The sequence below is a fragment of the Pseudomonas sp. GW821-FHT02C04 genome (assembly GCF_059421845.1).
The window spans coordinates 741363-795214 of record NZ_JBWKVT010000002.1; the positions used below are offsets into that span (position 1 = coordinate 741363).

At 61.2% G+C, this 53852-nt stretch carries 56 protein-coding genes (2 of these 56 cut by a window edge); 23 read left to right on the plus strand and 33 right to left on the minus strand.

Going from position 1 to position 53852, the window contains the following annotated elements; genetic code table 11:
* From AC07VV_RS11545 to AC07VV_RS11565, 5 genes are all read right to left on the minus strand, one after another.
* A protein-coding gene (locus AC07VV_RS11545) for a GGDEF domain-containing protein (RefSeq protein ID WP_495036289.1) crosses the window boundary here: on the minus strand, positions 1-2025 show its 5' portion. It extends 78 nt beyond the left edge of the window; only the first 2025 of its 2103 coding nucleotides appear in the window; its start codon is at positions 2023-2025; its stop codon lies off the left edge, out of view.
* Positions 2022-2900 carry an endonuclease/exonuclease/phosphatase family protein gene (locus AC07VV_RS11550; protein WP_085713047.1) on the minus strand — a complete coding sequence of 293 codons (879 nt, stop codon included), beginning with the start codon at positions 2898-2900 and terminating at the stop codon, positions 2022-2024. Before AC07VV_RS11550 ends, AC07VV_RS11545 begins: the two co-directional genes overlap by 4 nt.
* Positions 2901-2914: 14 nt before the next feature.
* Positions 2915-3556, minus strand: a complete 642-nt coding sequence (locus tag AC07VV_RS11555) for a thiol:disulfide interchange protein DsbA/DsbL (protein ID WP_495036290.1) — start codon at positions 3554-3556, stop codon at positions 2915-2917.
* A gap of 211 nt (positions 3557-3767) precedes the next feature.
* Positions 3768-4379: a c-type cytochrome gene (locus AC07VV_RS11560; protein ID WP_169428253.1), complete on the minus strand. Its 612-nt coding sequence runs from the start codon at positions 4377-4379 to the stop codon at positions 3768-3770.
* Between the two features lie 32 nt (positions 4380-4411).
* Positions 4412-4717 carry a c-type cytochrome gene (locus AC07VV_RS11565; protein ID WP_085713044.1) on the minus strand — a complete coding sequence of 102 codons (306 nt, stop codon included), beginning with the start codon at positions 4715-4717 and terminating at the stop codon, positions 4412-4414.
* 191 nt (positions 4718-4908) lie between these two features.
* Between AC07VV_RS11565 and yihA the strand changes: the two genes are divergently transcribed.
* A complete protein-coding gene (gene yihA / locus AC07VV_RS11570; RefSeq protein ID WP_096822423.1) occupies positions 4909-5553 on the plus strand; it encodes a ribosome biogenesis GTP-binding protein YihA/YsxC in 645 nt (214 codons plus the stop codon).
* A gap of 424 nt (positions 5554-5977) precedes the next feature.
* Here yihA and polA read toward each other — a convergent pair whose 3' ends face one another.
* The gene (gene polA, locus AC07VV_RS11575) at positions 5978-8782 is read right to left on the minus strand and encodes a DNA polymerase I (RefSeq protein WP_495036291.1); all 2805 of its coding nucleotides are present in this window, start codon (positions 8780-8782) and stop codon (positions 5978-5980) included.
* A gap of 74 nt (positions 8783-8856) precedes the next feature.
* Between polA and AC07VV_RS11580 the strand changes: the two genes are divergently transcribed.
* The gene (locus tag AC07VV_RS11580) at positions 8857-9147 is read left to right on the plus strand and encodes a DUF2782 domain-containing protein (protein WP_192559405.1); all 291 of its coding nucleotides are present in this window, start codon (positions 8857-8859) and stop codon (positions 9145-9147) included.
* A 60-nt stretch (positions 9148-9207) separates the two neighbouring features.
* Entirely contained in the window at positions 9208-10161 is a 954-nt protein-coding gene (locus AC07VV_RS11585) for a homoserine kinase (protein ID WP_495036292.1), read from the plus strand.
* Between the two features lie 42 nt (positions 10162-10203).
* On the opposite strand, the gene znuA is transcribed toward AC07VV_RS11585, so the two are convergent.
* The gene (gene znuA, locus AC07VV_RS11590; RefSeq protein WP_495036293.1) at positions 10204-11124 is read right to left on the minus strand and encodes a zinc ABC transporter substrate-binding protein ZnuA; all 921 of its coding nucleotides are present in this window, start codon (positions 11122-11124) and stop codon (positions 10204-10206) included.
* A 66-nt stretch (positions 11125-11190) separates the two neighbouring features.
* Between znuA and AC07VV_RS11595 the strand changes: the two genes are divergently transcribed.
* Genes AC07VV_RS11595 through AC07VV_RS11610 form a run of 4 tightly spaced genes read left to right on the plus strand, consistent with a single transcriptional unit; the run spans position 11191 to position 13990 of the window.
* Positions 11191-11673, plus strand: a complete 483-nt coding sequence (locus AC07VV_RS11595) for a Fur family transcriptional regulator (RefSeq protein ID WP_495036294.1) — start codon at positions 11191-11193, stop codon at positions 11671-11673.
* The gene (gene znuC, locus AC07VV_RS11600) at positions 11673-12458 is read left to right on the plus strand and encodes a zinc ABC transporter ATP-binding protein ZnuC (protein ID WP_096822428.1); all 786 of its coding nucleotides are present in this window, start codon (positions 11673-11675) and stop codon (positions 12456-12458) included. The genes AC07VV_RS11595 and znuC overlap by 1 nt, the downstream gene beginning before the upstream one ends.
* On the plus strand, positions 12451-13239 hold the full coding sequence (gene znuB, locus AC07VV_RS11605; protein WP_065260666.1) for a zinc ABC transporter permease subunit ZnuB: 789 nt from the start codon (positions 12451-12453) through the stop codon (positions 13237-13239). The genes znuC and znuB overlap by 8 nt, the downstream gene beginning before the upstream one ends.
* Before the next feature lie 37 nt (positions 13240-13276).
* Positions 13277-13990: a PA5502 family lipoprotein gene (locus AC07VV_RS11610; RefSeq protein WP_495036295.1), complete on the plus strand. Its 714-nt coding sequence runs from the start codon at positions 13277-13279 to the stop codon at positions 13988-13990.
* A 38-nt stretch (positions 13991-14028) separates the two neighbouring features.
* Here AC07VV_RS11610 and katE read toward each other — a convergent pair whose 3' ends face one another.
* On the minus strand, positions 14029-16170 hold the full coding sequence (gene katE, locus AC07VV_RS11615; RefSeq protein ID WP_495036296.1) for a catalase HPII: 2142 nt from the start codon (positions 16168-16170) through the stop codon (positions 14029-14031).
* A gap of 259 nt (positions 16171-16429) precedes the next feature.
* Here katE and AC07VV_RS11620 point away from each other — a divergent pair, with 259 nt between their 5' ends.
* From AC07VV_RS11620 to AC07VV_RS11630, 3 genes are all read left to right on the plus strand, one after another.
* Positions 16430-17437 carry a methionine ABC transporter ATP-binding protein gene (locus AC07VV_RS11620; protein ID WP_096822431.1) on the plus strand — a complete coding sequence of 336 codons (1008 nt, stop codon included), beginning with the start codon at positions 16430-16432 and terminating at the stop codon, positions 17435-17437.
* Positions 17437-18111: a methionine ABC transporter permease gene (locus tag AC07VV_RS11625; protein WP_096822432.1), complete on the plus strand. Its 675-nt coding sequence runs from the start codon at positions 17437-17439 to the stop codon at positions 18109-18111. The genes AC07VV_RS11620 and AC07VV_RS11625 overlap by 1 nt, the downstream gene beginning before the upstream one ends.
* Positions 18112-18185: 74 nt before the next feature.
* On the plus strand, positions 18186-18959 hold the full coding sequence (locus AC07VV_RS11630) for a MetQ/NlpA family ABC transporter substrate-binding protein (RefSeq protein ID WP_102621157.1): 774 nt from the start codon (positions 18186-18188) through the stop codon (positions 18957-18959).
* 157 nt (positions 18960-19116) lie between these two features.
* Here AC07VV_RS11630 and AC07VV_RS11635 read toward each other — a convergent pair whose 3' ends face one another.
* From AC07VV_RS11635 to AC07VV_RS11655, 5 genes are read right to left on the minus strand one after another with little or no spacing between them, the layout of a single operon-like run.
* The gene (locus tag AC07VV_RS11635; protein WP_085733848.1) at positions 19117-19752 is read right to left on the minus strand and encodes an SCO family protein; all 636 of its coding nucleotides are present in this window, start codon (positions 19750-19752) and stop codon (positions 19117-19119) included.
* Positions 19749-20648 carry a heme o synthase gene (gene cyoE, locus AC07VV_RS11640; RefSeq protein WP_495036297.1) on the minus strand — a complete coding sequence of 300 codons (900 nt, stop codon included), beginning with the start codon at positions 20646-20648 and terminating at the stop codon, positions 19749-19751. The genes AC07VV_RS11635 and cyoE overlap by 4 nt, the downstream gene beginning before the upstream one ends.
* Positions 20636-21715 carry a COX15/CtaA family protein gene (locus tag AC07VV_RS11645; RefSeq protein ID WP_096822435.1) on the minus strand — a complete coding sequence of 360 codons (1080 nt, stop codon included), beginning with the start codon at positions 21713-21715 and terminating at the stop codon, positions 20636-20638. Before AC07VV_RS11645 ends, cyoE begins: the two co-directional genes overlap by 13 nt.
* A gap of 10 nt (positions 21716-21725) precedes the next feature.
* Positions 21726-22319 (minus strand): PA_0111/PP_0108 family redox-active disulfide protein, encoded by a 594-nt coding sequence (locus tag AC07VV_RS11650; protein WP_495036298.1) that lies wholly within the window; start codon positions 22317-22319, stop codon positions 21726-21728.
* Positions 22285-23025 carry an SURF1 family protein gene (locus tag AC07VV_RS11655; RefSeq protein ID WP_495036299.1) on the minus strand — a complete coding sequence of 247 codons (741 nt, stop codon included), beginning with the start codon at positions 23023-23025 and terminating at the stop codon, positions 22285-22287. The genes AC07VV_RS11650 and AC07VV_RS11655 overlap by 35 nt, the downstream gene beginning before the upstream one ends.
* Before the next feature lie 71 nt (positions 23026-23096).
* Between AC07VV_RS11655 and AC07VV_RS11660 the strand changes: the two genes are divergently transcribed.
* Positions 23097-23300, plus strand: a complete 204-nt coding sequence (locus tag AC07VV_RS11660; RefSeq protein WP_065260656.1) for a twin transmembrane helix small protein — start codon at positions 23097-23099, stop codon at positions 23298-23300.
* A 9-nt stretch (positions 23301-23309) separates the two neighbouring features.
* On the opposite strand, the gene AC07VV_RS11665 is transcribed toward AC07VV_RS11660, so the two are convergent.
* The 4 genes from AC07VV_RS11665 to coxB form a co-directional block, all read right to left on the minus strand.
* Positions 23310-24197, minus strand: a complete 888-nt coding sequence (locus tag AC07VV_RS11665; protein ID WP_495036300.1) for a cytochrome c oxidase subunit 3 — start codon at positions 24195-24197, stop codon at positions 23310-23312.
* Positions 24198-24222: 25 nt separating this feature from the next.
* Positions 24223-24774 carry a cytochrome c oxidase assembly protein gene (locus tag AC07VV_RS11670; RefSeq protein WP_085733843.1) on the minus strand — a complete coding sequence of 184 codons (552 nt, stop codon included), beginning with the start codon at positions 24772-24774 and terminating at the stop codon, positions 24223-24225.
* Positions 24775-24801: 27 nt separating this feature from the next.
* Complete coding sequence (gene ctaD, locus AC07VV_RS11675; protein WP_102621155.1) at positions 24802-26388, minus strand: cytochrome c oxidase subunit I; 1587 nt, start codon at positions 26386-26388, stop codon at positions 24802-24804.
* An 82-nt stretch (positions 26389-26470) separates the two neighbouring features.
* Positions 26471-27598 (minus strand): cytochrome c oxidase subunit II, encoded by a 1128-nt coding sequence (coxB, locus tag AC07VV_RS11680; RefSeq protein ID WP_096822439.1) that lies wholly within the window; start codon positions 27596-27598, stop codon positions 26471-26473.
* Between the two features lie 369 nt (positions 27599-27967).
* On the opposite strand from coxB, the gene AC07VV_RS11685 reads away from it, so the two are divergent.
* Positions 27968-28600, plus strand: coding sequence for a hypothetical protein (locus AC07VV_RS11685; protein WP_096822440.1), 633 nt, complete (start codon positions 27968-27970; stop codon positions 28598-28600).
* Between the two features lie 50 nt (positions 28601-28650).
* Here the strand turns inward: AC07VV_RS11685 and AC07VV_RS11690 are convergent, their stop codons facing one another.
* The 3 genes from AC07VV_RS11690 to AC07VV_RS11700 form a co-directional block, all read right to left on the minus strand.
* The gene (locus AC07VV_RS11690; RefSeq protein WP_495036301.1) at positions 28651-30177 is read right to left on the minus strand and encodes a SulP family inorganic anion transporter; all 1527 of its coding nucleotides are present in this window, start codon (positions 30175-30177) and stop codon (positions 28651-28653) included.
* Positions 30178-30267: 90 nt separating this feature from the next.
* On the minus strand, positions 30268-30999 hold the full coding sequence (locus AC07VV_RS11695) for a carbonic anhydrase (RefSeq protein WP_096822442.1): 732 nt from the start codon (positions 30997-30999) through the stop codon (positions 30268-30270).
* Positions 31000-31237: 238 nt separating this feature from the next.
* Entirely contained in the window at positions 31238-32296 is a 1059-nt protein-coding gene (locus AC07VV_RS11700; RefSeq protein ID WP_495036302.1) for a PA0069 family radical SAM protein, read from the minus strand.
* Positions 32297-32529: 233 nt separating this feature from the next.
* On the opposite strand from AC07VV_RS11700, the gene AC07VV_RS11705 reads away from it, so the two are divergent.
* A complete protein-coding gene (locus tag AC07VV_RS11705) occupies positions 32530-32832 on the plus strand; it encodes a hypothetical protein (protein ID WP_495036303.1) in 303 nt (100 codons plus the stop codon).
* A 53-nt stretch (positions 32833-32885) separates the two neighbouring features.
* Here the strand turns inward: AC07VV_RS11705 and AC07VV_RS11710 are convergent, their stop codons facing one another.
* The 3 genes from AC07VV_RS11710 to AC07VV_RS11720 are packed head-to-tail and all read right to left on the minus strand — an operon-like array spanning position 32886 to position 36733.
* Positions 32886-34187, minus strand: coding sequence for a c-type cytochrome (locus AC07VV_RS11710; protein ID WP_495036304.1), 1302 nt, complete (start codon positions 34185-34187; stop codon positions 32886-32888).
* A gap of 12 nt (positions 34188-34199) precedes the next feature.
* Positions 34200-35984: a GMC family oxidoreductase gene (locus AC07VV_RS11715; protein ID WP_096822445.1), complete on the minus strand. Its 1785-nt coding sequence runs from the start codon at positions 35982-35984 to the stop codon at positions 34200-34202.
* 2 nt (positions 35985-35986) lie between these two features.
* On the minus strand, positions 35987-36733 hold the full coding sequence (locus AC07VV_RS11720; RefSeq protein WP_495036305.1) for a gluconate 2-dehydrogenase subunit 3 family protein: 747 nt from the start codon (positions 36731-36733) through the stop codon (positions 35987-35989).
* 298 nt (positions 36734-37031) lie between these two features.
* On the opposite strand from AC07VV_RS11720, the gene AC07VV_RS11725 reads away from it, so the two are divergent.
* A complete protein-coding gene (locus AC07VV_RS11725; protein WP_495036306.1) occupies positions 37032-37676 on the plus strand; it encodes a dual specificity protein phosphatase family protein in 645 nt (214 codons plus the stop codon).
* Here AC07VV_RS11725 and AC07VV_RS11730 read toward each other — a convergent pair.
* The 3 genes from AC07VV_RS11730 to prlC form a co-directional block, all read right to left on the minus strand.
* Entirely contained in the window at positions 37663-39714 is a 2052-nt protein-coding gene (locus tag AC07VV_RS11730) for a M3 family metallopeptidase (RefSeq protein WP_495036307.1), read from the minus strand. The genes AC07VV_RS11725 and AC07VV_RS11730 overlap by 14 nt on opposite strands.
* A 112-nt stretch (positions 39715-39826) precedes the next feature.
* On the minus strand, positions 39827-40117 hold the full coding sequence (locus AC07VV_RS11735; protein WP_007953955.1) for a YheV family putative zinc ribbon protein: 291 nt from the start codon (positions 40115-40117) through the stop codon (positions 39827-39829).
* Positions 40114-42192, minus strand: coding sequence for an oligopeptidase A (gene prlC, locus AC07VV_RS11740; RefSeq protein ID WP_495036308.1), 2079 nt, complete (start codon positions 42190-42192; stop codon positions 40114-40116). Before prlC ends, AC07VV_RS11735 begins: the two co-directional genes overlap by 4 nt.
* A gap of 62 nt (positions 42193-42254) precedes the next feature.
* On the opposite strand from prlC, the gene AC07VV_RS11745 reads away from it, so the two are divergent.
* Both AC07VV_RS11745 and AC07VV_RS11750 read left to right on the plus strand, forming a co-directional pair.
* Positions 42255-42800: a gamma carbonic anhydrase family protein gene (locus AC07VV_RS11745; RefSeq protein ID WP_085647197.1), complete on the plus strand. Its 546-nt coding sequence runs from the start codon at positions 42255-42257 to the stop codon at positions 42798-42800.
* A gap of 28 nt (positions 42801-42828) precedes the next feature.
* Complete coding sequence (locus tag AC07VV_RS11750; protein WP_495036309.1) at positions 42829-43479, plus strand: HAD family hydrolase; 651 nt, start codon at positions 42829-42831, stop codon at positions 43477-43479.
* A gap of 3 nt (positions 43480-43482) precedes the next feature.
* Here the strand turns inward: AC07VV_RS11750 and AC07VV_RS11755 are convergent, their stop codons facing one another.
* The gene (locus AC07VV_RS11755; RefSeq protein WP_495036310.1) at positions 43483-44568 is read right to left on the minus strand and encodes an aminopeptidase; all 1086 of its coding nucleotides are present in this window, start codon (positions 44566-44568) and stop codon (positions 43483-43485) included.
* A gap of 59 nt (positions 44569-44627) precedes the next feature.
* On the opposite strand from AC07VV_RS11755, the gene AC07VV_RS11760 reads away from it, so the two are divergent.
* Positions 44628-45050 carry a PA0061/PA0062 family lipoprotein gene (locus AC07VV_RS11760; RefSeq protein ID WP_096822451.1) on the plus strand — a complete coding sequence of 141 codons (423 nt, stop codon included), beginning with the start codon at positions 44628-44630 and terminating at the stop codon, positions 45048-45050.
* 40 nt (positions 45051-45090) lie between these two features.
* Positions 45091-45510, plus strand: coding sequence for a PA0061/PA0062 family lipoprotein (locus AC07VV_RS11765; RefSeq protein WP_495036311.1), 420 nt, complete (start codon positions 45091-45093; stop codon positions 45508-45510).
* A gap of 6 nt (positions 45511-45516) precedes the next feature.
* Here the strand turns inward: AC07VV_RS11765 and AC07VV_RS11770 are convergent, their stop codons facing one another.
* Positions 45517-45756, minus strand: a complete 240-nt coding sequence (locus tag AC07VV_RS11770; protein ID WP_074689739.1) for a DUF1161 domain-containing protein — start codon at positions 45754-45756, stop codon at positions 45517-45519.
* Between the two features lie 102 nt (positions 45757-45858).
* Positions 45859-46290, minus strand: coding sequence for an OsmC family protein (locus AC07VV_RS11775; RefSeq protein ID WP_096822453.1), 432 nt, complete (start codon positions 46288-46290; stop codon positions 45859-45861).
* Positions 46291-46531: 241 nt separating this feature from the next.
* Here AC07VV_RS11775 and AC07VV_RS11780 point away from each other — a divergent pair, with 241 nt between their 5' ends.
* Entirely contained in the window at positions 46532-47533 is a 1002-nt protein-coding gene (locus tag AC07VV_RS11780) for an LLM class flavin-dependent oxidoreductase (RefSeq protein ID WP_495036312.1), read from the plus strand.
* Between the two features lie 78 nt (positions 47534-47611).
* Here AC07VV_RS11780 and AC07VV_RS11785 read toward each other — a convergent pair whose 3' ends face one another.
* Complete coding sequence (locus tag AC07VV_RS11785; protein WP_096822454.1) at positions 47612-47836, minus strand: DUF1161 domain-containing protein; 225 nt, start codon at positions 47834-47836, stop codon at positions 47612-47614.
* 129 nt (positions 47837-47965) lie between these two features.
* A complete protein-coding gene (locus AC07VV_RS11790) occupies positions 47966-48181 on the minus strand; it encodes a dodecin (RefSeq protein WP_096822455.1) in 216 nt (71 codons plus the stop codon).
* 156 nt (positions 48182-48337) lie between these two features.
* Here AC07VV_RS11790 and AC07VV_RS11795 point away from each other — a divergent pair, with 156 nt between their 5' ends.
* Positions 48338-48664 carry an ElaB/YgaM/YqjD family protein gene (locus AC07VV_RS11795; RefSeq protein WP_007953918.1) on the plus strand — a complete coding sequence of 109 codons (327 nt, stop codon included), beginning with the start codon at positions 48338-48340 and terminating at the stop codon, positions 48662-48664.
* On the opposite strand, the gene AC07VV_RS11800 is transcribed toward AC07VV_RS11795, so the two are convergent.
* The gene (locus AC07VV_RS11800) at positions 48637-49554 is read right to left on the minus strand and encodes a LysR family transcriptional regulator (RefSeq protein WP_495036313.1); all 918 of its coding nucleotides are present in this window, start codon (positions 49552-49554) and stop codon (positions 48637-48639) included. The genes AC07VV_RS11795 and AC07VV_RS11800 overlap by 28 nt on opposite strands.
* A 112-nt stretch (positions 49555-49666) precedes the next feature.
* Here AC07VV_RS11800 and trpB point away from each other — a divergent pair, with 112 nt between their 5' ends.
* The 3 genes from trpB (at position 49667) to AC07VV_RS11815 (ending at position 52277) form a co-directional block, all read left to right on the plus strand.
* Positions 49667-50899 (plus strand): tryptophan synthase subunit beta, encoded by a 1233-nt coding sequence (gene trpB, locus AC07VV_RS11805; RefSeq protein ID WP_207984577.1) that lies wholly within the window; start codon positions 49667-49669, stop codon positions 50897-50899.
* Positions 50899-51711 (plus strand): tryptophan synthase subunit alpha, encoded by an 813-nt coding sequence (gene trpA / locus AC07VV_RS11810; protein ID WP_007953915.1) that lies wholly within the window; start codon positions 50899-50901, stop codon positions 51709-51711. Before trpB ends, trpA begins: the two co-directional genes overlap by 1 nt.
* 122 nt (positions 51712-51833) lie before the next feature.
* A complete protein-coding gene (locus tag AC07VV_RS11815) occupies positions 51834-52277 on the plus strand; it encodes an anti-virulence regulator CigR family protein (protein WP_495036314.1) in 444 nt (147 codons plus the stop codon).
* Positions 52278-52345: 68 nt separating this feature from the next.
* On the opposite strand, the gene AC07VV_RS11820 is transcribed toward AC07VV_RS11815, so the two are convergent.
* A protein-coding gene (locus AC07VV_RS11820; RefSeq protein ID WP_495036315.1) for a DUF7844 domain-containing protein crosses the window boundary here: on the minus strand, positions 52346-53852 show its 3' portion. The gene runs 455 nt beyond the window's last position; 1507 of the gene's 1962 nt are visible here — the last part of the coding sequence; its start codon lies beyond the right edge, outside the window; its stop codon occupies positions 52346-52348.

Below are 53852 nucleotides of genomic sequence, written 5' to 3' on the forward strand. Positions count from 1 at the left end.
GCTGTGTTCTCCCGGCCTGAACGCCGCCAGCCCCATGGAAATAGTGATCGTGACTCGCTCACCCTTGAAGTGGAACGGGCAGGCCTCGATGGAGGCGCGCAGGGTTTCCAGCAGTTTGGCGCCGACGGCCGGCGGGGTTGCCGGCAGCAGCAGGACGAACTCCTCACCGCCGAAGCGGGCAATGAAATCGCTGCCGCGCAGGCGCTTGCGCAGTACCGTGGCGATGATCTTCAACACCTTGTCGCCGGCCAGATGCCCGTAGTTGTCATTGATCCGTTTGAAGTGATCGAGGTCGAGCATCGCCAGGCTCAAGGTGTTGCCGTGCTGCTGCCATTGGGCGATTTCGTGGTCGAGTCGCTCGCTCCAGGCGGCGCGGTTGGGCAGGCCGGTGAGCGGATCGATCAGGGCTTTCTGGCGCTGCTCTTCGAGGTGTTCGCGGTAACCAAGGGCTTCCTGTTCCATGTGCGCCACGCGCTCGGCCAGGCTTTTCAGGCGTCCGGCCACTTCCTGCTCACGGGCGTCACGCTGTTTCTGGTGCTGGTCCATCGTACCGAGCAGGCCTTCGAGATGGTTTTCCAGTACCTGCTTGAGGTCGTTCAGATCCGCCGCTTCCTGCACGCTGTTCTGCAGGCCATCGACCTGTTCACGGATCTGCGTGTCCATCGCCCGCGCCGCGGAGCTGTTGTCGGCATGACCTTCGCTGGCGGCCTGCAGGTTGCTCTGGAACGCTTCGAGGCGTTCGTTGAGTTGTTGCAGATAGGCTTCGAACTCGTGCTGGCCGCTGTCGGTGATGGCCAGCATCAAGGTCGCCAGATCGTCGAGGATCGGTAGCAATTCGTACCAGTTGAGGCCATGTTTCAGTCGATCGCGCATGGCCTCGGCTTGCGGGCGATGGCGTTCCGGCAAGGTCAGATCGTCCAGCAGGCCGATCAGCGTGTCTTCGATGTGTTTGGCCACCGAGCTGTAGGACGGTTCGGGCGAGTCCGGCAAGGCATACAGAATGTCTTGCTCGGATTGCTCCGGATCGATGGCCGCCAATGCCTGCGCGATTGGTTCGGGCAAGGGCAGGCTGTCGAGGATGACCGGGAGCGGATTGTCGCCGGGGTGGATCAGTTCGTCAGGGTTGAAGGCCGCCGGTGTTGCTGGCGCGAAGACCGGAGGTGGCGTGAAGGCTTGCGGCTCGGGTTCTGGCTCGGAGGGTTCCGGTTCGCTGGGAGCCGGAACAGCTTCTGTGAGGATCCGGGCAGGCTCGAAGGCAACCACTTCCGGCTCTGCAACAGGCTCGGGTGTTGATAGTGGTGCGGGTACTGAAGCTTGCAGTGGCGCGACCAGAGGTGCGGAGACCGGTGTTTCGCTGACGGTCGCAATGGCTGCCGGTTCGGCGATTGCGACAGGTGCTTCTGGCATAGGCGCGCTTTCAGGCGCGGCGGGCGGTTGTTCTGGTTGAGCGGCTGGAGAAACCACGGCAGGCTGAGCCACCGGTGCGGGCGTTTCCTCGCTGTCGCGACTGCCGAACAGGCGCTGCAACAATCCCGGACGTCCCGGTTCCGCCGGCGTCTCCAGTTGGCTCAGGGCCTTGCCCTGCAAGCCGCTGAGTTCGCTGAGCAGCAGCGGCATTTCCCGCGCCTGACTGACCCGGCCATCCAGCTGCTTGGCGAATTTCTTCAGTGGCTGGGCGACTTCTCGTGGCAGGGGCAGCGATTGCAGCTGAGTCACCAGCGAGTTCAGGGCGGTGCTGACTTGATTGATTCGGGTTTCACGACGCTGTTCGGAGTCGAGCACGGCTTTTTCAAGGCGTGGCAACAGGGCGGCGAGGCCGGCATCCATGTCGTCGGTGCGCACCACGTCGCGCATTTCTTTCATGCATTGGTCGACGACGCGGTCGGTGCCTTCTGCCGCCAGGGTGCTGCGCACCAGGCCGCGGCGCAGCAGGTCGAGCCGGGCGTCCCATCGACGTTCGAGCTTTTCCTGTTGTTCGATGCTTTTGAGGTATTTTTCTTTCCAGCGCTGGGCTTCGTCGCTCATTCAGGCGTTCCGCGAGGGGCAGGACTCAACGCGGGCAATGCATCGGCCGTGAGCGAACCCGGCAGACGAATCTCTACCGCGACGGGCAGGTGATCGGAAATCGGTTGCGCCAGCACTTCGACCTTTTCCAGGGTCAGGGTCGGGCTGAGCAGAATATGGTCCAGGCAGCGCTGGGGGCGCCAGCTGGGGAACGTCGCTTCTAGTTGCGGGGCCAGCAGGCCGAGGTCGCGCAAGGGCGAGTGTTGCAGCAGGTCGCTGGCGTGGGTGTTCATGTCACCCATCAGGACCTGATGCTTGTAGCCGCCGATCAGCTCGCGAATGTAGGCCAGTTGCATCGTGCGTACCCGGGCGCCGAGCGCCAGGTGCATCATCACCACCACCAGCGCCTCCGGACCTTCACCAAAGCGCACCAATATCGCCCCGCGACCTTTCGGCCCCGGCAGCGGGTGGTCTTCGATCGCCCACGGACGCAGGCGACTGAGCACACCGTTGCTGTGCTGGGCCAGCCGGCCGAGGTTGCGATTGAGTTGTTGATACCAGTAGGGGAAGGCGCCGAGGTGGGCCAGGTGTTCGACCTGATTGACGTAGCCTGAACGCAGGCTGCCGCCATCGGCTTCCTGCAGGGCGACCAGGTCGAAGTCGCCGAGCAGATTGCCGATCTTTTGCAGATTGCCGGAGCGCCCGGGGTGCGGCAGCAGATGCTGCCAGCTGCGGGTCAGGTAGTGCCGATAACGCTCGGTACTGATGCCGACCTGGATATTGAAGCTGAGCAAGCGCAAACGACTGTCTGCGGGCAGGCCCGTGGATTCCAGGTGATGCTCGTTGACCTGCGGATCATGCAGGCCAACGAGACGTTCGGTGCCCCAGCGGCGCATGGCGATTGCCGCGCTTAGTTGGCGGCTGCCTTGTTGGTCGCTCGCTCTTTGGCGACCAGTTGGTCTGCCAGTTTCAGAGCTTCTTCAGCACCACCGGCGGAGCCGATGTCGAAGCGGTATTTGCCGTTGACGATCATGGTTGGAACGCCGGAGATTTCATACTTCTTGGCCAGTTCGCGAGCCTTGATGATCTGGCCCTTGATGGCGAAGGAGTCGAAGGTGGCCAGGAACTTGTCCTTGTCTACGCCTTGGGTGGCGAGGAAGTCGGCCATGTCGTTCTTGTCGGTCAGCTTCTTGTGTTCTTTCTGGATCGCGTTGAACACGGCTGCGTGAACACTGTGCTCGACACCCATGGCTTCCAGGGTCAGGAACATTTGACCGTGAGCGTCCCACGGGCCGCCGAACATGGCAGGAATGCGCACGAAGTTGACGTCGGAAGGCAGTTTTTCAACCCACGGATTGATCACGGGTTCGAAGGCGTAGCAGTGCGGGCAGCCGTACCAGAACAGCTCCACCACTTCGATCTTGCCAGGCACGGCAACCGGTACCGGGTTGCTCAGTTCGACGTACGGGGCGGCAGGTGCTTCGGCGGCCTGGGTCGTCACGCCGAACAGGCTGGCAGCGACGAGGGCGGCGCTGATGATCAGATTACGCATGCTTTACTCCTGGGCAAATTGGGTCGCCTCGCGCGAGCTGTTTTCAGACAGATCCTGGCGGGCATGAGTTCTGTAGTGTAACGGCAGCGGCCACAAAAAAGGGCGGCCAAAGCCACCCTTTTTATACTTCATGCAACGGATTAATCGAGCGTTAACGTGGCAGGCGCTGTCCTTCGCACGCAACGCTCGAATCACCATCGCAGGCCCGGTCTTAGTGCAGGCCCTGGATGTAGCTGGAGACCGCGGCGATGTCTTCATCGCTGAGCTTGCGAGCGATGGTGCGCATGGTCATGGCATCGCCGTCGTTGCTGCGGCCGGCTTCTTCCTTGCGGAAATCGGTCAGTTGCTTGGCGATGTATTGAGCGTGTTGGCCACCCAGATGCGGGAAACCGGCGGCTGCGTTGCCAGCGCCGTTCGGCGAGTGGCAACCGGTGCAGGCTGGCAGGCCTTTTTCCAGGTTGCCGCCACGGAACAGGGCTTCACCGCGAGCGACGATCTTCGGATCGGCGGCGCCGACGCTGCCTTTCTGGCTGGCGAAGTAGGCAGCGATGTCGGACAGATCCTGATCGCTCAGGTTGGTCAGCAGTCCGGTCATTTCCAGAACGGTGCGCTTGCCCGACTTGATGTCGTGCAACTGCTTGGTCAGGTAGCGTTCGCCCTGTCCGGCCAGTTTTGGAAAGTTTGGCGCCATGCTGTTGCCATCCGGGCCATGGCAGGCCCCGCATACGGCGGCTTTCGCCTGGCCTGCGGCGGCATCACCGGCAGCATGGGCGAAGCCTGAGATTCCCACGGTCAACAGCAGACTCACGATCAATTTGTTCATCAGCTAATCCAACTACGGCTAAGGGTTAAGAGTTATGGACCGGGTTTACTTCCGCTCATCCAGAGGATGATGGCCTGGTAATCCTCGGCACTGCAGTCCATGCACAAACCACGCGGCGGCATCGCCTTGAAACCCTGGGTCACGTGTTGCACCAGCGTCTCCATACCTTTCGCCAACCTCGGCGTCCAAGCTTCCTGATCGCCTCTTCTGGGCGCCATGGGTAGTTGGCCGGAATGACAGGCACCACAAACACGGTTGTACACTGCTTCCGGATCCTGTGTAGCCTGTGCGCTGTAAAGCGGCATCAAGACTCCGGCAGCCAGCAGCCATTTCGTCATAAAACGACCTTTTCAGGGTTGAGAGCGTTCTGCGTTCTAATGCGCAATCAAGGTCTGTCGCTCTCGTGAACTTCATCCTTCGCTGGGACAAAGCACACACAAAATCTGCGGCATTATATACTGGCGTCACTGAAACGGAAGCGACACCGCGTTCCGCGCCCAATCCCGGCGCCGCCCACATCGGAAATCCCATGCAACTCAAGAATCCCATCCTCGGTCTGTGCCAACAGTCCACGTTCATGCTCAGTGCCGCCAAAGTCGATCAGTGCCCCGACGACGAAGGCTTCGAAGTAGCGTTCGCCGGTCGTTCCAACGCCGGTAAATCCAGCGCTTTGAACACACTGACTCACGCCAGCCTGGCGCGCACCTCGAAAACCCCGGGTCGCACACAGCTGTTGAACTTCTTCAAGCTAGACGATGAACGGCGTCTGGTCGACCTGCCGGGCTACGGTTATGCAAAAGTACCGATCCCGCTCAAGCAACACTGGCAGCGTCACCTCGAGGCTTACCTCGGTGGTCGCGAGAGTTTGAAGGGTTTGATTCTGATGATGGACATCCGTCATCCAATGACCGACTTCGACCTGCTGATGCTCGATTGGGCCGTTGCGGCCGGCATGCCGATGCACATTCTGCTGACCAAGGCCGACAAGCTGACCTACGGCGCAGCCAAGAACACGCTGCTCAAGGTGCAGTCGGAAATTCGTAAGGGGTGGGGCGATCTGGTGACGATCCAGCTGTTCTCCGCCCCGAAACGCATGGGCCTGGAAGAGGCCTACACTGTGTTGGCAGGCTGGATGGAACTGGCAGACAAAGGCGCAGAAGCGGCGGCAGAGTAAGGGGATTTCAAAACTGTCTGTGGTGTTGTCAGGCAAGGCAAAAGCATCGCTAAAACGGCCGGGGTCGCGCTCGACTTTAGGCGACCTAAATGAGCATTTTTAGCGATGCTTTTAACGCAGTCTGGCGGCGCCACAGGCAGTTTTGAGGCAAAAAAAGCCCCGGACTTCATATGGGGAGGGAGAAGTTCCGGGGTTCAAGTTCCGAACCGCTAGGGCGGGGTTCAGATATCTGCCAACACTTAACACAACATAGGAGCATCGAAGGGCTTCACCAGCCATTCAGTATCTCTGAGTGGCCTGTCGCAAGATTAGTTCAGATTCTTTTCAAAAAACTTTGGAATAAGCTCAAGAGCGATCAGAACTAAGCCCCCTCCGATGCCTTTGCCGCGACGTCATGTCGCGGCAAAACCCCGTCCCAGAGGCCTCAGTGCGCCTCGTCCCAGTTGTTGCCAACCCCGACTTCCACCAGCAACGGCACGTCCAGTTTCGCCGCTTCGCTCATGTGGACGCGAATTTCGTCGCGAACCTGATCGACCAGATCCTCGCGAACCTCCAGTACCAGTTCGTCGTGCACCTGCAGGATGACTTTGGCGTCCAGCCCGGAAGCGCTCAGCCAGTTGTCCACCGCCACCATGGCTTTCTTGATGATGTCTGCTGCGGTGCCCTGCATCGGCGCGTTGATCGCCGTGCGCTCGGCGGCGGCGCGTTCCTGCGGCTTGTTGGAGTTGATGTCCGGCAGGTACAGACGGCGGCCGAAAATCGTTTCCACGAAACCTTGATCCGCTGCCTGTGCACGGGTGCGATCCATGTATTCACGAACGCCCGGGTAACGCGCGAAATAGGTGTCGATGTAGGCCTTGGCGGTTTTGGTGTCGACGCCGATGTCCTTGCCCAGTTTCTGCGCGCCCATGCCGTAGATCAGACCGAAGTTGATCGCCTTGGCGCCACGGCGCTGGTCGGACGACACTTCGTTCAGCTCGACCTTGAACACTTCGGCCGCCGTGGCGGTGTGCACGTCCAGGTTGTTGCGGAAAGCGTTCATCAGGCCTTCGTCGCGGGACAGGTGCGCCATGATCCGCAGTTCGATCTGCGAGTAGTCCGCCGCCAGCAGTTTGTAGCCTTTCGGCGCGACGAACGCCTGACGAATGCGTCGGCCTTCAGCGGTGCGCACCGGAATGTTCTGCAGGTTCGGATCGCTTGAGGACAAGCGACCGGTCGATGCCACAGCCTGATGATACGAGGTGTGGATACGCCCGGTGCGCGGGTTGATCTGCTCCGGCAGGCGATCGGTGTAGGTGCTTTTCAGCTTGCTCATGGAACGGTGTTCCATCAGCACTTTTGGCAAGCGGTGATCGTCTTCGGCCAGTTTCGCCAGCACTTCTTCGGCGGTGGACGGCTGGCCCTTGGCGGTTTTCTTCAGCACCGGCAGGCCGAGTTTTTCGTAGAGGATCACGCCGAGTTGCTTCGGCGAGCCCAGGTTGAACTCTTCACCGGCGATTTCGAACGCTTCACGCTCCAGCGCGACCATCTTGTCGCCCAGCTCGATGCTCTGTACGCCAAGCAGCGCTGCATCGACGAACGCACCCTGACGCTCAATGCGGGCCAGCACCGGCACCAGCGGGATCTCGATGTCGGTCAGCACGCTGGCCAGGCTCGGGATGGCGCTGAGTTTTTCGAACAACGTCTGGTGCAGGCGCAGGGTCACGTCGGCATCTTCGGCGGCATAGGGCCCGGCCTGTTCCAGAGCGATCTGGTCGAAGGTCAGTTGCTTGGCGCCTTTGCCGGCGATGTCCTGGAAGCTCACGGTGGTGTGATCCAGGTACTTCTGCGCCAGGCTGTCCATGTCGTGACGGGTGGCGGTGGAGTTGAGCACATAGGACTCAAGCATCGTGTCGAAGGCAATGCCGCGCACGGTGATGCCCTGGCTCTGATCGCCACCGATGGCGCAGTTGGCCAGGATGTTCATGTCGAACTTGGCGTGCTGGCCGACCTTGAGCTTGCTTGGGTCTTCCAGGATCGGCTTGAGCGCGCGCAACACGGTGTCGCGATCCAGTTGCTCCGGCACGCCGATGTAGGAGTGGGTCAGCGGGATGTAGGCCGCTTCGTTGGCCTGCACCGCGAAGGACAGACCGACCAGTTGCGCCTGTTGGGCGTCGACGCCGGTGGTTTCGGTGTCGAAGGCAAACAGCTTGGCGTTCTTCAGTTTTTCCAGCCAGACGTCGAAACGGGCCTGATCGAGGATGGTTTCGTACGCGGCTTCAGCCGGAGCGACCGGCGCTTCTTCCGCAGGTGCGCTGAACAGATCGGCGGCCGGCTCAGGGGCAGCGGCGCTGCTCAGTTCCAGACGCTTGGCGTCGCGCTCCAGATCGTTGATCCAGCTCTTGAACTCCAGCAGGGTGTAGAGCTCAAGCAGTTGGGCCGGGTCTTCCGGGCCCATTTGCAGGTCGTCGAGGCCGATGTCCAGCGGCACGTCGACCTTGATGGTCGCCAGTTGATAGGAGAGGAAGGCCATCTCCTTGTGTTCTTCGAGCTTGGCCGGCAGGGTCTTGGCGCCGCGAATCGGCAGGGTCGGCACGATATCGAGCTGCGCGTAGAGTTCGGTCAGGCCGCCGTTGACGCCGACCAGCAGGCCGGACGCGGTTTTCGGCCCGATGCCGGGAACGCCGGGGATGTTGTCGGAAGAGTCGCCCATCAGGGCCAGATAATCGATGATCTGCTCCGGAGCGACGCCGAATTTCTCCTTCACGCCCTCCACGTCCATCGAACTACCGGACATGGTGTTGACCAAGGTAATGTGGCCGTCGACCAGTTGCGCCATGTCCTTGTCGCCGGTTGAGATGATCACCGGACGGTTGGCGGCCGCACTGCTGCGGGCCAGGGTGCCGATCACGTCATCGGCCTCGACACCTTCGACGCACAGCAGCGGGAAGCCGAGGGCTTTCACGCTCTGGTGCAGTGGCTCGATCTGCACGCGCATGTCGTCGGGCATGCTCGGGCGGTTGGCCTTGTATTCGGCGTACATCTCATCGCGAAATGTCCCGCCCTTGGCGTCGAACACCACGGCGAACGGGCTGTCCGGATACTGTTTGCGCAGGCTCTTGAGCATGTTCAGCACGCCCTTGACCGCGCCGGTCGGCAGGCCTTTGGACGTGGTCAGCGGTGGCAGCGCGTGAAAGGCGCGGTACAGGTAAGACGAACCGTCCACCAGGACGAGGGGGGCTTGGCTCATGAGCAGGATCAACCTTTTCGGCGGGTCCGGCGCTAGAATAGCGGGACCGTTGACGACAAAGGGACAAGGTTATCATGCGTACGTTAAATCGCTTGCTGCTGGTCAGTTTGATTGCAACCACGCCACTGGCCGCGATCGCGGCGGATGATGCGCCGTCAGCGGAACCGGAGGTCACCATCCGTACCGAAGGTGACAAGACCATCCAGGAGTACCGGCAGAACGGTTTCCTGTACGCGATCAAGGTGACCAAGAAGGGGTTTCCGCCCTATTTTCTGGTGCGCGCGGACGGTACTGATGCAAACTTCATCCGCTCGGACCAGCCGGATATGCTGATCCCCGCGTGGAAGATTTTCGAGTGGAAGTAGTTTCTTAATTTCAACCGGCGCCGACGCGATGGCGGCGCCAGAACTGAGCAGTTTTTAACCATGTCTGTGTTCACCCCCCTGGCTCGGCCCGAGCTGGAAACCTTTCTCGCCCCTTACGGGCTCGGCCGTCTGCTCGATTTCCAGGGGATCGCCGCCGGCAGCGAAAACACCAACTTCTTCATCAGCATGGAAAAGGGCGAGTTCGTCCTGACCCTGGTCGAGCGCGGCCCGGTGCAGGAAATGCCGTTCTTCATCGACCTGCTCGACGTCCTCCACGAAGCCGACCTGCCAGTTCCCTACGCGCTGCGCACCACTGACGGCGTGGCCCTGCGCGAGCTGAAAGGCAAGCCGGCGCTGTTGCAACCGCGCCTGGCCGGCAAGCACATCAAGCAGGCCAACGCCCAACACTGCGCGCAGGTCGGTGACTTGCAGGCGCATCTGCACCTGGCAACCCAGGGCAACAACATGATCAAACGCAAGACCGATCGTGGCCTGGACTGGATGCTGGAAGAGGGCACACAGTTTCTTTCGCACCTGAGCGACGCGCCGCGCGCTCTGCTGCAAACCGCGCTGGACGAAATCACGCAACAGAAAGACAAAATTCTCGCGCTGCCGCGGGCGAACATCCACGCCGACCTGTTCCGCGACAACGCGATGTTCGAAGGCACGCACCTGACCGGGCTGATCGACTTCTACAACGCCTGCTCCGGGCCGATGCTCTACGACGTGGCGATTGCCTTGAACGACTGGTGTTCGGACGATGACGGCCTGATTGACGGCCCTCGGGCTCGGGCGTTTCTGGGTGCCTACGCGGCACTGCGCCCGTTCACTGCGGCCGAGGCCGAGTTGTGGCCGACCATGCTGCGAGTGGCGTGCGTGCGGTTCTGGCTGTCGCGGTTGATTGCGGCGGAATCGTTCGCCGGGCAAGACGTGCTGATTCACGATCCGAAGGAGTTCGAGCAGCGTCTGGCGCAACGTCAGTCGGTCAATACGCCGCTGCCTTTCGCCCTTTGAAGCAAAAACCGCAGCCTGTTGCAGGCTGCGGTTTCTTTCGGGTTACAGCGATTCCAGGCAACTCGCCAGATCATTCCCCAGCTTCTCCAGCACTTGCTCGTAACCCTGAGCCGTCGCCGGCGTGTAGCCACCCAACGCATCCAGTTCCGCCAGCTTCACCGGCAGGCCCGCCACCAGGGTTTCGGCCAAGCGTGGGCGCAACGGCGGTTCACTGAACACACAAGTCTTGCCGACTTCCTGCAAGCGCGCACGCATCGCCGCGACATGCTGGGCGCCTGGCTGCACTTCCGCCGCAACGCTGAACACGCCGGTGTGTTTCAAGCCGTAGGCCTCTTCGAAGTAGTCAAAGGCTTCGTGGAAGACGAAGTAGGGTTTGCCTTCAACGCTGGCCAGGCGCTTCTTCAAACGCTGATCCAGCGCATCGAGACGCTCGTCGAACGCTTTGGCGTTGCTCTGGTAGCGCTCGGCATTGGCCGGGTCCGCAGCGCTCAGGTCGGCGGCCATTTTGTCGGCAATAACCCGCGCGTTCACCGGCGATAGCCACAAATGCGCGTCGAGGGTGCCTGGGCGGTGATCGTGATCATGCTCGTCGGCGTCTTCGGCGTGGGAGTGGCTGTCTTCGGCGAAGCGACGCAGCTTCATGCCCGGCAGGTCCTGCACGGCGACGCTCGGCAGCGTACGACCATTCAGCACGCGAGGCAGGAAACCTTCCATGTCCGGGCCGATCCAGTACAGCAGGTCCACCGATTGCACCTTGCGCACGTCGGACGGGCGCAACGCATAGTTATGCGGCGAAGCCCCCGGTGGCAGCAGCACTTCGGGAATCGCCACGCCGTCCTGCACGGCGGCGGCAATCAATTGCAGCGGCTTGATGCTGGTGAGGACTCTGACTTCGGCCTGGGCCGAACCGATCAGCAGAAAACTGGCGACAAATGCCACAAAAACAGAAAAAAGTCGGGACACGATGACCACTCAAGGAGGCGAGAACGGGTAACATAATAACGTCTCTAACCAAACTCGTCGCCGCTCATGCCTATTACCCCGATTGCCAGCCGTCCCCACGACCACTCCCATTGCGTCCACAGCGCCCTGTCCGAGGCCGATGCCTTGTGTGCACAGAAAGGCCTGCGCCTGACCGCATTGCGTCGGCGGGTGCTGGAACTGGTCTGGCAGAGCCACAAGCCGCTGGGTGCCTACGACATTCTGGCGGTGCTCAGCGAGCAGGACGGCCGCCGCGCCGCGCCGCCGACCGTGTACCGCGCACTGGATTTCCTGCTGGAAAACGGCCTGGTTCACCGCATTTCCTCGCTGAACGCCTTTGTCGGCTGCGTTCACCCGAAACACTCGCACCAGGGCCAGTTCCTGATCTGCCGCGAGTGCCACGCGGCCATCGAGCTTGAGCAAAAAACCATCAGCGACGCGATCATCCACAGCGCCAAGGACGTCGGCTTCATCGTCGAGGCCCAGACCGTCGAAGTGGTCGGCCTCTGCTCCGGTTGCCGGGGGGCTTGATGAGCGATGCGTTGATCCGTCTGGAGCAGGTGGCTGTCCGGTTTGCCGGGCAGAACGTGCTGGACAACATTCACCTGAGCGTCGAACCGGGGCAGATCGTCACCCTGATCGGCCCCAACGGCGCCGGCAAGACCACCCTGGTACGCGCCGTGCTCGGGCTGCTGAAACCCGACAGCGGCAGTGTCTGGCGCAAGCCGAAATTGCGCATCGGCTACATGCCGCAAAAACTGCACGTCGATCCGACCTTGCCGCTGTCGGTGCTGCGCTTTCTGCGGCTGGTGCCGGGCGTCGACCGTCCGCGTGCGCTGGCGGCACTCAAGGAAGTCGGCGCCGAACACGTCATCGACAGCCCGGTGCAAAGCGTGTCCGGCGGTGAAATGCAGCGCGTGCTGCTGGCCCGGGCACTGTTGCGCGAGCCGGAACTGCTGGTGCTCGACGAGCCGGTGCAAGGTGTCGATGTGGCCGGGCAAGCCGAGCTGTACAGCCTGATCACCCGACTGCGCGACCGTCACGGTTGCGGCGTGTTGATGGTGTCCCACGACCTGCATCTGGTGATGAGCACCACCGACCAGGTGGTGTGCCTCAACCGTCACGTCTGCTGCTCCGGGCATCCCGAGCAGGTCAGTGGCGACCCGGCCTTCGTCGAGCTGTTCGGCAATCACGCGCCGAGCCTGGCGGTCTATCACCACCATCACGACCACGCCCACGACCTGCACGGTTCGGTGGTCAAAGGGCCTGTGACGGGCCAACCTCACGTTCACGGAGATAGCTGCAAGCATGGCTGATTTTCTGTTCTACGCCCTGCTTGCAGGTCTGGCGCTGGCGGTGGTCGCGGGGCCGCTGGGCTCGTTCGTGGTCTGGCGACGCATGGCCTATTTCGGCGACACCCTGTCCCACGCCGCGCTGCTCGGCGTGGCGCTGGGCTTTCTGCTGGATGTCAGCCCGACCGTTGCGGTCACCGTGGGCTGCCTGCTGCTGGCGGTGCTGCTGGTAACCCTGCAACAGCGTCAGCCACTGGCGTCCGACACGTTGTTGGGCATTCTTGCGCCGAGCACGCTCTCTCTCGGGCTGGTGGTACTAAGCTTCATGCATGAAGTGCGGATCGACCTGATGGCCTATCTGTTTGGCGATCTGTTGGCGATCAGTCCGACTGACCTTGCATGGATCCTCGGCGGCAGCGCGGCGGTGCTGGTGTTGCTGGTGACGCTGTGGCGGCCGCTGCTGGCGATCACCGTGCACGAAGAACTGGCCCGGGTCGAAGGCCTGCCGGTGGCTGGTTTGCGCATGGCGTTGATGTTGCTGATCGCGGTGGTGATCGCCGTGGCGATGAAAATCGTCGGTGTGTTGCTGATTACGTCGCTGTTGATCATCCCGGCAGCTGCGGCACAACGTCACGCCCGCTCGCCGGAGCAGATGGCACTGGGCGCGAGCCTGCTGGGCATGCTCGCCGTGTGTGGCGGGCTGGCGTTGTCCTGGTTCAAGGACACCCCGGCCGGCCCGTCAATCGTTGTGACGGCGGCCGCACTGTTTCTGCTGAGTTTTGTTCTGCCCCGTCGAGGGGTGTAGACTTGCTCGTTTTTTGCGCAAATAGAGAGTCGCAGGAATGAAGCCGTTCGCCTCCCGTTATCTGCTCCTTGTCGCATTTTCAGTGCTGCTGGGCGCCTGCCAAAGCACGCCGCCGGTGGCCGAAGCCCCCGATGCGCGGGCCACGGCCATCGCACAGCTGGAGCAAAGCCTGGCCAGCAGCGAACTGGCCACTGCCGAAGACCAATTGGCAGCCTTGCAGGCCGAAACACCCAACGATCAGTCCCTTGAGCAATACCAGCGCCAGTTGGCCGAAGCCTATCTGCGCCGCAGCCAGATCGTCCTGCAGAAGGGCGATGTGAATGCTGCCGCAACCGCTTTGGCCCGCGCCCGTGCACTGATGCCCAAGGCTCCGGCGCTGACCGGTGGCGTCAACGGCGCCATCACCGAAGCCCGCAAGGCTGAGCTGGAAAAAGCCGAAGCAGCGCTCCAGGCCGCTGAAGCCAAGCCGAAAGCCAAGGTGATCGATCCGACCGCCGAGAGCACCACGGTTGCGCTGAATATCACCGATAGCCGCAAACTTCGCCGCCAACTGGATGCGATCGCCACCGATGTGGTGAACTACGATTGCGTGGTGAGCATTCAGGCGCCGCGAACCAATGATTACCCTTGGCTGGCGACGTTGATCACCAAACGCGTGAAGAAGCTCGATCCGGATTTCGATTTGCAGATCGAGAAGCAGATCTTGCGCACAGTCCCGGCACAGATGGTTCTGAGCCCGCGCAAACCTTGAATTAACCGCAGCCTGCTGATCGCAGGCTGCGGTTTTTTTCAGGCCGGAATTGCCTTGGCTTTCGCCTCCCGATCCCAGACCCGATGCTGCCCGATCGCCGCAAAGAACGGCTTGGTCAGCGCTTTCACGTCCTTGCCTTCGATCAGCCCGGCATCCGCCTCCAGCTTCAAGACATCCAGCAACTGCTTGGCCTCGCCATGCAGCGCAATCGCCTTCAAGTGTTTGTAAGCCTCCAGCAGGTAATGCAACGCTACGCCGTCTCCGCTCAACGCCTTGACCGACGCCGCGCCACCCGGCACGAACACCGCATCGAACGCCACCGAAGGCAAACCTTCCATCGACGCATCCACCATCAGGTTTTTGCCATCGGCCGTCTTCACCGGCGCCGAGGTCGGGCCGAGCAGTTTGGCGTGGGCACCTTCTGCCGCCAAAGCCTGCTTCATCGCATCGATCGCTGCACCATCGACGCCGTTGGCCGCCAGAATCGCTACTTTTCGCGTCTTGATGTTTTCCGGCAACAGGTTGGCCTGACTCAGGGCCGGTGAGTGATCCAGCGATGTCTTGCGCACCTCCACCGTCCCTTTGGCTGGCGCCGGCAGGCCGAGATTTGCCGCCACACGCTTGGCCAGTTCCAGATCGATGTTGGCAAGAATCTCGTTCACCTCCCGCACACGAATGTGCTCCCGCTCGACCTTGCCCAGTTCGAAGCTGTAGGCCGAGATGATGTGTTCCTGCTCATGCTTGCTCATGCTCTTGAAGAACAGCCGCGCCTGGGAGAAGTGTTCGCTGAACGACTCGCTGCGCTGACGGATCTTGTTGGCGTCGATGCGCTCCGGATAACTCTCGAACCCGCCGTCCTGTGCGGCCGACGGAGTTTCTTTCGGCCAGCCGCCATCGATGGAATTCGGTTCGTAAGAGGCACGGCCCTTGTCGATCGCCGTGCGGTGCTGGGCATCGCGCTGGCCGTTGTGGAACGGTGCGACCGGGCGATTGATCGGCAGCTCATGAAAATTCGGCCCGCCGAGTCGGCTGATCTGTGTGTCGGTGTAGGAAAACAGCCGACCTTGCAGCAGCGGGTCATTGGAGAAGTCGATCCCCGGCACGATATGGCCGGGGCAGAACGCGACCTGCTCGGTTTCGGCAAAGAAGTTGTCCGGGTTGCGGTTGAGGGTCATTTTGCCCAACGGCGTGATCGGGACGATTTCCTCTGGAATCAGTTTGGTCGGGTCGAGGATGTCGAAATCGAAGTCGTGCTCGTTTTCCTCCTCGATGACTTGTACGCCAAGTTCCCATTCCGGGTAGTCCCCGGTCTCGATGGCCTCCCAGAGATCGCGTCGATGGTAGTCGGTGTCTTTACCGGCCAGCTTCTGCGCCTCGTCCCACACCAGCGAACAAGTGCCGGCGGTAGGGCGCCAGTGAAATTTGACGAAGCGTGATTTGCCTTCGGCGTTGATCAGTCGAAAGGTGTGCACGCCGAAGCCCTGCATGCTGCGCAGGCTTTTCGGAATCGCCCGGTCGGACATGGCCCAGATGACCATGTGCGCCGATTCCGGCACCAGCGACACGAAGTCCCAGAACGTGTCGTGGGCCGAGCCGCCGGTAGGTATTTCGTTGTGCGGCTCGGGTTTTACCGCGTGGACGAAGTCGGGAAACTTGATCGCGTCCTGGATGAAAAATACCGGCATGTTGTTGCCGACCAGATCGAAGTTGCCTTCGTCGGTGAAAAACTTCACGGCAAAACCACGCACGTCGCGCACGGTATCGCCGGAGCCGCGTGGCCCTTGCACCGTGGAAAAGCGTACGAAAACCGGCGTTTTCTTCCCCGGATCCCGTAGGAAACCGGCCTTGGTCAGCGCCGAATGGTTCTCGTAGGATTGAAAGAAGCCATGGGCGCCGGTGCCGCGGGCATGGACGATGCGCTCGGGAATCCGCTCATGGTCAAAGTGCGTGATCTTCTCACGCATGATGAAGTCTTCCAGCAGCGACGGCCCTCGTGGCCCGGCCTTCAGGGTGTTCTGGTTGTCCGCGACCTTCACGCCCTGATTGGTGCGCAGGGCCTGGCCGGTGGCGTCGGAGCGGAATGTCTCCAGGCTGTCGAGCTTGGCATTGGTGTTGGCGCGATCCGGGGTATCGGTCCCGGCCAGTTGGCTTTTGTCGGCGGCAGGTTTTTTGGTACTCATCAGACGTAAACTCCTCGTTTGACCCCGATTACACCGGGGCTCTTGAGTGGTTCCCGGGCACGGTACCCGGAGTTTCAAGTCGCTTAACTAGTGACTGACGAGGGTTTTTGCCGTTCCTTTTTTATGACCTTTGATCGCGTTATTGCCAAATGAAAGGTTGAATGCGGAATAAATGCTAATAACCTCTATACGGACAGGCTAAAATGCGCGCCCGGCTAACCGCTGATCCTTTTCCAACGCGCCCCACAAGGTTCGCTACGTGATCGAGTTTCAAAACGTCCATAAGACTTACCGCGTCGCCGGTAAGGACATCACCGCGCTGCATCCGACGAGTCTCTCCATCGAGAACGGTCAGGTGTTCGGCCTGATTGGCCATTCCGGTGCGGGAAAAAGTACCCTGCTGCGTCTGATCAATCGCCTGGAAGAATCCAGTGGCGGCAAGATCATTGTCGACGGCGAAGAAGTCACCGCGCTGGACGCCAACGGCCTGCGCCGTTTCCGTCAGCAAGTCGGGATGATCTTCCAGCACTTCAACCTGCTGGCGTCCAAGACCGTGGCCGACAACGTCGCGCTGCCGCTGACCCTCGCCGGTGAACTGTCCCGCGCCGAGATCGACCAGCGTGTGGCCGAGTTGCTCAAGCGCGTCGGTTTGTCCGACCACGCGAAGAAATTCCCGGCGCAGTTGTCCGGTGGCCAGAAGCAGCGCGTCGGTATTGCCCGCGCCCTGGCGACCAAGCCGAAAATCCTGCTGTGCGACGAAGCCACCAGCGCCCTCGACCCGCAGACCACTGCGTCGGTGCTGCAACTGCTGGCCGAGATCAACCGTGAGCTGAAACTGACCATCGTGCTGATCACCCACGAGATGGATGTGATCCGCCGTGTCTGCGATCAGGTGGCGGTGATGGACGCCGGCGTGATCGTCGAGCAAGGCTCGGTGGCCGAGGTGTTCCTGCATCCGAAGCACCCGACCACCAAGCGTTTCGTCCAGGAAGACGAGCAGATCGACGAAAGCGAGCAGCGCGATGACTTCGCTCACGTGCCGGGCCGCATCGTACGTCTGACCTTCCAGGGTGAAGCGACCTACGCGCCGTTGCTCGGTACCGTCGCCCGGGAAACCGGTGTGGACTACAGCATCCTGGCCGGTCGTATCGACCGCATCAAAGACATTCCTTACGGGCAATTGACCCTCGCCGTCACCGGTGGCGACATGGACGCGGCGTTCGCCCGCTTCACCGCCGCTGACGTTCACATGGAGGTGTTGCGCTAATGGCAGACCTGATGAGTTTCTTCACCAATATCGACTGGTACGAAATCTGGCTCGCCACCGGCGACACCATGATGATGCTCGGCGGTTCGCTGCTGTTCACCGTCCTGCTCGGCCTGCCGCTGGGCGTGTTGCTGTTCCTGTGCAGTCCGCGTCAGTTGCTCGAGGCCAAAGGCGTGTACGCCTTGCTGTCGCTGGTGGTGAACATCCTGCGTTCGCTGCCGTTCATTATTCTGTTGATCGTGATGATCCCGTTCACCGTGCTGATCACCGGCACCTCGCTGGGCGTGGCCGGTGCGATTCCGCCGCTGGTGGTGGGTGCAACGCCGTTCTTCGCGCGGTTGGTGGAAACCGCTCTGCGTGAAGTCGATCGCGGCATCATCGAAGCGACCCAGTCGATGGGCGCAACCACTCGGCAGATCATCATGAACGCCTTGCTGCCGGAGGCCCGTCCGGGCATCTTCGCGGCGATTACGGTGACGGCGATTACACTGGTTTCCTACACCGCAATGGCGGGTGTGGTCGGCGCCGGTGGCCTGGGTGACCTGGCGATTCGTTTCGGCTACCAGCGTTTCCAGACCGACGTGATGATCGTCACCGTGGTGTTGCTGCTGATTCTGGTGCAAGTGCTGCAAATGGCGGGCGACCGACTGGTCGTTCACTTTTCGCGCAAATAACCGGTTTTGTAATGACATGAGCCGGCCATTCGCTGGCAGGCGCCAGACGGGCGCCGTAAAAAGGAGTTAGCTGAATGAAAAAACTGATCGTTGCCCTGGCTGCCGTTGCAGCGTTCTCGGCCCACGCCGACGAAACCCTGACCGTTGCGGCCACCCCGGTGCCGCACGCGGAAATCCTCGAATTCGTGAAGCCGGTTCTGGCCAAAGAAGGCGTGGATCTGAAGGTCAAGGTCTTCACTGACTACATCCAGCCGAACGTGCAGGTGGCCGAGAAGCGTCTGGACGCCAACTTCTTCCAGCACCAGCCGTACCTCGATGAGTTCAACAAGGCCAAGGGCACCAGCCTGGTCGCCGTGACCGGCGTGCACCTGGAGCCGCTGGGCGCTTACTCCAGCAAGATCAAGAAGCTCGACGAGCTGCCAAGCGGCGCCAACGTGGTCATCCCGAACGACGCCACCAACGGCGGCCGTGCGCTGTTGCTGCTGGCCAAGGCTGGCGTGATCACCCTGAAGGATCCGACCAACATCCTGTCGACCGTCAAGGACATCGCGCAGAATCCAAAGGACCTGAAAATCCGTGAACTGGAAGCCGCGACCATCCCGCGCGTGCTGACCCAGGTGGACCTGGCGCTGATCAACACCAACTACGCGCTGGAAGCCAAACTCGATCCGTCCAAGGACGCGCTGATCATCGAAGGCAGCGACTCGCCTTACGTGAACATCCTGGTGTCCCGCGCGGACAACAAGGACAGCGACGCCATGAAGAAACTGGCCGCTGCGTTGCACAGCCCGGAGGTGAAGAAATTCATTACCGAGAAGTACAAAGGTGCGGTGTTGCCGGCGTTTTAATCTGATCGTGCCCATGCTCTGCGTGGGCATGCATCCCCGGACGCTCCGCGTCCGCTGGGACGCAGAGCGTCCCGTGCTGCATTCCCACGCAGAGCGTGGGAACGATCAAAACGAAAAGGGGACGCCAGTGGCGTCCCCTTTTTTTGCGCGTTCATTTTTACTTGCGGTTCAGCATCACCGGCAACTGCGCGACCAGTTTGGCGTTGTTCAACGGCGCCCGAATGAACCCGCGCTGCGTTCCGTCCGGCCCGATCACCGCAAGGTTTCCGCTGTGATCCACCGTGTAGTTCGGCTTGCTGGTGTCCGCCGGAATGAACGGAATGCTCACCGCGTTCGCCACCTTTTGCAGCTCCTCGATCGACTTCGGCGTCAGGCCGATGAACTGCGGGTCGAAGTAGCCCAGGTACTGCTTCAACTGCGCAGGGTTGTCGCGGTTCGGGTCAACGCTGACCAGCACGATCTGCAACTTGTCCACAGCATCCTTCGGCAGTTCGCTCTTGATCTGGCGCAGTTGGGCGAGGGTGGTCGGGCAGATGTCCGGGCAGAAGGTATAGCCGAAGAAAAGCAGGCTCCACTTGCCCTTGAGCTCGTTGACCGTGACCGGTTGGCCGTCCTGATTAGTCATCGTCACGTCCGGCAGGTTGCGACTTTGCGGCAGCAGGATGATGCCGGCATCGATCAGCGCAGTCGGGTCGCCCTGGCCCTTGCCGCTCAGCACTTTGTTGACGGTCAGGCCGAGGATCAGCGCGATCACGGCCACGAGGATGAAGACGGTTTTCTGGGTTCGAGTCATAGGTTCAACAGTAAGTAGTGGTCTACGAGCAGGGCGATGAACAGCAGAAACAAGTACCAGATAGAGTACTTGAAGGTGTTGATCGCCGCGTGCGGCCGAGTGCCACGGTACAGCACCACGGCCCATTGCAGAAACCTCGCGCCCAGGCAGAGGGCGCAGATCAGGTACAGCGCGCCGCTCATGTGGATCACGTATGGCAACAGGCTGACCGCCAGCAGGGCGAAGGTGTACAGCAGAATGTGCACCTTGGTGTAGTGCTCGCCATGGGTGACCGGCAGCATCGGAATGTCGGCCTTGGCGTATTCCTCTTTGCGGTGGATCGCCAGCGCCCAGAAGTGCGGCGGAGTCCAGGCGAAGATGATCAGCACCAGCAGCAACGGTTCGGCGCTGACGTGGCCGGTGGCGGCGGTCCAGCCGAGCAGTGGCGGGGCGGCCCCAGCGAGGCCGCCGATAACGATGTTCTGCGGCGTCGCGCGTTTGAGGAAACCGGTGTAGATCACCGCGTAGCCGAGCAGCGAGGCCAGGGTCAGCCACGCGGTCAGCGGATTGGTGAAGGTCAGCAGCAAGGCCTGGCCGAGCAGCGCCAGCACCAGTGCAAAGGTCAGCGCTGCCGTGGGCGAAACCCGGCCCTCGGCCAGCGGCCGTTTGTGGGTGCGCGCCATGACGGCGTCGATGCGCCGATCCACCACGTGATTGACCGCCGCCGCACCACCGGCACACAGCGCGATCCCCAGGTTGCCGAACACCAGCACCGTCCACGGCACGCCAGCGCGGGTCGCGAGGAACATGCCGACCAGCGAGGTGATCAGCATCAGCACCACAACTTTCGGTTTGGTCAGCTCCAGGTAATCTCGCCACAACGCCTGCGCGGGACGTTCGCCGATCAGAATCGCCATGGCGTCTCTCCTTTTATCGTGATGGGCGCCGCCGACTGTTTACGCGGGCTCAGGTGCCAGCGCGCAAGCATCGGTTGCTTGACCCGAACCAGACTGGTTCGCGCGTGATAGTTGACCAGCACCATGGTCAGCAGCAGTGCTGCGCCGCCGGCGTTGTGCGCCACGGCCACCGGCAGCGGCAGGTGAAACAGCACGTTGCTGATGCCGAGGGTGATCTGCGCGCCGAGGGCGATCAGCACCAGCCCGGCCAGCCGCGTCATGCCCACGACTTTCAGTTGCCAGGCCAGACCGAGCAGGACAATCGTCACCAGCAGGGCGCCGATGCGGTGGGTCAGGTGAATCGCCGTGCGCGCATCGCTGTCGAGTTGCCCGCCGAGGTAATTGGGGCCGATGTGCTGGGTCAGGTGAAAGCCGTTGGCGAAGTCCGCCGGCGGCAGCCACTGGCCGTGGCAGGTCGGGAAGTCGATGCAGGCCACTGCCGCATAGTTGGAACTGACCCAGCCGCCGAGGGCGATCTGGCCGATCACCAATAGCAATCCGGCGGTGGCCCAATATTGCAGGCGCTTGGGTACGGTCAGTGCCGGCAACACGCCGGACAGTCTCAATGTCAGCAGAAACAGCAGGCTCAAGGTCGCGAAGCCTCCAAGCAAATGCCCGGTCACCACTTGCGGCCAGAGCTTGAGCGTCACCGTCCACATGCCGAACGCGGCCTGGGCGAACACCACCGCTAGCAGAAACAGCGGCAGCTTCAGCGGTTGCCCCGGATGACGGCGGTTAACCCAAGCGCGACCGGCCAGAATCGAGATCAACATGCCGAGGGTGCCGGCGAAGTAACGGTGGATCATCTCGTTCCAGCCTTTGTGCGCCTCCACGGGCGAGTCGGGGTAATGCAGTTCGGCATGGGCCAGTTGGGCTTCGCTTTTCGGCACGCTGATAAACCCGTAGCAGCCGGGCCAGTCCGGGCAGCCGAGACCGGCGTGAGTCAGGCGGGTGTAGGCGCCGAGCAGCACCACGATCAGTGCGAGCAGGGTGGCAAACAGCGCGAGGCGAAATCCAGGTTTGGCCATGACGATGCCCTTATCCGATGTTCGACAGTTTCAGCAGGTGGCGCAGGTCGTTGAGCAGATCCTTGCCCTTGACGCTCGGGTCGTAGCGCAGCACGAGATTGCCGTGGGGATCGATGATCCACAGCTGTGGCGTGGTTTTGTCGCCGGTGGCTTTGCTGAACGCGGCGCTATCCAGTGGGTAACGTTGCAGCTGTGGATATTCGCGGCTCAGCTTGGCTTCGTAGTCGGCCGTCAGCGGTTGCGCGGCAGCGAGGGCATGGCTGGCGCGACCGGCATCGCGGCCGAGGCCGATCTGGATCTGCCGCGCCAGGTACACCAGTTGCTGGCAATCCACCGCGCAGTCTTTCGGCGCGGTCACCAGCATCTGCCAGCGTTCTTCGTCAGCCGTCACCCCGAGGTCGGCGCGGCTCTGGCCGTTGCCGATCAGCTCGCCGTGATAACTGCGACCGTCCGGCACCCAGAACTGCAACTTGTACATGCCGGTGGCGAGGATCATCGGGCCGATCACGCCGAGCAGGATCAGCAGCAGTTGAATGCGGCCGCGACGGCGACTGGCCGGGGCTTTTGCTTCAGACATGCTGGATGGATTCATGGCCGCTCCCATGGTGTTTCTCCTTTGCGTTGTGCCAGCCGAGATAGAGGTAGAGACCGAACAGGGCGGTGGCCATGGCGAACCACTGCACGGCGTAACCGAGGTGTTTTTCCGGGCCCATGGCAACCACTGGCCAGTCGGCCTGATAGCTGGCGGGGCCGGGTTCTGCGCGCAGTTCGTAAGCGAAGCCGTCGCGCTCAAGGGTTTTCCACAGTTTGGCCGGTTCGACGGCGGTGATCGTCTGCGGCCAAGTACTGCTGACCGGGTCGGCGTGCAACTGGAAGGTCGCGCCGGGGGCGACGTACACCCAGGCATCGACATTCACGGCATCGGCCGGTGTCTTGAATTGCGGGGTAACGCGCCGGTCCGGCCACGGCAGCCAGCCGCGATTGACCAGCAGCCACAGACCGGTGCGCTGATCCTGAAATGGTTGCAGCAGCTCGACGCCGACCTTGCCGTCACGCTGACGGTTGTCCAGCAGCAGGCTGTGGGCGGCATCGAATTGGCCGTGCAGATGCACCCGGCGGAAGGCCGGATCGGTGCTGTGCACCAGCTCGGTGCTGGCCATCGGTTCGGCGGCGCGGCGTTCGGCGTAGCTGGCGAGCAGGGCGGTTTTCTCCGCACCCCGGCCCAGCTGCCAGAAGCCCAGCGAAATCAGCAGCGGCAGCAGCAAGGCGACCACCAGCGTCGGCACGACGCCCGGCCGAAAGCGCTTCATGGCCGCGCCAGAAAAGCAGTGAATGCGACCGCTATACTTGATTGCATCGCCTGTACCCCCGGAGTCTTCCCATGCTCAAAGCAGCTATCGTCCTGATGCTGATTGCCACGGTGATCAGCCTGTTCAGCGGCCTGTTTTTCCTGGTCAAGGACGACAGCAGCTCGAATCGCCTGGTCATCGCCTTGAGTGTTCGGGTGGCATTGGCCGCTTGCACCGTCGGCTTGATTGCCTGGGGTTTCTACAGCGGCCAACTGGTGTCGCACGCGCCTTGGTAGCTCTGTCCTTCAGAGCACGTAAACGAAGATGAACAAGCCGATCCATACCACATCGACGAAGTGCCAGTACCAGCTCGCGGCTTCGAAGCCGAACTGGTGCTCGTTGTCGAAGTGGCCGCGCAGGATCCGCATCAGCATCACGAACAGAATGATCGTGCCGATGGTCACGTGGGCGCCGTGGAACCCGGTGAGCATGAAGAACGTCGCGCCGTAGATGCCGGAACCGAGGGTCAGGCCCAGCTCGTGATAGGCGTGCATGTACTCCTCGGCCTGCAAGGCGAGGAAGCCGCAACCCAGCAGCACGGTGATCAACAGCCACAGCTTCAGCGCACCGCGATGACCTTTCTTCAGGGCATGGTGGGCGATGGTGATGGTCACGCTGGAGCTCACCAGCAGGATGGTGTTGATCAGCGGCAGGCCCCACGGGCTGATGACTTCCTTGGGCGGCGGGAACATTTTCGGATCCGGCGTGTGCAATAGCGGCCAGGTGAACTGGAAGTTCGGCCAGAGCATGTGGGCGATGCCTTTGGTACCTTCGCCGCCCAACGCCGGACCGGAAATGTGCCGCACATAGAACAGCGCGCCGAAGAAGGCGATGAAGAACATCACCTCGGAGAAGATGAACCAGCTCATGCCCCAGCGGAACGAGCGGTCCAGCTGCGGGCTGTACAACCCCGCGCGGCTTTCCTTGATCACTGTGCCGAACCAGCCGAACAGCATGTACGCCAGCAACAGGCCACCGACGAAAAAGATCAGCGGGCCGTGGGATTCCGGGCGCGCTGCCTTCAGATCGTTGAACCAGGTCGCCAGGCCGTACACCGTGGTGACCATGCCGATGGTCGCGACGATCGGCCATTTGCTCTGGGCCGGGACGTAATAGTGCTCATGAGTTGCCATTTATTGTTCTCCTTATCGGGCACGCTTAACCGCCAGTGTTTGCAGCCACCGGAGGATGTCGGGCGGTGATATCGAACAGCGTGTAGGACAGCGTCAGGTGCTTCACGTCCTTGGGCATGTCGCGGTCAACGATGAAACGCACCGGCATCTCGATCTGCTGACCGGGCTGCAGCACCTGCTGGGTAAAGCAAAAGCATTCGGTCTTGTGGAAATACGCCGCCGCTTCGCTCGGGGCGATGCTCGGTACGGCCTGGGCGCTCATCGGTTTATCGGTAGGATTGCGCGCGATGAAGATCATCTCGTTGACCGCGCCGGGATTGGCCGTCAGTTCGTCATGTTTGGGATAGAAATCCCAAGGCATGTCGACATTGTTGGTCGACAGGAACTGCACCCGCACCTGCCGGGACTTGTCCACAACCTGCTCGCCTTCGTACTGCCCGGCAGTCTTGCCGTTGATGCCGAAGGCCTTGCACATCACGTCGTAGATCGGCACCAGGGCAAAACCGAAGACAAACATCGCCACCACCACGCCGAGCAGTCGGGTCACCAGTTTCTTCAGCGATATCGAGTCAGCCATGGCGGCGGCCCTCAAGGGCTACGGGTTTCATTTCACTTCCGGCGGCGTGGTGAAGGTGTGATACGGCGCCGGCGACGGCACGCTCCACTCCAGACCTTCGGCGCCATCCCACGGTTTGGCCGGTGCCGGCTCGCCACCACGGATGGTCTTGATCACGATGAACAGGAAGAAGATCTGCGTGGCGCCGAACATGAACGCGCCGATCGACGAGACCATGTTGAAGTCGGCGAACTGCAGGTTGTAGTCCGGAATCCGCCGTGGCATCCCCGCCAGTCCCACGAAGTGCATCGGGAAGAAGGTCATGTTCATGCCGACGAAGGACAGCCAGAAGTGCAGCTTGCCCAGGGTCTCGTCGTACATGTGGCCGGTCCATTTCGGCAGCCAGTAGTAGGCCGAGGCGAAGATCCCGAAGATCGCCCCCGGCACCAGCACGTAGTGGAAGTGCGCGACCACGAAGTAGGTGTCCTGGTACTGGAAGTCCGCCGGGGCGATGGCCAGCATCAGCCCGGAGAAACCGCCGATGGAGAACAGGATCACGAACGCCACGGCAAACAGCATCGGCGTCTCGAAGGTCAGCGAGCCTTGCCACATCGTGCTGGCCCAGTTGAACACCTTCACCCCGGTCGGCACCGCGATGAGCATCGTCGCGTACATGAAGAACAACTCGCCCACCAGTGGAATGCCCACCACGAACATGTGGTGAGCCCAGACGATGAACGACAGGAACGCGATGCTCGCCGTGGCGTAGACCATCGAGGTGTAGCCGAACAGCGGCTTGCGCGAGAAGGTCGGGATGATCTGGCTGACGGCGCCGAAGGCCGGCAGGATCATGATGTACACCTCGGGGTGGCCGAAGAACCAGAACACGTGCTGGAACAGCACCGGGTCACCGCCACCGGCGGCACTGAAGAAACTGGTGCCGAAGTGGATGTCCATCAGCATCATCGTCACGCACCCGGCCAGCACCGGCATCACTGCGATCAGCAGGAACGCGGTGATCAGCCAGGTCCAGACGAACAGCGGCATTTTCATCAGCGTCATGCCGGGGGCGCGCAGGTTGAGGATGGTGGCGATCACGTTGATCGCGCCCATGATCGAACTGATCCCCATCAAGTGGATGGCGAAAATGAAGTAGGTCACGCTTTCCGGTGCATAGGTGGTGGACAGCGGCGCGTAGAACGTCCAGCCGAAGTTCGGCCCGCCACCGGCGGTGAACAGAGTCGAGACCAGCAGCAGGAACGCCGCCGGCAGCAGCCAGAAGCTGAAGTTGTTCATCCGTGGCAGGGCCATGTCCGGCGCGCCGATCATCAACGGGATCATCCAGTTGGCGAGGCCGACGAACGCCGGCATCACCGCACCGAACACCATCACCAGCCCGTGCATGGTGGTCATCTGGTTGAAGAACGCAGGCTCGACGATTTGCAGACCGGGCTGGAACAGCTCGGCACGGATCACCATGGCGAACGAGCCGCCAAGCAGGAACATGCAGAACGCGAACCACAGGTACAACGTGCCGATGTCCTTGTGGTTGGTGGTCAGCACCCAGCGCATCAGGCCTTTGGCGGGGCCGTGGGCGTGGTCGGCATGACCGTGGTCATCGATGACAGCGCTCATGGCCGGTCTCCTTCAAGTGAGTGGACTGGGCAGGCCGGGGCGCCTTGCCCCGACCGGTTCACGAAGTACGCAATAGACCGGCTCATTTGCTTTCCGCCTGTTTCAGCTCCAGCACTTCTTTTGGCGTGACCATGTCGCCCTTGTTGTTGCCCCAGGCGTTACGTTCGTAGGTCACGACCGCTGCGATATCGACTTCCGAGAGTTGCTTGCCGAACGCCGCCATGGCAGTGCCCGGTTTGCCGAAGTACACGCGGTGCAGGTGATCGGCTTTCGGCCCGGTGGCAATCGGCGAGCCCTTGAGCGCCGGGAACATCGGCGGCAGGCCCTGGCCTTCGGCCTGGTGACAGGCTACGCAGGTGGTGTGGTAGATCTTGTCGCCGCGCTCCTTGAGCTCGTCGAGGGTCCATTCCTTGCTCGTCAGCTCTTTGAGCTGCGCAGCCTCGGCCTTGCGATCGGCGAGCCATTTTTCGTAGTCCGCTTTCTCTTTGACCTCGACCACGATCGGCATGAAACCGTGATCCTTGCCGCACAGTTCGGCGCACTGGCCACGGTAGAGGCCGGGCTTGTCGATGCGGGTCCAGGCTTCGTTGACGAACCCCGGGATCGCATCGCGCTTGACCGCAAAGGCCGGCACCCACCAGGAGTGGATCACGTCGGCAGAGGTCACGAGGAAGCGCACCTTGGCGCCGGTCGGCAGCACCAGCGGCTTGTCGACCTCGAGCAGGTAATGCTCGCCCTTGGCTTCCTTGTTGTGGATCTGCTCGGCGGGCGTGGCCAGGTTGCTGAAGAACTCGACGTCCTGGCCCAGGTATTTGTAGTGCCACTTCCACTGATAGCCGGTGATCTGGATATCGATATCCGGCTCACTGGTGTCGTACATGCGGATCAGGGTGGCGGTCGCCGGAACGGCCATCGCCACCAGAATCAGCAGCGGGACGACGGTCCAGAGAATTTCGACGGTGGTGCTTTCGTGGAATTTTGCGGCGACCTGCCCGGTAGAACGGCGGTGCACCATCATCGACCAGAACATGGCGCCGAAGACGATGATCCCGATCACCACACAGATCCAGAAAATGGTCATGTGCAGGTCGAATACTGCGTGACTGATTTCAGTCGCTCCAGGCGCCATATTCACAGTCCAGGCCGCGTTGGCCTGGCTGAAAATCGACCACAACAGGAGGCCCATCCAGACGTGTGGATGTCGCATCATTGCGGGTTCCCCTTATCGTTCTTGTTATCCCGCCGGCTTTCGCCTGCGGCAAGGGAGCGGCTGCATCAGACTACGAACTTGAATCGCCGGGCCTTGCTGCGGGTGCAGTCGGGCGTCATCAGCTAACTCCATTCAATGGCGAGTATAGACAGCGGCTGAAAAATGCAATGCGCGGACGTCAATCGAGTGAAACAGCTGGCACTTGCGTTCCGGGGCACGAATGGAGAAGGATGCAGACGAGTGGTGGCAAACCGATATAACGCAGGTGTATCAAGGATGAAATAATTATGACAAATGCGTCTTAGCATTTTTCGTAAGCCAGCTAAGTTATGTCTTCCCTATTTCATTGCCTTGTTTCCTGGAGTTTTCATGAACACCGCCGCATTGCGCGAGCAGATCCACATAGCCCGACAACACGAGATTGAAACCGGAAAGCTGACCCGTCAGCTGGAAGCCCAACTGCAACACCTGCACCCGGCGATCCAGTTGCCGGAAACCGACGCCAATGGCGTGCTGACGCGTTTTGTCGCCGCCTACATCGATGAAGTGCCAGACCTGCTGGATGCAGCCAATGAAGTCGCCAGGGAAGCGGGAATCGAGTCACAGATCAAACCGGTGCTGAAAATCGCCGAACAGTACTTTCTCCAGCCGCCGGTCGGCCTGGACAGTCTGCTGGACGAAGCCTATCTGGCGCACCGTTTTGTCGAAGAGGTCAACGACCTGTACATCAAGCATTTCGGCCAGCCACTGATCCCCTTGGACATGACGGTCGCCAATCTGATTGCTCACCAGCTGCTCGGTGAGGAATTTGCCAATCAACTCGACGAAGTGGTGCACCACGCGGTGGACAGCATGCTCGACGACGACAGCTTTGCGCTGGAGTCGGTGGAAGCCTACCGCGAGAAACTCAGCAGCCCGGACACCGGTGCGGCGTGGAAACGCTGGCCGTGCATGAGCCGCCGTCTGGGCGTGGGCCTGGAACTGGATCAGCCTGCGGCTTGATCTCTGCGCAAACGATTGGGGGAACAGATCGCTCTGTTCCCCCAAGTTTTTCAGCCTGCCGCACCGATGCCGGTAGTGGTGCGGATCCGTCCCTCAAGCCTGCGCTTCAATCCCCGCGACTCGATCAACAGCTTCGAACCCTTGGCCGCATTGGCCCGTCCCCACTCCTCCAGCAATTCCAGACACGAATGGTCGATGTAGCTCAGATTGTTGAGCGGCACATGCACCGTCGTGCCCGGCGGAATGCTGCCCAGCACCTGAGTCAGCGCCGGCACCTTGAGAAACGTCGCCGCGCCCACCAGACGCAATTCCATTTCCCCATCCTGCGGCAGATCGATCAGGCTGATCTTCAGCCGTGAAGCCTTGAACGCCAGTTTCACCAGGGTCAGGCCGAAACCGATCAGCACGCCGGTCAACAGGTCGGTGAAGATGATCGCCAGCGCCGTGGCGGCGTAGGTGAACATCGGCATCCGGCCATACCGCCCCAGGCCACGAAAGGCTTTCAGATCCACCAGTTTGAAACCGGTGTAGACCAGCACCCCGGCCAGGCTCGCCACCGGAATGCTTTGCAGCACACTCGACAGCAACAGCACGAAGGCCAGCAGCCACAGGCCATGGAAAATCGTCGAGTAACGCGTGGTGGCGCCGGCCTGGACGTTGGCCGAGCTGCGCACGATTACCCCGGTCATCGGCAGTGCGCCGACCAGCCCGCAGAGCATGTTGCCGACCCCTTGTGCCGACAGTTCACGATCGAAGTCCGAACGCGGGCCGCTGTGCATGCGATCCACCGCCGCGGCGGACAGCAGGGTTTCGGCACTGGCGATGAAGGCGACGGCAAACGCGGCGATGAGCAGGGTCGGGTCGGCCAGGCTCAGCAGATCCGCCGGTTTCAGCCAGTCGATGGCTTCGGCCAGATTCGCCGGTACTTCAACCCGCTTCACTTGCAGCGCCAGCAACAGGCAGGCGCCGGTTGCCAACCCGACACCGAGCAGCGCGCCCGGAATGAAGCGCAGTGAATGCGGACGGAATTTCTCCCACAGCCACATCACGGCGATGGTCGACAGCCCGAGCAACCCAGCCTGCCATCCAAACGACGGCAAGGCCTGCGCCACTGCGCCGGGGAACGCTGTCAGGTTGTCCAGACCCGAGGGTTTCGGTGCGGCATCCAGCATCACATGCACCTGTGAGAGCACGATCAGCACGCCGATCCCGGCGAGCATCCCATAGACCACCGCTGGCGCCGTGACCCGAAACCAGCAACCGAGCTTCAGGCGCCCGGCCACCAGTTGCAGCAAACCCGCCAACAACAGGATCGGCCCGAGCATCTCGATACCATGCTGGCGCACCAGCTCGAACACCAACACCGCCAGACCCGCCGCCGGCCCGCTTACCTGCAACGGCGAACCCGCCAGCCAGCCCACCACCAGTCCACCGATGATCCCGGTGATCAGGCCTTTGGCCGGTGGCAGCCCGGAAGCAATCGCAATGCCCATGCACAGCGGCAGGGCGACCAGAAACACCACCACCGAAGCGAGCAGCTCCCGTGGCAACACAGCTTTCAATTGAGCCGCACGCATGATGACTCTCCCGAAGTTTTCTTCAGGCGTGGCGAAGCCTGGTCGCTGAAACAGCGACCGGCGTCAGACCACACGGATTTTTAGGAGGATTTAGAAGCGCGCTTTGGGCGTCGCCACCGGAATCGGATGGCTGCCGTCGAGCGGCAGGAAGCGTCCCTGATCCGCGTCGTAAGCTTTGATTTCGCTGGTTTCGATGTTGTAGACCCAGCCATGGATGAACAGATGACCGTTCGCCATGCGCGAGGCTACCGAAGGATGGGTACGCAAGTGCTGCAGTTGGGCGATGACGTTTTCCTCGGTGAGGATCGGCATGCTTTCTTTTTCGTCGGTGCAGTTGCAGTTGTCATGCACCATGGTTTTTGCGACTTCGGCGTGGCGCAGCCAGGCTTTGACCGTCGGCATCTTTTCCAGGCTGTCCGGATTGAGCACTGCGCGCATGGCGCCGCAATCGGAGTGGCCGCAAATGATGATGTGTTGCACGCCGAGCGCCAGTACCGCGTATTCGATGGCGGTGGAAACGCCACCGTTCATCTGGCCGTAGGGTGGAACGACGTTGCCGACGTTACGGGTCACGAACAGATCGCCAGGGGAACTCTGGGTGATCAGTTCAGGAACGATGCGCGAGTCGGCGCAAGTGATGAACATCGCCCGTGGCGACTGGGCCGTGGCGAGTTTCTTGAAGAGTTCTTCCTGTTGCGGAAAGACCTCATGATGAAAATGCAAAAAGCCGTCAACGATATGTCGCAGCGCTGCATCGGCGGATTCCGCCCCAGGGACGGCTTGCGCCGACGCAGCCAACGGCTGTTTATCCTTGTCACTCATGATTCATCCTCTTTGGCGGATTCGGGGAGTCGTTCCCGTGTATTCCGGTATGAAGCCAGTGGCTGTTTAAAAACATCCGGGTCATCCCGACCCGTCAGTCACTCGATGAACAAGGTAACCGCCGAAACTTAACTCAAACTGAATCAAGCGCTCTAGAACGTGTGTTCCAGGTCACAAAAAACGTGACCAGCGTAACCGGGCAAGCAATTCCCTCCACTCAACCATAGGCCAATTGTCCCTAAATCAGCGCCATCTGGCGACCCGGCGGACAAAAGGCTGTGCAATCCAGATTGAAACCTTCACGGTGATTGAGTCCCAGGCGTTTCAACGCCTTGGCGAAGCGTTGCGCGAGCAGGTCGGCGAACGGCCCTTCACCGCGCATTCGTGCGCCAAAACGGCTGTCGTACAGCTCGCCGCCACGGCTCTGGCGAATCAGGCTCAACACATGGGTGGCACGTTGCGGGTAATGCGCTTCGAGCCATTCCTCGAACAGCGGCGCCACTTCCAGTGGCAGGCGCAGCATCATGTACGCGGCGCTCTGGGCTCCGGCTGCGTGGGCTTCGGTCAGCAGGCTTTCGATTTCGCTGTCGTTGATCATCGGAATCATCGGCGAGCACAGTACGCCGACCGGGATACCCGCTTCGCGCATCACCCGGATCGCCCGCAACCGGGCCTTGGGCGCGGCGGCCCGGGGTTCGAGAATGCGTTTGAGCTCATCGTCCAGGGTGGTGAGGCTGATCATCACCGCCACCAGCCGTTGCTGCGCCAGTTCGGTGAGCAGATCGAGGTCACGCAGGATCAGCGAGCCCTTGGTGACGATGGTCACCGGGTGCCGGTAGCGCAGTAATACTTCGAGGGTCTGGCGAGTGATTCTGTGTTCGCGTTCGATAGGCTGATACGGGTCGGTATTGGAGCCCAGGTTGATCGGCGCGCATTGATAGCCTTTTTTCCCCAGCTGTTCTTCCAGCACCTGGGCGGCGTTGGTCTTGGCGATCAGCTTCGTTTCAAAATCCAGCCCCGGCGACATGTCCCAATAGGCGTGGCTCGGTCGTGCGTAGCAATAGATGCAGCCATGCTCGCAGCCGCGATAGGGATTGATCGAACGATCGAAGGGCAGGTCCGGCGAGGTGTTGCGGGTGATGATGGTTTTCGCCGTCTCGAAGCTGACTTCGGTGCCCTGGGTCAGTGGCACTTCCTGATACCAGCCATCGTCCTCCGCCACCGAACGGCTCGGCGCGAAGCGGTTGTGCGGATTGGTGGCGGTGCCGCGACCGCGCGGGGGCAAGGGGCTGGACATCACGGGTTTCCTTTATCTGTACATGCATACAGTATCCGTAAGGTGCCGGATGATCCACTACCGTTCGGCCGTCCACCAATAAATCGAGCGGTTAGTTATAAGTTTATTTAGATGTAAAGTTGTAGTTGTGCAAATTAAAGAAACATAAGTTGGCTGTTCGTTTGCTGTTCAAGTTCGTAGTATTCACTCCGCTTCACAACACTTGATTATATAAAAGACAAAAGGAATTGATGATGTCGTTTTTTAATTCGCGCGGTATTTTTCTGCAAATGATGCAGCCCGGCCCATCGGAGCCCAATACCCTGGTTTCCATGGAACTTGCGCGTAAAGAGTTGGGCTGGGATGCCGAAGCCGGCGTACAGACTGAAATGCTGGTGGACCCGATTTTTGTTACCGCGACCTCCAGGGATGGCGGGCATACCTTCAGCATTGGCCGTTTGGAGCACGATGTGGATCGCGACGGTGAAATCGGTGAGCAGGACCGAGCCAAGCTGGTTGCCCTGGCCAAAGCCTATGCCAGTATTACCAATCCGTAACAGCGATTGAATGAATAACCCCTGCATGATTGATCATGCAGGGGTTATTGTGCTTAGTTGTGGCTGGTTACTTGTCCAAGATCACCGGCTGATGTTGTGGTCATATCATCTGTCCGTAACTTGGCAACATCTTTCGCAGTGACAGGGGATGCCTTGTTACCCCAACTTCCACGAATAAAGCTCACGACATCCGCCACTTCCTGATCCGACAGTCGCCAGGCGAAGCCGGGCATGGTGAAGGTGGACGGTGCGGTGTGCGTCGCAGGCAGGGTGCCGCCCTTGAGCACGATGTGGATCAGCGACGTCGGGTCTTCCGATTGCAACACCGGGTTGCCCGCCAGCGCCGGGAACACCCGGGTGTAGCCGTGGCCATCGGTGCGGTGGCAGGCGGCGCAGTTGTCGATGTACACCGCCGCACCACGCTGACTGTCATCACCGTTCCATAGAGCCTTGGCGGCTTTCTCGTCGTACTGATGTGGCTGGTCGGCAGGATCATTGGCCGGCAGCGACTTCAGGTATCGGGCGATCGCGGTCAGGTCGGCGTCGGTCATGTACTGCATGCTGTGGGTGACCACGTCGCTCATGCCGCCGAATACTGCGCTGCGGTCGCTGCGCCCGGTCTTGAGGAACTGCACCAGTTGCTCCTCGCTCCAGCCGCCGAGGCCATCCTTGTGGTCGCCGCGCAGGCTCTTGGCGATCCAGCCTTCCAGCGGCGCACTGCCTGACAGAAAACTGCTGCCTTCGGCCGCGCTCAGGGATTTTTCCTGCATGGTCAGGGCCCGTGGCGTATGGCAGGCGCCGCAATGTCCGAGGCCTTCCACCAGATACGCCCCACGGCTGACGACGGCATCGTCCGACGCAGGTTTGTAGTCCTCGACCTTCGGCGCGAACAGCCAGCGCCAGCCCATCAGCGGCCAGCGCATGCTCAATGGCCACGGGATGTCGCTGGCCTTGTTCTCCTGCGCCACCGGTTCAACGCCGTGCATGAAGTAGGCGTACAGCGCCTGCATATCATCCCGACTGACACGGGCGTAGGACGGGTACGGCATCGCCGGGTACAAGGTACTGCCGTTTTTGGCGACGCCATGACGTACGGCCTGGTCGAACTCCTCGAAGCTGTAGCCGCCCAGCCCGGTGTTGTCCGGGGTGATGTTGGTCGAGTAGATCGTGCCGATCGGGGTTTCCATCGGCAGGCCGCCGGCGAACGGCTTGCCGTCCTTGGCCGTATGGCAAGCCACGCAGTCACCGGCACGGGCGAGGTATTCACCTTTTTTGATCAAGGTTTGATCAACTTCGGCGCCATAAAGGGATGCGCTGCCCAGCAGCGCCAGGGTCGCGATAACGAGAGTCTTCATGGTCATCGCTCCTTAAGCCTGAACCAACGGGCCGGGGTTTTTCAGGTATTGCTCGCGGATCGCTTTCGCCGACCAGTAGGTCAGCGCGGCGACCAGCCCGGTCGGGTTGTAACCCAGGCCCTGCGGGAACGCCGACGCACCTGGAACGAATACGTTGTGCACGTCCCAGCTCTGCAAGTAGCGGTTCAGCGCGCTGGTCTTCGGATCGGTGCCCATGATCGCGCCACCGTTGAGGTGGGTGGTCTGGTAGGACGCGGTGTTGAAGTGCTCGCCGACTTTCTTGCCAAGCACGGCGATGGCTTTCGGGCCCATGGCTTGCGCGACCTTGCCCATTTTCTCGACCATGAAGCGGTTCATCTTGATGTCGTTTTCCTGCCAGTCGAAGGTCATCCGCAGCAGCGGCAGGCCGTAGGCATCGCGGTACACCGGGTCCAGATCGAGGTAGTTGCCCCGGTAGGACTGATGCGCGCCGTGAGCGTCCATCGACACCTGGTGGGTGTAGTAATCGGCGGTCGCGCGTTTCCAGTCGCTGCCCCAGGCCGGGGTGCCCGGCGGGTTGGAGGTGCCGGCAATCGGACGGCTGCCGGCCTGGTTGACCCACATCGGCGAGCCCCCGACGAAACCGTGTGGCCCGTGGTCGAAGTTGTCGGCGTTGAAGTCGTCCAGCGCCACACCGTTGCCGCCGGCGCCAATGAAGTTGTTGGTGTGGGTGTCCTTGTCGAAGAACGCCTTGATGGTCGCCATGTTCTGGTAGGCGAAGTTACGCCCGACCACACCTTCGCCGCTGACCGGGTCGTACGGCTTGCCGATGCCGGAGAGCAGCATCAGCCGTACGTTGTGCAACTGGAACGCGCCGAGGATCACCAGATCCGCCGGTTGCTCGATCTCGCGTCCCTGGCCGTCGATGTAGGTGACGCCGGTGGCTTTGGTTTTCGTGCTGTCGAGGTTGACCCGCAGGACGTGGGCGTTGGGCCGCAGTTCGAAATTCGGCAGCGGTTTCAGCGCCGGCAGAATGTTCACGTTCGGCGACGCCTTGGAATACATGTAGCAAACGTAGCCGCTGCAGAAACCGCAGAAGTTGCACGGGCCCATCTGCGCGCCGTAAGGGTTGGTGTACGGCCCCGAAGTATTCGCGGAAGGCAGGTTGTAGGGTTTGTAACCGACTTCTGTGGCTGCTTTGCCGAACAGCTGTGCGGAAACCGTGTTCTTCTGCGCTTCCAGCGGAAACGGGTTCGAGCGATCCGGCGCGTACGGGTTGCCACCCTTGCCCTGGCCGACCAGTTGGCCTTTCACGGTCCAGGCCTGGCCGGAGGTGCCGAAGACTTTTTCGGCGAAATCGAAGAACGGTTCCAGCTCTTCATAGCTGACGCCGAAGTCCTGGATGGTCATGTCCTTGGGGATGAAGCTTTTGCCGTAACGCTCTTCGTAGTGGCTGCGCATGCGCAGCTCGATTGGGTCGACGCGAAAGTGCACGCCCGACCAGTGCAGCCCGGCGCCGCCCACGCCATTGCCCGGCAGGAACGCGCCCAGCTGGCGGTTCGGCAGGGCGATATCGTTGACGCTGTGACGGATGGTGACGGTCTCTTTGGAGATGTCCTGGAAGAGTTTTTTCCGCACGCTGTAGGTGAGTTCGTCGATCACCTGGGGATAGTTGCCGTCAGGGTAGGTGTCCTGCATCGGGCCGCGCTCCAGCGCCAGCACGTTGAGACCGGCTTCGGTCAGCTCTTTGGCCATGATTGCGCCTGTCCAGCCGAAACCGACGATCACTGCGTCGACCTTCTTCATTACCGTTGCCATGCTCACGCCCTCTCGCCGCGAATCGAAACTGCCGGGAAGGGGTATTGCTCGTTGCGTTCCACCCAATCCATGAAATCGGCGCGGGCGCCGGGGAAGCCGATCATGGTCCAGCCGACCATGCCTTTATTGCCGCCGTGGATCGGGTCGCAGAAGAACCCCTCCTTGGTGTTTTGCAGCAAAAGATTGAAGAAAATCTTCGCGGGAACAGCGTCGAATTGCGGTTTTCCGGCTTCAAGCTGCTTGAGCAGATCGTCTCGGGTAGCGCTGTCTTGCTCGGCAAATGTTTTGCCATTGAGGGATTTTGCCCACTGATCCGTGGCGGCGATGCCGAGGCGATAGATCTCTTTTGGCACCAGTTTGCTCTGCCAGCCCATCTCGGGCGCAGCGTCGGCATTGAACGGGCCTTGCATGTACCACAGGGCACCGGCGGCGTACGGCGTGTTCATCTGACGGTCGATGTATTCCGGCACGCCAGCCTCGAGAGCGCCAGGGCCCTGGGCATCATTGGGGATCAATTGCGCAACGGCGGCATTGATGAACGCCCACTCTTCGGCGGTGAAATAGCTCGGCTGATAGACGCTCGCGTCAGCGACGGCCGGTTTTGCCGGTGCCGCAGCCGGTGCGCTTTCCGGAGCGGCTTGCAGCACGCTGCTACCGAGGCCGGTGCCAGCGAGGGTGACCACCGGGATCAGGGTCAGGGATTTGCGCAAAAACTCACGCCGCGGGTTGTCTCGATCTTGATCAGACATGGGGTGCACCTCATCAGGCATTGATGGTTATCAGCCGCTTCTGGGGACGGCTTTTGAGTGGTCGGTTGCGACGTGGCCGGAAATGACCCGGAAAAGGGGGACGCGTCCGCAACATGATGTGACAAATGGTAGCAGCCTAACCAACCGGATGAATCGATTCAGCCGAAAAAAAGCCCGGATTTGCGACGAAGGATGTCCCTGGCTTCACGTTTCTTTGACAAACGCCTCACAGGGATTTGACTGGACAACCCTCAAGCTGCTGCCCTCACTGACGAATCCCACACGGTCACCACTCAGCATGTCCTTGAAGCGTTTTTCCTCTGCGATCTGTTTCTCGCTGCTTGCCCTGCTCGGCTCGATCCCGGCCCATGCCGCAGATGCGCCGGCTTCTCGTCCTCCGGAATGGGCGCAACCGGTCGAAGTGAAATACAACTTCTTTCAGATGTCGCCCACGCTTTATCGCAGTGCGCTGCCGGATGCCGGTGCCGTGCCGTTGTTGCAAAACCTGAAAGTGGCCACGGTCATCAACTTTCTGCCGGAAGCGGATTCGAGCTGGCTGAACGCTCCGGGCATCAATCAGGTGCAACTGCCGTATCGCACCAATCATGTCGATGACAGCGACGTGCTCAAGACCTTGCGCGCGATCCAGACCGCCGAAGCCAACGGCCCGGTGTTGATGCACTGCAAGCACGGCTCCGACCGCACCGGCCTGATGGCCGCGATGTACCGCATCGTGGTGCAAGGCTGGAGCAAGGAAGACGCCCTGAACGAAATGACCCAGGGCGGTTTCGGTGAAAGCGGTCACTTCAAGGATGGCGTTCGCTACGTCATGCAGGCTGATGTCGAGAAGCTGCGTACCGCGCTGGCCAACGGCGATTGCAGCACCAGTGCGTTCGCTACTTGCTCGATGAAGAGCTGGTTCCAGACCGTCAATCTGAAGTAACCCGCCGGATGATCGAAGGGCCGGCACCCACGTCTTCACTGACTGGCCGGCCGACGAATGCTTCCACCGCTTCCAGCAAGGGGCACCCGGCCCCGGGTGCAAAGAACGTTTCGCGCAATGCCCGGCCGGTTTGCGCGTTGAACACCCCGTCTCGGCTGAAACGCTTGAACGCTTCCTGAGCCAGCGCTCCCGACCAGACATAGGCGTAAACCGACGCGTCGTACTGGGTCACCAAGTAATCGAAACCGTTGGCGAACCGGTGACCGTCCGGTAGTTGCAGGTGAACCATCGTCCTCTGCACGTCGGAGCAAACCGCTTCGACAGAGCGCCCATCGCCATGAGTCAGGTGCAGCTCGAAATCGATGATCGCGCCCATCAGCAGCAAGGCTTTTTGCCGGCTGGCGTGGGCCTGACTGGCCGTCAGGGCAGCGTCGACCCGTGAGGCACTCAGGCGTTCACCGGTCTGGAAATGCGCGCCGAGCCACAGCACAAACTCCCGCGACTGACACCACTGCTCGAACAATTGCCCGGAAAACTCCGCCGCCTCATGGCCCAGTTGCAGGATGCCGGACAGGGTGTGATGAGGCGAGCGCGTCAGTACGTGCTGAAGACAGTGGCCAAACTCATGAAAAAGGACCTGCAGGTCGTCGAGTTCGAGCCGGCATGGATGGGTGTCGGTAGCGGGGGTGAAGTTGCTGTAGAGCAGGGCAATCGGCAATGCCGGGCGCCCTTCGGCATTGATTCGGCGGTTGCGCAGTGTGGAAGTGCCGGGGAAATCTGCAGCGTTGTCGCGGTGAAACGGGTCGAGGTAGATGTAGCCGATGACCTGCTCGTGCTCGCTGATTTCCAGCAGCCGTACATCGTCATGCCAGTGTCTTCCGCCGATTTGCTCGACGATGCGGATCCCGAACATGCGTTCACAGAACAGATAGAGCCGGCGTAGGGTGCCGTCGAGCGGGAAGTAATCACGCAGGTTGTCCAGCGCCCCGGGAAACTGCTGCTGGCGCCATTGTTCGGCGAGAAAGTCTTCATCCCATGGCTGGACCCGTTCGAATCCGCGTTGCAGCGCAAAGGCGGCCAGTTGTCTGGCGTCCTGCTCGAGAGCCGGCGCCAACTGCGCAACCTGGCGCTGGAGAAAACCACTGACCCACGCTGTTGTCCCGGTCGTGTTTTTTGCCAGACTCAGTTGCGCGGCATTTTCGTAGCCGAGTAAACGGGCTTTCTGTTGGCGCAGCGCAAGCAGCGCCGTCAGTACCGGGCCGTTATCGAAGCGGCCGGCCGGTGGGCCCTGATCAGAGGCACGGGTCATGTAGGCAACGCAACATTCCTCCCGCAAGGCGCGGTTCTCGGCGTATTTGAGGATGTGATTGCAGGTGTTCTGATCCAGGCGGATCAGCCAACTGTCATGGCCGGCCTCCCGGGCGTTCAGCGCGAGACGCTCCTTCAGGGCGGGAGACAGACCCGCGAGCAGTGCCGCATCGTCGACCCGTTTGTTCCATGTCCCGGCCCAGCGCTCCAGGTTGTCCAGAAACACATACTCCAACCCACCGATTTCGCGGTTCAACTGCGCCAGCTCTTGCTGCTGCGCGGTGGCCAGTTCAATGCCTGACCGCCTGAATCTGCGCAATATCCGCGCGAGAGCCATTTTGCGCGATTCATCGAAACTGGCCGCGATCGAACTCCGCGCCAAACGCTGATAGGCCTCGTACAGCGGGCGATTGCGGGATTTTTCGGAACGATACTGATTGATCGCCAGATGCGCCTTGGCGCTTTCCACGAGCCAGGCGGCATCGTCGGATCTGACCATGGACAGTGTTTCGAGAATTGATCGGAACTCACCGATGCGAGCATCGGCTTCGTCGATGCTCAGTACCAGATCGTCCCAGCCGGGATGTTCAAGCTGAGTGGCAAGCACTTGCGCAATGATTCGTCGGTGGTCATCGATGATGTTGTTGATCGCCGGCAGCAGATGCTCGGTGCGAATATCCGGCCAGGGCGGCAGGGTCCAGTGTTGCAGGAGGGGATTGGAGTCAGGCATGGCAGCTTCCTTCGAGGCGTGGCGGAAACGGCCAGCCTACGAAGCAAGTGCGGGGGACAGGTGTTAAGCCAATACCACCTTCCACCGGGATTCGGTAGAAGGTGGTTCTGGATCAATGTTGCTCGTCGGGCTTTTTCTTCAGCTTCGGATTCGGGAAGAACTGCACCGCCTGAACCGTCTTGTCCGGTGCCGGCTTGAGCGCGCTGGTATTGACCCGCGTGCCCAGCTCTTTTGGAACCGACAACCCTTGTGCATTCAGCGTATCGCTGTAGCCGCACGCCACGCATTCGCGGTGAGGGACATCGTCCTCGCTCCACATCATCAGCTTGTCCGGCTCGCTGCACGCCGGGCAGACGGCCCCGGCGATAAAGCGTTTTTTGGTCTTCACAGGTGCCTCACTCATGCTGCCGCGTCCTCACTCAGGCCGCTGTGGCGCAAGAGTGCGTCAATCGATGGCTCACGGCCACGGAAGTCGACGAACAGTACCATCGGCTCCTGCGAGCCGCCGCGGGCCAGGATCGCCTCGCGGAAGGCGCGACCGGTGTCGGCATTGAGCACGCCGTCTTCTTCAAATTTGGAGAAGGCATCTGCCGACAGCACTTCTGCCCATTTGTAGCTGTAGTAACCCGCCGCGTAACCGCCGGCGAAGATGTGCGCGAAGCTGTTCGGGAAGCGGTTGTAGGCCGGAGGACGCATCACCGAGACTTCGTCGCGCACGCCTTCCAGCACCTGCGCGACGCTGCGACCGTCACCGTGGGTGGCGTGCAGTTCGAAGTCGAACAGCGAGAACTCCAGCTGACGGACCATCATCAGGCCGGACTGGAAGTTCTTCGCCGCGAGCATTTTTTCCAGCAAATCCTGTGGCAGCGACTCGCCGGTTTCGTAGTGGCCGGAAATCAGCGCGAGGCCTTCCGGCTCCCAGCACCAGTTTTCCATGAACTGGCTCGGCAGCTCGACCGCGTCCCACGCCACGCCGTTGATGCCCGATACGCCGGCATGCTCGACGCGGGTCAGCAGGTGATGCAGGCCGTGACCGAATTCGTGGAACAGGGTGGTCACTTCATCGTGGGTCAGCAGAGCAGGCTTGCCGCTGTCGGCCGGGGTGAAGTTGCACACCAGATTGGCCACCGGGCTTTGCAGCACGCCGTCGAGGGTGCGACGACGGTCGCGGGCGCCGTCCATCCAGGCACCGCCGCGCTTGTTGGCGCGGGCGTAGAGGTCGAAGAAGAAGCGGCCGACGTGCTGGCCGTTTTCCTTGATCTCGAACAGTCGAACGTCCGGATGCCAGGTATCGAAACCTTTCAGTTCGGCGATCTCGATGCCGTACAGACGCTGAACGATGGCGAACAGGCCGCCCAGCACTTTATCGATCGGGAAGTAGGCGCGCAGGGTTTCCTGGGCGACGCTGTAGCGTTGTTCACGGAGTTTTTCACCGTAGAAACCGCTGTCCCAGCTTTGCAGGTCGGCGCAGCCCTGTTCGGCGGCGTAGGCCTTGAGCTGTTGCAGGTCCTGGGCGGCAAACGGTTTGCTGCGCTTGGCCAGATCGCGCAGGAAGCTCAACACCTGGTCGCTGGATTCGGCCATTTTGGTCGCCAGGCTCAGCTCGGAAAAGCTGGAGAAACCGAGCAGTTTGGCCAGTTCCTGACGCAGGTCGAGGATTTCGCCCATCACCGGGCCGTTGTCGTTCTGGCCGGCATTCGGGCCTTGATCCGACGCACGGGTGCAGTAGGCGGCGTAGACTTCTTCGCGCAGCGCACGGTCCTGGGCGTAGGTCATCACCGCGTAGTAGCTCGGGAATTCCAGAGTGATCAGCCAGCCATCGAGGCCTTTGGCCTGTGCCGCAGCGGCCATTTGCGCCTTGGCCGAATCGGTCAGGCCGGCGAGGGCGGCTTCGTCGGTCAGGTGCTTGGTCCAGGCCTGAGTGGCGTCGAGCAACTGGTTGGAGAAGCGGCTGCCCAGCTCGGACAGCTTGCTCTGCACTTCGGCGTAGCGCTTCTGTTCGGCTTCCGGCAGGTCGATACCCGACAGGCGGAAATCGCGCAGGGCGTGTTCCAGAATGGTTTTTTGCGCCACGTCGAAACCGGCGGCTTCCGGGCTGTTGGCCAAGGCCTCATACGCCTGGAACAGCTCGCGGTTCTGGCCCATCTCGGTGGAGTAGGCGCTCAGGGCCGGCAGGCACGACTCGTAGGCTTCACGCAGTTCGGCGCTGTTGCACACGGCATTGAGGTGGCTGACCGGGCTCCAGGCAGCGCCCAGGCGATCGTTGAGTTCGTCCATCGCCAGCACCAGCCCGGCCCACGTCGGGTTCTGGCCCTGGGTCTTGAGAATCTCGGCGATGGCGGCGCGGTTGTCGGCCAGGATGGTTTCGATGGCCGGCTGCACGTGTTCGGCACGGATCGCGGAGAACGGCGGCAGGTCGTAGGACTGCAGAAGAGGGTTGTTCACGCTCACGGTTGGCACCTTGGCTGGAAGAAACATGCGCCCATCTTAATTACAATCGACACCCACCGCAGCTATCGGCGACAGAGAGAGAACTAATCGTGTCCCTTCGCAAGTACCAGAATCACACCCCACGCTTGAGCAAAGGCGCTTTTGTCGACGGCTCCGCGGTGGTGATCGGCGACGTTGAAATCGGCGAAGACAGCTCCGTGTGGCCGTTGACGGTGATTCGCGGCGACATGCACCGCATCCGTATCGGCGCACGCACCAGCGTGCAGGATGGCTGCGTGTTGCACATCACCCACGCCGGCCCGTTCAACCCGGACGGCTTTCCGCTGCTGATCGGCGATGACGTGACCATCGCCCACAAGGTCATGCTGCATGGCTGCACCGTCGGCAGCCGCGTATTGATCGGCATGGGCAGCATTGTCATGGACGGCGCGGTGGTCGAGGACGACGTGATCATCGGCGCCGGCAGCCTGGTGCCACCGGGCAAGCGCCTGGAAAGCGGTTTTCTGTACGTCGGTAGCCCGGTGAAACAGGTTCGTCCGCTGACCGACAAGGAAAACGCCTTTTTCACCTACAGCGCGGCGAACTACGTGAAGCTCAAGGACCTGCATCTGGCCGAAGGCTACGACCAGCTCTGACTTTTCACTCTATTGCTCGGGATTTTTCATGCATTACCAGACCGTACTGTTCGACCTCGATGGCACCCTGACCGATCCGCGTGAGGGCATCACCCGCTCCATCCAGTTCGCCTTGAGCAAGCTCGGTATCGATGAGCCGGACCTGACCAAACTGGAACACTTCATCGGCCCGCCGCTGTTGCAGGCGTTCATGCAGTTTTATGGTTTTGATGAAGCGAAGGCGTGGGACGCGGTGAATTTCTATCGCGAGCGTTTCAAGGTTACCGGTCTCTACGAGAACCGGGTGTTCGAGGGCGTCACGCCGTTGTTGGAAACCCTGAGTGGCCAAGGCCGGCAGCTGTATATCGCGACTTCAAAACCGTGGGTGTTCGCTCGGGAAATCGCCCGGCACTTTGATTTTGCCAAACACTTCAAGGTGATTTACGGCAGCGAGCTGGACGGCACCCGTACCAACAAGGTCGAGCTGATTGCCCACCTGATCGCAGAAGAAGGGCTGGATCCGGCCAATACGCTGATGATCGGTGACCGCAAGCACGACCTGATCGGCGCCCGCAGCAACGGTCTGGATGCAGCGGCGGTGGGTTATGGTTTCGGCAGCCATGAAGAGCTGAGCGCCGAGGCGCCGGCTTATCACTTCGAAACCCTGGCCGAGTTGCATCAGGCGTTTCTGCAGCGCTGATCGTCAATCGGAGCGAAGGACGGCCAGTTCACGCAGGGCTGTCTTTCGCTTGTCAGCCGGCAAACCGCCCAGCTTCTCGACCTGTGCATAGAACTTCAGCCAATCCCCGTCTACCTGCCTGAACAAGGCAGCAAACGCCGGCACCCACTGGTCATACAGCCCGAACGGCAACAAACGCGCATTGTTCAGCGGTGCATTGACCCAGGCGTCGTAGCGTTTGTCCCCGGCCCACTGGCTGTCACGCATCGCCCGATAATCCCGGCGAAACCGTTCGAACTCGGCGGCCTTGCGTTCGCGCATCTGCTCGACGGGCATCGACCGGGCGTACAGCTTCTCCAACCGGGTACGGGTGTCGAGGATCAGTTGAATGAACTGATCCCGGCGTTTGAGCTGGGCATCGTTCTCTGGCGGCAGGCCACGAAACGCCCGCCACTGCCGGGTACCTTCCTGCTCGACAAAGGTCGCGTAGGACTCGTTGAACTCGGTGTCGTCCTTCACATAGAAACGTTGGTGGCCCAGCTCATGGAAGATCAGCGTGGCCAACCGTTCATCGCCCCAGCCCATCATCGAGTTGAGGATCGGGTCATTGAACCAGCCAAGCGTCGAATAGGCTTCGACGCCGCCAATCGATACGTCCATGCCTTGCAGGCGCTGAATCGCTGCCTCACCCCGCGCGGCGCTCTGGCTGTAGTAGCCGCGATAGGCCACGCAACCGGCAATCGGGAAGCAATGGTTCTGCGGGCTCAGGGAAAACTCCGGGGTGGCGAACACGTTCCACACCACGTACGGGCGATGGATATCGGCGTACAGGCGATAGCTCTGGTTATCCGGCAGGTGCAGGTGTTGGCTGGCGAAGTCCCGGGCCTTCTGCGACTGGGCCAGGTGGGCGCGCAGTGTCGCGTCCCGGCTCGGGTCGGCGATCACCTTGGCCACCGGTTCGCGCGCGCGCAGCAATTGCAGCTGACCACTGGCCAACTGGCTGTAATAGCTGACGCTGGAACAACCGTTGAGCAGCAAAAGCAATGTGCTCGGAAACAAAACCCGCAAAACGCGATCAAGTAACCCAAGGCTTGGAAACGGCCTGATCACAATAAGAAATCCCCCGGAAAGTCTGATCGCAAGACTATCCCGCCCATTGGAGCTCCGCCATGCGCATGTTGATACTGACGGGAGGCCTGCTGACGCTGGCCGGTTGTGCCGGATTCGGAATGCCTTCGCCCGACCCCACGCAAGCCTGGATCGATCTGGATACACGGCAACAAGACACGGCGCTGCAAGCGCTGGAAGTCGACAAGAAGGCTGCCGTCGACAAACGTTACTTCGAAGTACAACCCGGCAGTCATGAACTGAAGGTGCGTTACCAGTTTCCGGTGGAGGCAACCAACATCGGCCCCGATGCCGAGCCCCTGTGGCGCGATTGCCAGTTGAACGTGACATTCAAGGACTTCAACGCCGGCCAGCGCTATCAGCTCCAGGCCGGCAATATCGGTTTCCGGCCGTGGGCCAAACTCTATGACCAGCAGCGCAACGTAGTCGGTCAGGGCAAACCGGCAGGCTGTCAGCGCACCTGATCGGCGTTATGCTGGATGTCCGAATTCACGGACATTCATCATGCGCAAGTCGATGCTGTTACTGGTTGCCGGTGTGCTCGCCGGTTGTCAGACGCCGATGCCTCCGGTCGACCCCAACATGGCCTGGGTCGAGTTCTCGACGCCGACTCCTGGTGGAAAACTGTTGATGGCCGAACGTCTCGACAAGCAGCGCCTGACTGACGGACGTTTTTTCCAGGTAACGCCCGGCAGCCATGAGTTGCTGGTGCGTTTCGATTTCGAGGCGCCTGGTGGAGGCGGCGGAATGTTGAACGACCCCGTGGAGCGCCTGTGCTACCTGACCATCCGCTTCGACCATTTCGAAGCGGGTCAGCGTTATGTGCTGGAGGGCCGCTCCCTGATGTTTACTCCCAGTGCCCGGCTGTATAACGCCAAGCGGGAAATTGTTGCCGAGGATCGCGACACCTATTGCGCCATCTAACCTGAATCAGCGGTCGTTCTTCTGGTAGATGATGGCCTTCGTACCGTTGTCGCAGGTGCCGACGATCATGGCGACGTCGTGCTTTTCGGCTTCCTCTTTGGAGACTATCTCCAGGGTGTAGGAGGGCACGGCATTCGCCTGAATCTTGATTTCGATCTCTTGCTTGAGTTCTTCGCAATCTTTTGGCGCCGCGAAGGCCGACGTTGCCAGCACGCCACAGATAACCGCCAAAGCAAAACGTTTCATGGTTGAAGCTCCTGGGAGCAGCGCGCACGAAGATGCGCGAAAGCTGCTGTCATTTATTCGACCACATTTTTGCCTGGCGGGTTCTGATTCGGCGCAAGTCAATCAGCTGACCAGTGACGCATCCAGGCTGATCTTCGCGTTCAGCACCTTCGACACCGGGCAACCTTCCTTGGCCTTGTTACTCAGCTCCTCGAATTGCGCCTGGGTTGCACCCGGAATCTTCGCCTTGAGGATCAGCTTCACGGCGGTGATCGCGAAACCGCCCTCCACTTGATCGAGGGTGACTTCGGCCTGGGTGTCGATGCTTTCGGCCTTCAGCCCGGCGTCACCGAGGATCATCGAGAACGCCATGGAGAAACAGCCAGCGTGAGCGGCGCCGATCAGTTCTTCCGGGTTGGTGCCCTTGCCGCCTTCGAAGCGGGCCTTGAAGCCGTACGGCGCTTCCCGCAGGACGCCGGTTTCGGTGGAGATCGAGCCGATGCCGGTTTTCAGGTCACCTTCCCAATGTGCAGATGCCTTCTTCACGATAGCCATGTGTGCCTCCTCAAATCGGCGCGAAACGCCGCGCCATCAGGGTTTCTGCTTGCAAGGCTTCTGAGGATAGACGCCGGGACAAAGTTCAGCTCATCTGAATCGTTGACTTTTTTAGTAGGAAATTTCGGATCGGCTATTGAAACTCGGGTATATGCCCTTATTGCACAGAACACGCTTATGAATTGGGCAGGTTTGCGTTCGCCAAGAACAAACCTGCGCCCTCAATCGGAGATGCAGGTTTATGAAGCAACTGTCCGACGTAAAGTTTTCCACCCTCGATCTGGTGCCGGTGCGCGAGAACGGCAGCCCGGCCCAGTCGCTGCGCAACTCGCTGAATCTGGCGCAGCATGTCGAAAAGTTCGGCTACACCCGGTTCTGGGTCGCCGAGCACCACAACATGGACGGCATCGCGAGTTCTGCGACGTCGGTGTTGCTGGGCTATCTGGCCGGCGGCACGTCGACCATCCGTGTCGGCTCCGGTGGCGTGATGCTGCCCAACCACGCGCCGCTGGTGATTGCCGAGCAGTTCGGCACCCTTGAAAGCCTGTATCCGGGGCGGATCGACCTCGGCCTGGGCCGCGCGCCCGGCTCCGACCAGATGACCGCCCGAGCCCTGCGCCGTGAGCGTTCCGGCAGTGCCGACGATTTCCCGGAAGACGTGGCCGAACTGGCGCGGTTCCTCGGCCCGCGTACGCCGGATCAGCGCGTGATCGCGATGCCGGGCACCGGCACCAACGTGCCGATCTGGCTGTTGGGTTCCAGCCTGTTCAGTGCGCAACTGGCCGGCGAGCGCGGTTTGCCCTACGCCTTTGCCTCACATTTCGCACCGCGCTTCATGCACGAGGCGATTCGCGTCTACCGCAACCACTTCAAGCCATCGGCGGTGCTCGACAAACCGTACGTGATGCTCGGCGTGCCGCTGGTGGCCGCCGACACCGACGAGCAGGCCGATTACTTGGCGACCTCGGTGTACCAGCGAATTCTCGCGCTGATGCGTGGGCAAAGTCTGGTGCAGCGTCCGCCGGTGAAAACCATGGACGGCCTGTGGCTGCCCCACGAGCGTGAGGCGGTGGGCGATTTCCTCGGGCTGGCGATGGTCGGCAGCCCGCAGAAAATCCGCGCAAAACTTGAGGTGCTGATCGAACAGACTCAGGCGGATGAGCTGATCTTCACCTGCGACCTGTACGAACACGCCGATCGCCTGCATTCCTACGAATTGCTGGCGCAGGTGATGAAGGGCTGAGGCCCTACAGTTGTGTACAAAGATAGCCGGGCACAAAAAAGCCGACGCATTGCATCGGCTTTTGCATTTCAGGCGCGATCAACCGCGCTTGTAGACGATTTCCTTGGTGCCGCCCTCGCACTTGCCGACAACCTTGCCGCCAGCGGCAGCACCTTTATCGACGATTTCCAGCGAATAACCGGAAACGTGTTTCGCATCCAGTTTTGCCGCGATCGCGGCTTTCACTTCTTCACAGGGCTTGCCGGCAGCAAACGCACCACCCGCAAGGCTCAACAAACCTACTGCCAACATGAACTTCTTCATCGGTCGCACTCCCTGGTCGGATTAAAAGAGGCGGGCATCGGGGTTATTTACCCGATGCGCTCACCCTGTAGCGCTTTGCCATTCCTATGGCACTCGGCCAGCGCGCAAGTTCAGAAGCGTAGACCAAACTCAGCTGCTGGCAATCCGGAACCCGACTTTCAGGGTCACTTGAAAGTGGGCGGCCTTGTTGTCCTTGATGTGGCCACGGGTATCGACCACCTCAAACCATTCCAGATGCTTGATGCTCTTGCCGGCTTCGGCCAGCGCGTTGTTGATGGCGTCTTCGATGCTGCTGGGGGACGAACCGACCAGCTCGATTTTCTTGTAGGTGTGATGGTCACTCATGGCGATCTCCTTGACGTGTGGAATTGAGCCTAGCAGCGATTTGCAGTGTTGATTTCGTTCGCTTCGGGAAAGCCGAGTTCAGATTTTCTGCACTTTCCAGAACCCGTGAAGTCCCAAACAACACACGCCACTCATCACCAATGCAGGAGAGCCACCATGGCCAACACCTCGTTACGCAAAGCCTCGTTGCAAAGCATGGAAGCGGAGATCGAGAGTCTGCTCAAGTCGTTGGAAAGCCTGAAGGACGACGCTTCGGACGAGTCGCGCAAGACCCTCAAGGCGCTCAAGGGCAACGCCGAAAGCGCGCTGAAACATTCGCGCAGCCTGCTCAGCGATGCCTACGAAGAAGTCAAAGTCAAAACCCGCGAGACCGGGATCGCCACCCGCGATTACGCGCAGGAACATCCGTGGACGACCGCCGGTGTCGCGGTCGGTGCGCTGGGTCTGCTGGCCGCTTACTTGCTGTTCAAGCGCGGCGAGTGATCCGCCTGGCGCAGCTCGTGCCTGAGCCACTGCGCCAATTGCCGGGCGCGCCCGTCCGCGGCGCGCTTGGGTAGCCACAACGCCAGTTGCGCCGGGGTTTCGCAGAAGCCCCATGGCGCGACCAGGCGACCGGCTTTCAAGTCTTCGGCCACCAAGGGTTCCGGCGCGATCGCCACGCCCAATCCGGCGACGGCCGCTTCCAGCAAGTAATACAGATGCTCGAAACCTTGCCCCAGCTTCAATGCCTTGGCGTCGAGGCCGCTTTGCTGCGCCCAGCTCGGCCAGGCTTGCGGGCGTGAAGTCGTGTGCAGCAAGGGCTCGTCGAGCAGGTCGATGGGTGGTGCCGATTGCAGACGCTGGTAGCCGCTGAACAGCGGGCTCATGACCGGGCCGATGCGTTCGCTGGCCAGCTCGTAGACTTGCATGTCCGCCGGCCATGGCGGCTCGGCGAACAGCAGCAAGGCATCGAGTCCCGGGCGGCGCGGATCAAGGTCGCCTTCTCCGGCCGACAGGTGCAGACGCAAGTCCGGCAGATCGGCATTCAGCCTTCCCAGTCGCGGAATGAACCAGCGCGCCAGCAGGCTGCCGGAGCAGCCGAGCACGAACGGAGCGTCGGCGGTGCTTTGGGTCAGCTCGGCACAAACACTGCGCAAGCGGTCGAACGCCTCGCCGCTGGCATCGCGCAGACGGATACCGGCATCTGTGAGTTTCAAGCCGCGACCGTCCTTGGCGAACAGGCTGACGCCAAGGTGCTCTTCAAGCACCTTGAGCTGTCGGCTGACCGCGCCGTGGGTAACGTGCAGCTGCTCGGCGGCCTGGCTGACACTGTTCAGCCGGGCGGTGGCTTCGAAGGCGCGCAAGGCGTTCAGCGGGGGAAGGTCATGGCTCATGATATCTGTGAGTTTTCCTGACAGGTTGTGGCGATCTTATCGGTTTTCAGCCTGCAAGGTCAGGGGTAGAGTGAACGCCATTGTCTTCTCGTGAAATCCGCTGGAGCGAACCATGACCCAGACTTCGAACACCTCCGATCTGCGTAACGGCCCTGACGCCAACGGCCTGTTTGGCTCGTTCGGCGGCCGTTACGTCGCCGAAACCCTGATGCCGTTGATCCTCGATCTGGCCCGCGAATACGAAGCGGCCAAGGAAGATCCGGCGTTCAAAGAGGAATTGGCCTACTTCCAGCGCGACTACGTCGGACGTCCGAGCCCGCTGTACTTCGCCGAGCGCCTGACCGAGTTCTGCGGTGGCGCCAAGATCTACCTCAAGCGCGAAGAGCTGAACCACACCGGCGCGCACAAGATCAACAACTGCATCGGCCAGATCCTGCTGGCGCGGCGCATGGGCAAGAAACGCATCATCGCCGAGACCGGCGCCGGCATGCACGGCGTGGCGACCGCCACCGTGGCTGCGCGTTTCGGTCTGGACTGCGTGATCTACATGGGCACCACTGACATTGAACGTCAGCAGGCCAACGTGTTCCGCATGAAGCTGCTGGGCGCCGAGGTGATCCCGGTGGTCGCCGGCACCGGCACCCTGAAAGATGCGATGAACGAAGCACTGCGTGACTGGGTGACCAACGTCGACAGCACCTTCTACCTGATCGGCACCGTGGCCGGTCCGCATCCTTATCCAGCCATGGTTCGCGACTTCCAGGCGGTGATCGGCAAGGAAACCCGCGATCAGCTGCAAGCTCAGGAAGGTCGTCTGCCGGACAGCCTGGTGGCGTGCATCGGTGGCGGTTCCAACGCCATGGGCCTGTTCCACCCGTTCCTCGACGACAAGAGCGTGGAAATCATCGGCGTCGAAGCCGCCGGTTACGGCATCGAGACCGGCAAGCACGCGGCCAGCCTCAACGGCGGCGTACCGGGTGTGTTGCACGGCAACCGTACCTTCCTGCTGCAGGACGACGATGGCCAGATCATCGACGCCCACTCGATTTCCGCCGGCCTCGACTATCCGGGCATCGGCCCGGAACACGCATGGTTGCATGACATCGGCCGCGTCCAGTACACCTCGGTGACCGACGACGAAGCCCTCGATGCGTTCCACAAATGCTGCCGCCTCGAAGGGATCATCCCGGCACTGGAAAGTGCTCATGCCCTGGCGGAAGTATTCAAACGCGCACCGAAGCTGCCGAAGGATCACCTGATGGTGGTCAACCTGTCCGGCCGCGGTGACAAAGACATGCAGACCGTCATGCACCACATGGAAACTTCCAAGCAGGAGAAACACTGATGAGCCGCCTGCAAACCCGCTTTGCCGAACTCAAAGAACAGAACCGCGCCGCACTGGTGACCTTCGTCACTGCCGGCGACCCGGACTACGACACTTCGCTGGCGATCCTCAAGGGCCTGCCGAAAGCCGGTGCCGACGTGATCGAGCTGGGCATGCCGTTCACCGACCCGATGGCCGACGGCCCGGCGATTCAACTGGCGAACATCCGTGCTTTGGGTGCCAAACAGAACCTGATCAAAACCCTGCAAATGGTTCGCGAGTTCCGCAAGGACAACAGCGACACGCCGCTGGTGCTGATGGGTTACTTCAACCCGATCCACAAGTTCGGTGTCGAGCGCTTCATCGCTGAAGCCAAAGAGGCCGGCGTTGATGGCCTGATCGTGGTCGACATGCCGCCGGAGCACAACTCGGAGCTGTGCGACCCGGCCCAGGCTGCAGGCATCGACTTCATCCGCCTGACTACGCCGACCACTGACGACGCACGTCTGCCCAAAGTGTTGAACGGCAGCTCCGGGTTCGTTTACTACGTGTCGGTCGCCGGTGTGACCGGTGCCGGTGCGGCGACTCTGGAACATGTCGAGGAAGCGGTGGCGCGTCTGCGTCGTCATACCGACCTGCCGATCAGCATCGGTTTCGGTATCCGTACGCCGGAGCAAGCCGCGTCTATTGCGCGTCTGGCCGATGGCGTGGTGGTGGGGTCGGCGCTGATCGATCACATCGCCAATGCGACCACTCCGGACCAGGCCATCGACGGCGTGCTGAGCCTGTGTTCGGCGCTGTCCGAAGGCGTGCGTAAGGCCCGCGTCAGCTGAAGGTAAAGTTCCTGATACAGAGGAATTAGGGCCTCGACGCACAGACTAACCAAGCAAGACCGAGGGATTCAGGACCACGTTCTGAATCCCTTTTTGCTGTCAGTGCAGTGAGGAAAGACCCGATGAAAATGCCGAAACGTCTGATTGCCAGTCTGGGCGTGCTGATGATCAGCGCGACCCCGCTGCTGGCCAGCGCTGACCCACGCGACGATCACGACCACGGCGGCCCGCAACAGGGTCAGTACGACAATCGCGGTGGTGATCATCATGATTGGCAAAGCAGCCACCGTGGCGGCCTGCCACCGCGCGACTTCGGGCCGGTGCGCCAAGTGATTCGCGACAATCACGGCTACTTTGTTCGCGGTGCACCGCCGCCGCCGGGTATTCGCCTGGAACGCGGCCGGCCGTTGCCGCACGGCTATTACGGCGAACGGCTGGATGCCCGGGCGTTGGGACGTTTGCCGGTGTATCCGGGCTATGAATGGCGTCGGGCCGGTGGCGATATCGTGTTGATCGCGATCGGTACCGGGATCGTCTACGAAGTGCTGGATGGTGTTCTGTACTGATTTGCAGGCAATAAAAAAGACCGCAGCCTTTCACAGGCTGCGGTCTTTTGTTTTTCAGGTCAGTTATTTCAGGGCAACTCCAGGCCGCCCGAGGCTTTGTGCAGTTTGCGCAAATGCTCGCCGATCTGCTTCACGTTGGCCTCGTTGGCTGCAATCTCCGCTGCCCGTTTCGGTTCCAGCAGCGCTCGCACTTCCTTGTCCAGATCACCGCTCAGCACCAGCAACTGTTTCTGGCGCTGACTGCTTTCGGCTTCCAGTCGGCTGAACTCGCTCGGTTGCGGCAGGCCATAACCACGAGAGTCGAGCAGTTCCGCCGGACGGCTGAGGAAGCCGCTGTTGGCGAGGATCTGCTGCAACGTTGCGTTGGCCTTGTCCATGCCGCCGTTTTCCAGTTCCCGGGCGCCGAGGTAGCGTTGCTTGACCTCATCCTGGGCCAGCAGCAACTGGCGTCGGAAACTGGCCTGTTCCAACAACAGCAATGCGGCGCTGGTACGCAGGTCGGCGCGTTCGAACCATGGCCGCCGCTCTTCGGCAGACAGCGACAGCCATTCCTCGACGCTGGCCTGCTTGATCGGCAATTGTTTCTTCAGCACCTCGAACATTGCCTGATAGCGATCGCGGAACGAGTCGAAGCGGTAACCCAGGCGCAACGCCTCTTTGGGATTGTCGAGCACGCTGGTATCCGCCAGGCCCCGGCCCTTGAGCACTTCCAGCAAGCCGTTGGGCATGATGCTGTCGAGGCCGGTGAGCTGCGCATTGTTGCTACCGCTGCGCAGCAGTTTCAGGCTCTCCACCGCGCAGTTGTTGGACAGGAAGAAGTAGTTGCCGTCGTAGCTCCAGTGCATTTCGGCGGCGTGTTCGACCACGTCTTCGATTTCGCTGCGAGACAGGTTCAGCGGCACCGAGGCGAGGCTGCGCAGTTCGGTCTTGGTGTATTCGTCGATCACCTGCGCCAACGGCAGGACGAACAGGCGCGAAGGGTATTTGCCGACCAGTCCGTCCCAGCTCGACAGCTGCACATCGCCGACGAAGGCGCGGTAGGACAGCACCAGATGCTGGTCCAGATCCAGTCGGCAGTCCGGCCCGCGAGGCCGGCCCGGGGCGCAGATCACCAGGCGCAACATGCTGTGTCCCCAGCGGCTGACCCAGTTCTGGTTCGCTTCGGCCAGCAGGTAGTCGATGGCGTAGACCCGCTCCGGATCGACCTGGCCCAGCGGCTGTTTGGCAAAGTCGTTGCCGGCATTGAGGAAGGCGAAGGATTTGGCGCAGGAGTCCTTTTCCGGCGGCGCCCAGCCAAAGTGTTCCTGGTAATAGCGGTACAGCGCGGGGCGGCGGCAGGCGTAGCTCGGGTCGAGGAGGAAGTACTCCATGTTAACCGCGACGAACTCCTTCGGACTGGAGATCTCGTACAGGTCCGGGCTGCGGGCGATCTGCCGGTTGTGCTGTTCACGTTCTCCACGACGGCCGACGTATTGCTGCCAGCCGGCGAGGTCGAGCAGGCGCGGGTCATCGCTGAGGGTGAAGCGCCGGTCATTCTGGCCCCGACACTCATCCGGCAGGCCGATCAGCCCGGCG

Excerpts from the sequence above, each read along its gene's own strand:
- AC07VV_RS11550 (WP_085713047.1), bottom strand. The coding sequence starts at position 2,900 with ATGCGCCGCTGGGGCACCGAACGTCTCGTTGGCCTGCATGATCCGCAG.
- AC07VV_RS11555 (WP_495036290.1), bottom strand. The coding sequence starts at position 3,556 with ATGCGTAATCTGATCATCAGCGCCGCCCTCGTCGCTGCCAGCCTGTTC.
- AC07VV_RS11560 (WP_169428253.1), bottom strand. The coding sequence starts at position 4,379 with ATGAACAAATTGATCGTGAGTCTGCTGTTGACCGTGGGAATCTCAGGC.
- AC07VV_RS11565 (WP_085713044.1), bottom strand. The coding sequence starts at position 4,717 with ATGACGAAATGGCTGCTGGCTGCCGGAGTCTTGATGCCGCTTTACAGC.
- yihA (WP_096822423.1), top strand. The coding sequence starts at position 4,909 with ATGCAACTCAAGAATCCCATCCTCGGTCTGTGCCAACAGTCCACGTTC.
- polA (WP_495036291.1), bottom strand. The coding sequence starts at position 8,782 with ATGAGCCAAGCCCCCCTCGTCCTGGTGGACGGTTCGTCTTACCTGTAC.
- AC07VV_RS11580 (WP_192559405.1), top strand. The coding sequence starts at position 8,857 with ATGCGTACGTTAAATCGCTTGCTGCTGGTCAGTTTGATTGCAACCACG.
- AC07VV_RS11585 (WP_495036292.1), top strand. The coding sequence starts at position 9,208 with ATGTCTGTGTTCACCCCCCTGGCTCGGCCCGAGCTGGAAACCTTTCTC.
- AC07VV_RS11595 (WP_495036294.1), top strand. The coding sequence starts at position 11,191 with ATGCCTATTACCCCGATTGCCAGCCGTCCCCACGACCACTCCCATTGC.
- znuC (WP_096822428.1), top strand. The coding sequence starts at position 11,673 with ATGAGCGATGCGTTGATCCGTCTGGAGCAGGTGGCTGTCCGGTTTGCC.
- znuB (WP_065260666.1), top strand. The coding sequence starts at position 12,451 with ATGGCTGATTTTCTGTTCTACGCCCTGCTTGCAGGTCTGGCGCTGGCG.
- AC07VV_RS11610 (WP_495036295.1), top strand. The coding sequence starts at position 13,277 with ATGAAGCCGTTCGCCTCCCGTTATCTGCTCCTTGTCGCATTTTCAGTG.
- katE (WP_495036296.1), bottom strand. The coding sequence starts at position 16,170 with ATGAGTACCAAAAAACCTGCCGCCGACAAAAGCCAACTGGCCGGGACC.
- AC07VV_RS11625 (WP_096822432.1), top strand. The coding sequence starts at position 17,437 with ATGGCAGACCTGATGAGTTTCTTCACCAATATCGACTGGTACGAAATC.
- AC07VV_RS11630 (WP_102621157.1), top strand. The coding sequence starts at position 18,186 with ATGAAAAAACTGATCGTTGCCCTGGCTGCCGTTGCAGCGTTCTCGGCC.
- AC07VV_RS11635 (WP_085733848.1), bottom strand. The coding sequence starts at position 19,752 with ATGACTCGAACCCAGAAAACCGTCTTCATCCTCGTGGCCGTGATCGCG.
- cyoE (WP_495036297.1), bottom strand. The coding sequence starts at position 20,648 with ATGGCGATTCTGATCGGCGAACGTCCCGCGCAGGCGTTGTGGCGAGAT.
- AC07VV_RS11645 (WP_096822435.1), bottom strand. The coding sequence starts at position 21,715 with ATGGCCAAACCTGGATTTCGCCTCGCGCTGTTTGCCACCCTGCTCGCA.
- AC07VV_RS11650 (WP_495036298.1), bottom strand. The coding sequence starts at position 22,319 with ATGGGAGCGGCCATGAATCCATCCAGCATGTCTGAAGCAAAAGCCCCG.
- AC07VV_RS11655 (WP_495036299.1), bottom strand. The coding sequence starts at position 23,025 with ATGAAGCGCTTTCGGCCGGGCGTCGTGCCGACGCTGGTGGTCGCCTTG.
- AC07VV_RS11660 (WP_065260656.1), top strand. The coding sequence starts at position 23,097 with ATGCTCAAAGCAGCTATCGTCCTGATGCTGATTGCCACGGTGATCAGC.
- AC07VV_RS11665 (WP_495036300.1), bottom strand. The coding sequence starts at position 24,197 with ATGGCAACTCATGAGCACTATTACGTCCCGGCCCAGAGCAAATGGCCG.
- AC07VV_RS11670 (WP_085733843.1), bottom strand. The coding sequence starts at position 24,774 with ATGGCTGACTCGATATCGCTGAAGAAACTGGTGACCCGACTGCTCGGC.
- ctaD (WP_102621155.1), bottom strand. The coding sequence starts at position 26,388 with ATGAGCGCTGTCATCGATGACCACGGTCATGCCGACCACGCCCACGGC.
- coxB (WP_096822439.1), bottom strand. The coding sequence starts at position 27,598 with ATGATGCGACATCCACACGTCTGGATGGGCCTCCTGTTGTGGTCGATT.
- AC07VV_RS11685 (WP_096822440.1), top strand. The coding sequence starts at position 27,968 with ATGAACACCGCCGCATTGCGCGAGCAGATCCACATAGCCCGACAACAC.
- AC07VV_RS11690 (WP_495036301.1), bottom strand. The coding sequence starts at position 30,177 with ATGCGTGCGGCTCAATTGAAAGCTGTGTTGCCACGGGAGCTGCTCGCT.
- AC07VV_RS11695 (WP_096822442.1), bottom strand. The coding sequence starts at position 30,999 with ATGAGTGACAAGGATAAACAGCCGTTGGCTGCGTCGGCGCAAGCCGTC.
- AC07VV_RS11700 (WP_495036302.1), bottom strand. The coding sequence starts at position 32,296 with ATGTCCAGCCCCTTGCCCCCGCGCGGTCGCGGCACCGCCACCAATCCG.
- AC07VV_RS11705 (WP_495036303.1), top strand. The coding sequence starts at position 32,530 with ATGTCGTTTTTTAATTCGCGCGGTATTTTTCTGCAAATGATGCAGCCC.
- AC07VV_RS11710 (WP_495036304.1), bottom strand. The coding sequence starts at position 34,187 with ATGAAGACTCTCGTTATCGCGACCCTGGCGCTGCTGGGCAGCGCATCC.
- AC07VV_RS11715 (WP_096822445.1), bottom strand. The coding sequence starts at position 35,984 with ATGGCAACGGTAATGAAGAAGGTCGACGCAGTGATCGTCGGTTTCGGC.
- AC07VV_RS11720 (WP_495036305.1), bottom strand. The coding sequence starts at position 36,733 with ATGTCTGATCAAGATCGAGACAACCCGCGGCGTGAGTTTTTGCGCAAA.
- AC07VV_RS11725 (WP_495036306.1), top strand. The coding sequence starts at position 37,032 with ATGTCCTTGAAGCGTTTTTCCTCTGCGATCTGTTTCTCGCTGCTTGCC.
- AC07VV_RS11730 (WP_495036307.1), bottom strand. The coding sequence starts at position 39,714 with ATGCCTGACTCCAATCCCCTCCTGCAACACTGGACCCTGCCGCCCTGG.
- AC07VV_RS11735 (WP_007953955.1), bottom strand. The coding sequence starts at position 40,117 with ATGAGTGAGGCACCTGTGAAGACCAAAAAACGCTTTATCGCCGGGGCC.
- prlC (WP_495036308.1), bottom strand. The coding sequence starts at position 42,192 with ATGTTTCTTCCAGCCAAGGTGCCAACCGTGAGCGTGAACAACCCTCTT.
- AC07VV_RS11750 (WP_495036309.1), top strand. The coding sequence starts at position 42,829 with ATGCATTACCAGACCGTACTGTTCGACCTCGATGGCACCCTGACCGAT.
- AC07VV_RS11760 (WP_096822451.1), top strand. The coding sequence starts at position 44,628 with ATGCGCATGTTGATACTGACGGGAGGCCTGCTGACGCTGGCCGGTTGT.
- AC07VV_RS11765 (WP_495036311.1), top strand. The coding sequence starts at position 45,091 with ATGCGCAAGTCGATGCTGTTACTGGTTGCCGGTGTGCTCGCCGGTTGT.
- AC07VV_RS11770 (WP_074689739.1), bottom strand. The coding sequence starts at position 45,756 with ATGAAACGTTTTGCTTTGGCGGTTATCTGTGGCGTGCTGGCAACGTCG.
- AC07VV_RS11775 (WP_096822453.1), bottom strand. The coding sequence starts at position 46,290 with ATGGCTATCGTGAAGAAGGCATCTGCACATTGGGAAGGTGACCTGAAA.
- AC07VV_RS11780 (WP_495036312.1), top strand. The coding sequence starts at position 46,532 with ATGAAGCAACTGTCCGACGTAAAGTTTTCCACCCTCGATCTGGTGCCG.
- AC07VV_RS11785 (WP_096822454.1), bottom strand. The coding sequence starts at position 47,836 with ATGAAGAAGTTCATGTTGGCAGTAGGTTTGTTGAGCCTTGCGGGTGGT.
- AC07VV_RS11790 (WP_096822455.1), bottom strand. The coding sequence starts at position 48,181 with ATGAGTGACCATCACACCTACAAGAAAATCGAGCTGGTCGGTTCGTCC.
- AC07VV_RS11795 (WP_007953918.1), top strand. The coding sequence starts at position 48,338 with ATGGCCAACACCTCGTTACGCAAAGCCTCGTTGCAAAGCATGGAAGCG.
- AC07VV_RS11800 (WP_495036313.1), bottom strand. The coding sequence starts at position 49,554 with ATGAGCCATGACCTTCCCCCGCTGAACGCCTTGCGCGCCTTCGAAGCC.
- trpB (WP_207984577.1), top strand. The coding sequence starts at position 49,667 with ATGACCCAGACTTCGAACACCTCCGATCTGCGTAACGGCCCTGACGCC.
- trpA (WP_007953915.1), top strand. The coding sequence starts at position 50,899 with ATGAGCCGCCTGCAAACCCGCTTTGCCGAACTCAAAGAACAGAACCGC.
- AC07VV_RS11815 (WP_495036314.1), top strand. The coding sequence starts at position 51,834 with ATGAAAATGCCGAAACGTCTGATTGCCAGTCTGGGCGTGCTGATGATC.